Origin of the sequence: Pseudoxanthomonas sp. SL93, assembly GCF_026625825.1 — a bacterium.
Lineage (GTDB): Bacteria > Pseudomonadota > Gammaproteobacteria > Xanthomonadales > Xanthomonadaceae > Pseudoxanthomonas_A.
In genome coordinates, this window is sequence record NZ_CP113065.1 from 451,893 (window position 1) to 509,057 (window position 57,165).

Annotated in this window: 52 protein-coding genes and 1 pseudogene (2 of these 53 running past the window's edge); 36 read left to right on the plus strand and 17 right to left on the minus strand. The window is 65.4% G+C overall.

Annotated elements, in window-relative coordinates; all coding sequences use genetic code 11:
• Together infB and rbfA are read left to right on the plus strand one after the other, a co-directional pair.
• Positions 1–1,322: the 3' end of a translation initiation factor IF-2 gene (gene infB, locus OVA13_RS02080; protein ID WP_267792173.1), read on the plus strand. It extends 1,324 nt beyond the left edge of the window; the window shows 1,322 of its 2,646 coding nt (coding positions 1,325–2,646); its start codon lies off the left edge, out of view; its stop codon occupies positions 1,320–1,322.
• Positions 1,323–1,434: 112 nt separating this feature from the next.
• Positions 1,435–1,791 (plus strand): 30S ribosome-binding factor RbfA, encoded by a 357-nt coding sequence (gene rbfA, locus OVA13_RS02085; protein ID WP_267792174.1) that lies wholly within the window; start codon positions 1,435–1,437, stop codon positions 1,789–1,791.
• A 2-nt stretch (positions 1,792–1,793) separates the two neighbouring features.
• Here rbfA and OVA13_RS02090 read toward each other — a convergent pair whose 3' ends face one another.
• Complete coding sequence (locus OVA13_RS02090) at positions 1,794–2,261, minus strand: hypothetical protein (RefSeq protein WP_267792175.1); 468 nt, start codon at positions 2,259–2,261, stop codon at positions 1,794–1,796.
• Between the two features lie 184 nt (positions 2,262–2,445).
• On the opposite strand from OVA13_RS02090, the gene truB reads away from it, so the two are divergent.
• From truB to OVA13_RS02135, 9 genes are all read left to right on the plus strand, one after another.
• Complete coding sequence (gene truB / locus OVA13_RS02095) at positions 2,446–3,408, plus strand: tRNA pseudouridine(55) synthase TruB (RefSeq protein WP_267792176.1); 963 nt, start codon at positions 2,446–2,448, stop codon at positions 3,406–3,408.
• Positions 3,409–3,556: 148 nt separating this feature from the next.
• Positions 3,557–3,817, plus strand: coding sequence for a 30S ribosomal protein S15 (gene rpsO, locus OVA13_RS02100; RefSeq protein ID WP_267792177.1), 261 nt, complete (start codon positions 3,557–3,559; stop codon positions 3,815–3,817).
• Positions 3,818–3,988: 171 nt separating this feature from the next.
• On the plus strand, positions 3,989–6,097 hold the full coding sequence (pnp, locus tag OVA13_RS02105) for a polyribonucleotide nucleotidyltransferase (protein WP_267792178.1): 2,109 nt from the start codon (positions 3,989–3,991) through the stop codon (positions 6,095–6,097).
• Between the two features lie 372 nt (positions 6,098–6,469).
• Positions 6,470–7,732: a CynX/NimT family MFS transporter gene (locus tag OVA13_RS02110; RefSeq protein ID WP_267792179.1), complete on the plus strand. Its 1,263-nt coding sequence runs from the start codon at positions 6,470–6,472 to the stop codon at positions 7,730–7,732.
• A 279-nt stretch (positions 7,733–8,011) separates the two neighbouring features.
• Positions 8,012–13,279 carry an RHS repeat protein gene (locus tag OVA13_RS02115; RefSeq protein WP_267792180.1) on the plus strand — a complete coding sequence of 1,756 codons (5,268 nt, stop codon included), beginning with the start codon at positions 8,012–8,014 and terminating at the stop codon, positions 13,277–13,279.
• Positions 13,276–14,220: an RHS repeat domain-containing protein gene (locus tag OVA13_RS02120; RefSeq protein WP_267792181.1), complete on the plus strand. Its 945-nt coding sequence runs from the start codon at positions 13,276–13,278 to the stop codon at positions 14,218–14,220. The genes OVA13_RS02115 and OVA13_RS02120 overlap by 4 nt, the downstream gene beginning before the upstream one ends.
• Positions 14,220–14,990 carry a hypothetical protein gene (locus OVA13_RS02125; RefSeq protein ID WP_267792182.1) on the plus strand — a complete coding sequence of 257 codons (771 nt, stop codon included), beginning with the start codon at positions 14,220–14,222 and terminating at the stop codon, positions 14,988–14,990. Before OVA13_RS02120 ends, OVA13_RS02125 begins: the two co-directional genes overlap by 1 nt.
• 157 nt (positions 14,991–15,147) lie before the next feature.
• The gene (locus tag OVA13_RS17995) at positions 15,148–15,444 is read left to right on the plus strand and encodes a transposase (RefSeq protein ID WP_324288246.1); all 297 of its coding nucleotides are present in this window, start codon (positions 15,148–15,150) and stop codon (positions 15,442–15,444) included.
• A 689-nt stretch (positions 15,445–16,133) separates the two neighbouring features.
• Positions 16,134–17,276, plus strand: a complete 1,143-nt coding sequence (locus OVA13_RS02135) for an NAD-dependent epimerase/dehydratase family protein (RefSeq protein WP_267792183.1) — start codon at positions 16,134–16,136, stop codon at positions 17,274–17,276.
• A gap of 27 nt (positions 17,277–17,303) precedes the next feature.
• Here OVA13_RS02135 and OVA13_RS02140 read toward each other — a convergent pair whose 3' ends face one another.
• The 4 genes from OVA13_RS02140 to OVA13_RS02155 all read right to left on the minus strand — a co-directional run bounded on the left by OVA13_RS02140 (position 17,304) and on the right by OVA13_RS02155 (position 23,326).
• On the minus strand, positions 17,304–18,365 hold the full coding sequence (locus OVA13_RS02140; RefSeq protein ID WP_267792184.1) for a hypothetical protein: 1,062 nt from the start codon (positions 18,363–18,365) through the stop codon (positions 17,304–17,306).
• Between the two features lie 80 nt (positions 18,366–18,445).
• Positions 18,446–19,930, minus strand: a complete 1,485-nt coding sequence (locus OVA13_RS02145) for a DUF1501 domain-containing protein (RefSeq protein WP_267792185.1) — start codon at positions 19,928–19,930, stop codon at positions 18,446–18,448.
• A gap of 10 nt (positions 19,931–19,940) precedes the next feature.
• Complete coding sequence (locus OVA13_RS02150; protein ID WP_267792186.1) at positions 19,941–21,824, minus strand: DUF1800 domain-containing protein; 1,884 nt, start codon at positions 21,822–21,824, stop codon at positions 19,941–19,943.
• A 98-nt stretch (positions 21,825–21,922) separates the two neighbouring features.
• Positions 21,923–23,326 (minus strand): GntP family permease, encoded by a 1,404-nt coding sequence (locus OVA13_RS02155; protein WP_267792187.1) that lies wholly within the window; start codon positions 23,324–23,326, stop codon positions 21,923–21,925.
• A 172-nt stretch (positions 23,327–23,498) separates the two neighbouring features.
• Between OVA13_RS02155 and OVA13_RS02160 the strand changes: the two genes are divergently transcribed.
• The 3 genes from OVA13_RS02160 (at position 23,499) to OVA13_RS02170 (ending at position 29,889) form a co-directional block, all read left to right on the plus strand.
• A complete protein-coding gene (locus OVA13_RS02160; RefSeq protein ID WP_267792188.1) occupies positions 23,499–25,718 on the plus strand; it encodes a TonB-dependent receptor in 2,220 nt (739 codons plus the stop codon).
• Positions 25,719–25,956: 238 nt separating this feature from the next.
• On the plus strand, positions 25,957–29,304 hold the full coding sequence (locus tag OVA13_RS02165; RefSeq protein ID WP_267792189.1) for a hybrid sensor histidine kinase/response regulator: 3,348 nt from the start codon (positions 25,957–25,959) through the stop codon (positions 29,302–29,304).
• A 96-nt stretch (positions 29,305–29,400) separates the two neighbouring features.
• Positions 29,401–29,889, plus strand: coding sequence for an NUDIX hydrolase (locus OVA13_RS02170; protein WP_267792190.1), 489 nt, complete (start codon positions 29,401–29,403; stop codon positions 29,887–29,889).
• A gap of 543 nt (positions 29,890–30,432) precedes the next feature.
• On the opposite strand, the gene OVA13_RS02175 is transcribed toward OVA13_RS02170, so the two are convergent.
• Together OVA13_RS02175 and OVA13_RS02180 are read right to left on the minus strand one after the other, a co-directional pair.
• A complete protein-coding gene (locus tag OVA13_RS02175; protein WP_267792191.1) occupies positions 30,433–31,098 on the minus strand; it encodes a response regulator transcription factor in 666 nt (221 codons plus the stop codon).
• A gap of 16 nt (positions 31,099–31,114) precedes the next feature.
• Positions 31,115–31,879: a 3-hydroxybutyrate dehydrogenase gene (locus tag OVA13_RS02180; protein WP_267792192.1), complete on the minus strand. Its 765-nt coding sequence runs from the start codon at positions 31,877–31,879 to the stop codon at positions 31,115–31,117.
• Between the two features lie 132 nt (positions 31,880–32,011).
• Here OVA13_RS02180 and OVA13_RS02185 point away from each other — a divergent pair, with 132 nt between their 5' ends.
• From OVA13_RS02185 to OVA13_RS02215, 7 genes are all read left to right on the plus strand, one after another.
• Positions 32,012–33,847, plus strand: a complete 1,836-nt coding sequence (locus tag OVA13_RS02185; protein WP_267792193.1) for a 3-hydroxybutyrate oligomer hydrolase family protein — start codon at positions 32,012–32,014, stop codon at positions 33,845–33,847.
• A gap of 83 nt (positions 33,848–33,930) precedes the next feature.
• A complete protein-coding gene (pssA, locus tag OVA13_RS02190) occupies positions 33,931–34,545 on the plus strand; it encodes a CDP-diacylglycerol--serine O-phosphatidyltransferase (protein ID WP_267792194.1) in 615 nt (204 codons plus the stop codon).
• Positions 34,546–34,630: 85 nt separating this feature from the next.
• The gene (gene phaE, locus OVA13_RS02195) at positions 34,631–36,127 is read left to right on the plus strand and encodes a class III poly(R)-hydroxyalkanoic acid synthase subunit PhaE (protein ID WP_267792195.1); all 1,497 of its coding nucleotides are present in this window, start codon (positions 34,631–34,633) and stop codon (positions 36,125–36,127) included.
• Positions 36,124–37,194, plus strand: coding sequence for a class III poly(R)-hydroxyalkanoic acid synthase subunit PhaC (locus OVA13_RS02200; RefSeq protein ID WP_267792196.1), 1,071 nt, complete (start codon positions 36,124–36,126; stop codon positions 37,192–37,194). The genes phaE and OVA13_RS02200 overlap by 4 nt, the downstream gene beginning before the upstream one ends.
• 64 nt (positions 37,195–37,258) lie before the next feature.
• Positions 37,259–37,639 (plus strand): YfeK family protein, encoded by a 381-nt coding sequence (locus OVA13_RS02205; protein ID WP_267792197.1) that lies wholly within the window; start codon positions 37,259–37,261, stop codon positions 37,637–37,639.
• 43 nt (positions 37,640–37,682) lie between these two features.
• Positions 37,683–37,886, plus strand: a complete 204-nt coding sequence (locus OVA13_RS02210) for a PspC domain-containing protein (protein ID WP_267792198.1) — start codon at positions 37,683–37,685, stop codon at positions 37,884–37,886.
• A 12-nt stretch (positions 37,887–37,898) separates the two neighbouring features.
• On the plus strand, positions 37,899–38,363 hold the full coding sequence (locus OVA13_RS02215) for a hypothetical protein (protein WP_267792199.1): 465 nt from the start codon (positions 37,899–37,901) through the stop codon (positions 38,361–38,363).
• Between the two features lie 177 nt (positions 38,364–38,540).
• On the opposite strand, the pseudogene OVA13_RS02220 reads toward OVA13_RS02215, so the two are convergent.
• From OVA13_RS02220 to OVA13_RS02235, 4 genes and pseudogenes are all read right to left on the minus strand, one after another.
• Positions 38,541–38,777, minus strand: a pseudogene (locus OVA13_RS02220) (HupB); the annotation flags it as partial.
• 69 nt (positions 38,778–38,846) lie between these two features.
• Positions 38,847–40,061: an NAD(P)/FAD-dependent oxidoreductase gene (locus tag OVA13_RS02225; protein ID WP_267792200.1), complete on the minus strand. Its 1,215-nt coding sequence runs from the start codon at positions 40,059–40,061 to the stop codon at positions 38,847–38,849.
• Between the two features lie 78 nt (positions 40,062–40,139).
• Entirely contained in the window at positions 40,140–40,832 is a 693-nt protein-coding gene (locus OVA13_RS02230; protein WP_267792201.1) for a TetR/AcrR family transcriptional regulator, read from the minus strand.
• 121 nt (positions 40,833–40,953) lie between these two features.
• The gene (locus OVA13_RS02235) at positions 40,954–41,358 is read right to left on the minus strand and encodes a GFA family protein (protein WP_267792202.1); all 405 of its coding nucleotides are present in this window, start codon (positions 41,356–41,358) and stop codon (positions 40,954–40,956) included.
• A gap of 103 nt (positions 41,359–41,461) precedes the next feature.
• Here OVA13_RS02235 and OVA13_RS02240 point away from each other — a divergent pair, with 103 nt between their 5' ends.
• From OVA13_RS02240 to OVA13_RS02250, 3 genes are all read left to right on the plus strand, one after another.
• A complete protein-coding gene (locus OVA13_RS02240) occupies positions 41,462–42,712 on the plus strand; it encodes an HD-GYP domain-containing protein (protein WP_267792203.1) in 1,251 nt (416 codons plus the stop codon).
• Positions 42,713–42,784: 72 nt separating this feature from the next.
• Positions 42,785–43,156 (plus strand): YciI family protein, encoded by a 372-nt coding sequence (locus tag OVA13_RS02245; RefSeq protein WP_267792204.1) that lies wholly within the window; start codon positions 42,785–42,787, stop codon positions 43,154–43,156.
• Between the two features lie 19 nt (positions 43,157–43,175).
• Complete coding sequence (locus OVA13_RS02250) at positions 43,176–43,601, plus strand: GFA family protein (RefSeq protein WP_267792205.1); 426 nt, start codon at positions 43,176–43,178, stop codon at positions 43,599–43,601.
• A gap of 12 nt (positions 43,602–43,613) precedes the next feature.
• On the opposite strand, the gene OVA13_RS02255 is transcribed toward OVA13_RS02250, so the two are convergent.
• Entirely contained in the window at positions 43,614–43,838 is a 225-nt protein-coding gene (locus OVA13_RS02255; protein ID WP_267792206.1) for a hypothetical protein, read from the minus strand.
• A 214-nt stretch (positions 43,839–44,052) separates the two neighbouring features.
• Here OVA13_RS02255 and OVA13_RS02260 point away from each other — a divergent pair, with 214 nt between their 5' ends.
• From OVA13_RS02260 to OVA13_RS02270, 3 genes are all read left to right on the plus strand, one after another.
• Positions 44,053–44,490: a nuclear transport factor 2 family protein gene (locus OVA13_RS02260; protein WP_267792207.1), complete on the plus strand. Its 438-nt coding sequence runs from the start codon at positions 44,053–44,055 to the stop codon at positions 44,488–44,490.
• Between the two features lie 207 nt (positions 44,491–44,697).
• Complete coding sequence (locus OVA13_RS02265; RefSeq protein ID WP_267792208.1) at positions 44,698–45,153, plus strand: PA2169 family four-helix-bundle protein; 456 nt, start codon at positions 44,698–44,700, stop codon at positions 45,151–45,153.
• A 32-nt stretch (positions 45,154–45,185) separates the two neighbouring features.
• A complete protein-coding gene (locus OVA13_RS02270; protein ID WP_267792209.1) occupies positions 45,186–45,581 on the plus strand; it encodes a host attachment family protein in 396 nt (131 codons plus the stop codon).
• Between the two features lie 37 nt (positions 45,582–45,618).
• On the opposite strand, the gene OVA13_RS02275 is transcribed toward OVA13_RS02270, so the two are convergent.
• Positions 45,619–46,413 carry a transporter gene (locus OVA13_RS02275; RefSeq protein WP_267792210.1) on the minus strand — a complete coding sequence of 265 codons (795 nt, stop codon included), beginning with the start codon at positions 46,411–46,413 and terminating at the stop codon, positions 45,619–45,621.
• Between the two features lie 369 nt (positions 46,414–46,782).
• Between OVA13_RS02275 and OVA13_RS02280 the strand changes: the two genes are divergently transcribed.
• Positions 46,783–48,258, plus strand: coding sequence for a DUF1254 domain-containing protein (locus OVA13_RS02280; RefSeq protein WP_267792211.1), 1,476 nt, complete (start codon positions 46,783–46,785; stop codon positions 48,256–48,258).
• Between the two features lie 67 nt (positions 48,259–48,325).
• Positions 48,326–49,462, plus strand: a complete 1,137-nt coding sequence (locus tag OVA13_RS02285; protein WP_267792212.1) for a DUF1254 domain-containing protein — start codon at positions 48,326–48,328, stop codon at positions 49,460–49,462.
• A 47-nt stretch (positions 49,463–49,509) separates the two neighbouring features.
• On the opposite strand, the gene OVA13_RS02290 is transcribed toward OVA13_RS02285, so the two are convergent.
• Positions 49,510–50,073 carry a hypothetical protein gene (locus OVA13_RS02290; RefSeq protein ID WP_267792213.1) on the minus strand — a complete coding sequence of 188 codons (564 nt, stop codon included), beginning with the start codon at positions 50,071–50,073 and terminating at the stop codon, positions 49,510–49,512.
• 170 nt (positions 50,074–50,243) lie between these two features.
• On the opposite strand from OVA13_RS02290, the gene OVA13_RS02295 reads away from it, so the two are divergent.
• The 5 genes from OVA13_RS02295 to OVA13_RS02315 all read left to right on the plus strand — a co-directional run bounded on the left by OVA13_RS02295 (position 50,244) and on the right by OVA13_RS02315 (position 52,418).
• The gene (locus OVA13_RS02295) at positions 50,244–50,576 is read left to right on the plus strand and encodes a hypothetical protein (protein ID WP_267792214.1); all 333 of its coding nucleotides are present in this window, start codon (positions 50,244–50,246) and stop codon (positions 50,574–50,576) included.
• Between the two features lie 161 nt (positions 50,577–50,737).
• Positions 50,738–51,166: a helix-turn-helix transcriptional regulator gene (locus OVA13_RS02300; RefSeq protein ID WP_267793605.1), complete on the plus strand. Its 429-nt coding sequence runs from the start codon at positions 50,738–50,740 to the stop codon at positions 51,164–51,166.
• Entirely contained in the window at positions 51,163–51,579 is a 417-nt protein-coding gene (locus OVA13_RS02305) for a VOC family protein (RefSeq protein WP_267792215.1), read from the plus strand. The genes OVA13_RS02300 and OVA13_RS02305 overlap by 4 nt, the downstream gene beginning before the upstream one ends.
• 38 nt (positions 51,580–51,617) lie before the next feature.
• The gene (locus tag OVA13_RS02310; protein ID WP_267792216.1) at positions 51,618–51,836 is read left to right on the plus strand and encodes a hypothetical protein; all 219 of its coding nucleotides are present in this window, start codon (positions 51,618–51,620) and stop codon (positions 51,834–51,836) included.
• Between the two features lie 243 nt (positions 51,837–52,079).
• Positions 52,080–52,418, plus strand: a complete 339-nt coding sequence (locus OVA13_RS02315; RefSeq protein WP_267792217.1) for a YciI family protein — start codon at positions 52,080–52,082, stop codon at positions 52,416–52,418.
• Positions 52,419–52,571: 153 nt separating this feature from the next.
• Here OVA13_RS02315 and arr read toward each other — a convergent pair whose 3' ends face one another.
• Positions 52,572–52,973, minus strand: coding sequence for an NAD(+)--rifampin ADP-ribosyltransferase (arr, locus tag OVA13_RS02320; protein WP_267792218.1), 402 nt, complete (start codon positions 52,971–52,973; stop codon positions 52,572–52,574).
• 262 nt (positions 52,974–53,235) lie between these two features.
• Positions 53,236–54,261 (minus strand): glycoside hydrolase family 43 protein, encoded by a 1,026-nt coding sequence (locus tag OVA13_RS02325; protein WP_267792219.1) that lies wholly within the window; start codon positions 54,259–54,261, stop codon positions 53,236–53,238.
• A gap of 217 nt (positions 54,262–54,478) precedes the next feature.
• On the opposite strand from OVA13_RS02325, the gene OVA13_RS02330 reads away from it, so the two are divergent.
• The gene (locus tag OVA13_RS02330) at positions 54,479–55,150 is read left to right on the plus strand and encodes a GumC domain-containing protein (RefSeq protein WP_267792220.1); all 672 of its coding nucleotides are present in this window, start codon (positions 54,479–54,481) and stop codon (positions 55,148–55,150) included.
• A gap of 43 nt (positions 55,151–55,193) precedes the next feature.
• Here OVA13_RS02330 and OVA13_RS02335 read toward each other — a convergent pair whose 3' ends face one another.
• Entirely contained in the window at positions 55,194–55,943 is a 750-nt protein-coding gene (locus OVA13_RS02335; RefSeq protein WP_267792221.1) for an ABC transporter permease, read from the minus strand.
• Positions 55,944–56,443: 500 nt separating this feature from the next.
• Between OVA13_RS02335 and OVA13_RS02340 the strand changes: the two genes are divergently transcribed.
• On the plus strand, positions 56,444–57,165 hold the 5' portion of the coding sequence (locus OVA13_RS02340) for a hypothetical protein (protein WP_267792222.1). The gene runs 724 nt beyond the window's last position; the window shows 722 of its 1,446 coding nt (coding positions 1–722); it begins with the start codon at positions 56,444–56,446; the stop codon falls past the right edge of the window.

Sequence of the window (57,165 nt, forward strand, 5' to 3'; positions counted from 1 at the left end):
TCACCGCGATGCGTGCCCGTGGCGCCAAGCTGACCGATATCGTGGTGCTGGTGGTCGCGGCCGATGACGGCGTCATGCCGCAGACCCGTGAAGCCATCCAGCACGCCAAGTCGGCCAAGGTGCCGCTGATCGTGGCGGTCAACAAGATCGACAAGTCCGACGCCGACCCGCTGCGCGTGAAGAACGAACTGCTGGCCGAGGAAGTGGTCGCCGAAGACTTCGGCGGCGACACCCAGATGGTGGAAATCTCCGCCAAGACGGGCCAAGGCGTGGACGACCTGCTGGACGCCATCTCCATCCAGGCCGAAGTGCTGGAACTGAAGGCCGTCGTCGACGGCCGCGCCACCGGCGTGGTCATCGAGTCCTCGCTGGACAAGGGCCGTGGCCCGGTTGCCACGGTGCTGGTGCAGCAAGGCACCCTGAAGAAGGGCGACTACCTGGTCTGCGGCGTGCAGTACGGCCGCGTGCGTGCGCTGTTCGACGAGACCGGCGGCCAGCCGCCGTCGGCTGGCCCGTCCATCCCCGTGCAGGTGCTGGGTCTGTCCGGCGTACCCGAGGCCGGCGACGACTTCGTCGTGGTCGAGGACGAGCGCCTGGCCAAGGACGTCGCGCAGCAGCGTGATGCCAAGCGCCGTGAATCGCGCCTGGTGCAGTCCGCCGGCAGCCGCATGGAAGACATCATGGCGCAGCTGGGCAAGGGCGATGGCCAGCTCAGCCTGAACCTGATCATCAAGGGCGACGTGCAAGGTTCGGTCGAAGCACTGCGCCACTCGCTGACCGCGCTGTCCAATGAATCCATCCGCATCAACATCATCAGCTCCGGCGTGGGCGGCATCACCGAGTCCGACGCCAATTCGGCCGTCACCTCCAAGGCCACCGTGATCGGCTTCAACGTGCGTGCCGACGCCTCCGCGCGTCGCATCATCGAAGCCAATGGCGTGGACCTGCGTTACTTCTCGATCATCTATGACGTGATCGACCAGGTGAAGCAGGTGGCCTCCGGCCTGCTGGGCGTGGAGATCCGCGAAGAGATCATCGGCATCGCGCAGGTCCGCGACGTGTTCCGCAGCTCCAAGTTCGGTGCGGTGGCCGGCTGCATGGTCATCGAGGGCGTGGTCAAGCGGAACAAGCCCATCCGCGTGCTGCGCGACAGCACGGTGGTCTTCGAAGGCGAACTGGAATCGCTGCGCCGCTTCAAGGAGAACGTCGACGAAGTGCGCAACGGTACCGAATGCGGCATCGGCGTGAAGGCCTACAACGACGTCAAGCCGGGCGACCAGATCGAGTGCTTCGAGCGCATCGAAGTGCAGCGCACCCTGTAAGGGTGCGCGTGATCCGGGAACGGGGATTCGTGATCCGCAACGACGGATCATGAGTCCTTTCCCAGTCCCGGCTCCGTTTTCCACGAATCACGAATAGCGAATCACCCATCACGTGCCTACCAAGTCGTTCCATCGCACCGACCGCGTTTCCGCCCAGCTCCGTCGCGAGCTGGGCACGCTGGTGCACGAGGCCGTGCGCGAGCACGGCCTGCCGTCGGTCAGCGTTTCCGACGTGGAAGTCACCCGCGACATGGCGCATGCCAAGGTCTTCGTCACCGCGCTGATGCCCGAGCGTTCCGTCGAGGCGATGAAGGGCCTAAAGGAACTGGCCTGGGGCCTGCGCATGGAACTGGCCCGCCGGGTCAAGATGCGCCACGTCCCCGAGCTGCATTTCCACTACGACGATTCCGTGGACCGCGGCGAGCGCATCGACAACCTGCTGCGCGACCTGCCCAAGTCCGAAGACTGAGTCTATTCGCAGGTCTGGCGCTCTGCCTGGCAGGCCTGCGTGGCGCGCCGCAACTGTTGTTCGTCGAAGGCCGGAGGAGGCCGCGCTGTCGCAGCCTGGACCTGCGCTTTCCAGCCCGGTGTCCGCGTGACGGCTTCGCCGACCTTCCCGATGGCGTAGTTGATGCCCAGCTGCACATAACCGCCCCGCTTGCCGACTTCTTCCAGGCTGGGCGCCTCGTCCCAGTGGCGGTTGAAGCGGGTGGAGTCCACCTGGATGGGGTTGCGGTTGCGGTACAGGTCCACCGTTTCCGGTGGCGGACGTGGGGCCACCACTTTCACCGCCTCCATCGTCGTGACGTCCTGCGCAGCCGGTCCGGCAGCGGAGGAAACGGGGGGTATTGTCGCCGCGTCCTGCGTTTGCGCGGCGACACCTTGAGGCAAGGCCAGCAGGGCGAAGAAAATTGCGTTATGCCGCAGGAGTGGGATCATGCACTGTTCGTCAGGCAGGGTGGAGTACGTTCGGCAACGCGGCATGCGGGCGTGCGTGCGGTCCGTTGTGCACGTGCGGGCGCTTGCACCACAACGCGGCTCAGGTGCCGTGCGGACGATGCCGTAACCAGCCTGAATCAAATGTTGCATCAAAAGTGAGATCGCCTGGCCTCCAGACCTACGGATGAAGCAGAACAAGCCCAACAGGATTCCCTTCCGTCGCCTCGATGGCCTGCTGCTGCTCGACAAGCCGCAGGGCATGAGTTCGAACGCGGCACTGCAGGCGGCACGCCGGCTGTTCCGCGCGGAGAAGGGCGGGCACACCGGCAGCCTCGATCCGCTCGCCACCGGCCTGCTGCCGTTGTGCTTCGGTGAAGCCACCAAGATCGCAGGCCTGCTGCTGGGGTCGCGCAAGGCGTACGACACGGTCGCCACGCTGGGCGCCACCACCGATACCGATGACGCTGACGGCCAGGTCTTGCTGGAACGGGCGGTACCCGCCTTCGACGCCGACACGTTGCAGGCGGCGCTCGCGCCGCTCCGGGGACATATCCGCCAGCGCGCACCCGTCTATTCGGCGCTGAAGCAGGGCGGTGAGCCGCTGTATGCGAAGGCCCGCCGCGGTGAAACCATCGAAGCGCCGGAGCGGGATGTCCAGGTGCACGCCATCCAGGTGCTGGACATGCAGCCACGCCAGCTCACGTTGCGGATCGAATGCGGGTCCGGCACCTATGTGCGCAGCCTTGTCCGCGACCTGGGTGAGACGCTGGGCTGCGGTGCGCACGTGGCCCAGCTGCGCCGACTGTGGGTGGAGCCCTTCCGGCAGCCGCGCATGTTCACGCTGGAGGCCCTTCAGGCCCTTGCTGAACAGGGTGGCGAAACTGAACTGGATGCCTGCCTGTTGCCGATCGAGGCCGGCCTGGCCGGCTTCCCCCGCATCGACGTGGACGCCGCCGCCGCCCATCGCCTGGGGCAGGGCCAGCGACTGCACGGTCACCCGCCCAGCGCCGGCCCCGTGGCGATCCACGGGCCCGAGGGGCGCGTACTGGGGCTGGCAACCGTCGATGCCGACGGCAAGCTTTCGCCACAGCGGTTGTTCACCTGGGCCAGCGTGAACGGGGCCACGAGCCCGCTCCCCGCGCAATAAAGCCTTGTTTCACAAGGTCCCCCGCGGCTACACTACGCCGCCGGTTTTGCCCGGCCATTCCTCTATCCTTTCACGGCGAGTCAAGCGGTGCCCCGGCTTACCCCGGTATCTCCGGCGTTCCTGCTGACCACGCATCAAGAGAACCTACATGTCCATCGATACCCAGAAAGTCATTGAAGATAACAAGCGCGGCACCAACGACACCGGCTCGCCGGAAGTCCAGGTCGCCCTGCTGACCGCCCGCATCGAACACCTGAGCGGCCACTTCAAGACCCACAAGAAGGATCACCACAGCCGCCGTGGTCTGCTGCAGCTGGTCAACCGCCGCCGCAGCCTGCTTGACTACCTCAAGAAGAAAGACAACGAGCGCTACAAGACCCTGATCGAGAAACTCGGCCTGCGTCGTTAAACCCATACCGACCGCGGCGCAGTGATGCGCCGCGGTTTGCATTTCCGGGAAGCGAAAAGTCCCGGCGGACATTTTCCACCACTGCAACACCTGGCCGGACCAACCCGGCCATCCGTCTGCGGCATGGGTCGCATGCGGTTCAACCGATAGCGCATCACCAAGGAATCAAACGTGGCAAAAATTACCAAGACCTTCCAGTACGGCAAGCACCAGGTCACCCTGGAAACCGGCGAAGTCGCCCGCCAGGCTGGCGGTGCCGTCATCGTCAAGTTCGATGACACCGTGCTGCTGGTCACCGCCGTGGCGGCGAAGTCGGCCCGCGAAGGGCAGGACTTCTTCCCGCTGACGGTCGACTACCAGGAGAAGTTCTACGCCGGCGGCCGCATCCCCGGTGGCTTCTTCAAGCGCGAAGGTCGCGCGACCGAGAAGGAGACGCTGATCTCCCGCCTGATCGATCGCCCGCTGCGCCCGCTGTTCCCGGAAGAATTCCGCAATGAAGTGCAGGTCATCGCCACGGTGATGTCGCTGAACCCGGAAATCGACGGCGACATCCCGGCGCTGATCGGCGCCTCCGCCGCCGTCGCCCTGACCGGCGCGCCGTTCAACGGTCCGATCGGTGCCGCCAAGGTCGGCTACATCAACGGCGAATACGTGTTGAACCCGACCGTCAGCGAACTGAAGGACTCCAAGCTGGAGCTCGTCGTCGCCGGTACGTCCAACGCCGTGCTGATGGTGGAATCCGAAGCCGCCGAACTGTCCGAAGACGTGATGCTGGGCGCCGTGATGTTCGGCCACCGCGAAATGCAGAAGGTCATCCACATCATCAACGAGTTGGTGGTGGAAGCCGGTACCAAGAACTGGGAATGGTCGGCGCCGGCCAAGAACGAGGCAATGATCGCCGCCCTGAAGGAAGCCGTGGGCACCCAGCTCGAGGCCGCCTTCCAGGTGCGCGACAAGCTGCAGCGCCGCGACGCCATCGCCGCGATCAAGAAGGACGTGCTGCAGCAGCTGGCCGGCCGTGCCGAAGCCGACGGCTGGGCCCCCGGCGCGCTGTCGAAGGAATTCGGCGAGCTGGAATACCAGACCATGCGCGGTTCCGTGCTGGCCACCAGGGTCCGCATCGACGGCCGTGCGCTGGACACCGTCCGCCCGATCTCCTCCAAGGTCAGCGTGCTGCCGCGCGTGCACGGCTCCTCGCTGTTCACCCGTGGCGAGACGCAGGCGATCGTCGCCGTCACCCTGGGCACCGCCCGTGATGGCCAGGTGATCGACGCCGTCGCCGGCGAGTGGAAGGACCACTTCCTGTTCCACTACAACTTCCCCCCGTTCTCGGTGGGCGAAGCCGGCCGCATGATGGGCCCGAAGCGTCGCGAAATCGGCCACGGCCGTCTCGCCAAGCGCGGCGTGCTCGCCGTGATGCCGACGATGGAAGCCTTCCCGTACACCATCCGCGTTGTCTCGGAAATCACCGAATCGAACGGCTCCTCCTCGATGGCCTCGGTCTGCGGCAGCTCGCTGGCGCTGATGGATGCCGGTGTGCCGATCAAGGCGCCGGTGGCCGGCATCGCGATGGGCCTGGTGAAGGAAGGCAACGACTTCGTCGTGCTGAGCGACATCCTGGGTGACGAAGACCACCTGGGCGACATGGACTTCAAGGTCGCCGGTACCGCCAACGGCGTGTCCGCGCTGCAGATGGACATCAAGATCGAAGGCATCACCGAAGAGATCATGAAGCAGGCGCTGACGCAGGCGAAGGCCGGCCGGTTGCACATCCTGGGTGAAATGGCCCATGCGATGACGTCGCCGCGCCAGGAGCTGAGCGAGTTCGCGCCGCGCCTGATCACCATCAAGATCCACCCCGACAAGATCCGCGAAGTGATCGGCAAGGGCGGTTCGGTGATCCAGGCCATCACCAAGGAAACCGGCACGCAGATCGACATCCAGGACGACGGCACCATCACCATCGCCTCGGTGAACGGCGCCGCCGGCCAGGCCGCCAAGGCCCGCATCGAGCAGATCACGTCCGACGTCGAGCCGGGCCGCATCTACGAAGGCAAGGTCGCCAAGATCATGGACTTCGGTGCGTTCGTCACCATCCTGCCGGGCAAGGACGGCCTGGTGCACGTGTCGCAGATCTCCAACGACCGCGTCGAGAAGGTCAGCGACGCGCTGAAGGAAGGCGACGTGGTCAAGGTCAAGGTGCTGGAAGTCGACAAGCAGGGCCGCATCCGCCTGTCGATCAAGGCCGTGGAAGAAGGCGAGGGCGTGTCGGCCGAGTAAGCCGCACGACATCGCGATGCGATACGGAAAAGCGGGCTTCGGCCCGCTTTTTCTTTGCCGCGGGCATGGACCGTGAGAAGTGCGACTCCTCCCTCTCCCCGCGGGCGGGGAGAGGGTGCCGAAGGCGGGTGAGGGGCAGCCGGAGCCGTGATCGTTCATGGCGCGCAACGCATCGAGTGCGGTTCTTCCATCGTCTTGTTCGTTGTTCCCGCCGTCGCTTTGAGTGCATTGGCTTCGTCGCCCCTCATCCGGCCTTCGGCCACCTTCTCCCCGCAGGCGGGGAGAAGGATTCATGCCATGCACGATCGCGCAGGACACAGCGTCTTCATGCGCGCGCCGACGGTTGTCATGCGGTCGACGATAATGACGGGCATGGAATCCAAGAAGACACACGCCGCGACGCCCGCATCGCGCTGGTCAGGCCGTGGGCTGGTGCTGCTGGGCATCGTGCTGTCCGCGTTCAACCTGCGTACCGCGGTGACGTCGCTCACGCCGCTGCTCGACACCTTGGGCGATACGTTCGGTTTCGGTGCCACCATGACCGGCGTGTTCGGCATGCTGCCGACGGCGGCGTTCGCGCTGTTCGGCGTGGCGACGCCTGCGCTGGCGCATCGCATCGGACTGGAGCGGACGGCGTTGCTCGCCATGCTGCTCGCGATGCTGGGCCTGCTGCTGCGCAGCGCGGCAGGCGATACGACGGCGCTGATGGCGGCCTCGCTGACCGCACTGGCCGGCATGGGCATCGGCAACATCGTGCTGCCGCCGCTGGTGAAACGCTACTTCGCCGATCGCGTGGGCACAGTCAGCACGCTGTACATCACCGTACTGCAGGCGGGCACCATCCTGCCCGCACTGGTGGCGGTGCCGGTGATGGAAGCCGCGGGCTGGCGCATTTCGCTGGGCGTATGGGCGGTGTTCGCCGCGGTGTCGGCGGTGCCGTGGTGCCTGGTGCTGTGGCAGGAGCGCCGACGCGCCTCGCTGCTGGCACGCGTGCATGACGCAGCGGTCACCGTCGACGATGAGGCACCGGAACTCACCGCGCCACGTCCCGCCGGACGCGCGTGGCGCTCGCCCGTGGCGTGGGGCATGGCGCTGATGTTCGGCATGACCTCGCTGGTGACGTATTCCATGTTCACCTGGTTGCCGAAACTGCTGGTCGAGGCCGGCGGTACGCCGGCGCTGGGGGGTGCGATGGTGGCGCTGTTCTCCACGCTGGGGCTGGTGGCATCGCTCACCATGCCGCAGATCGCGGTGCGCATGCGCAATCCCTTCATCGTGGTGGTGGTCTGCGCGGGTTTCTACATCACGGCATTCGCTGGCCTGCTGCTCGCGCCGATGGCCGCACCCGCGCTGTGGGTGGCGTTGCTCGGCCTAGGGCCGAGCACGTTCCCGCTGTCGCTGACGATGATCAACCTGCGCACGCGCACGCCGGAAGGCTCGGCAGCGTTGTCGGGTTTCATGCAGGGCGTGGGCTATACATTGTCCTGCGCGGGGCCGCTGGCGTTCGGCCTGCTGCACGACTACACGCACGGTTGGGCCCTGCCGATGGCGTTCCTTGCTGCCTGCATCGTGGTGCTGCTGATCGGTGGTTACCTCGCGTGTCGGCCGCGGTATCTGGAAGATACCTGGCATTAGCCGAGGGGCTTGATACGCGGGGAGTCTCGTTGAGTCTGCCAAGCCGCCGTGTCCCGGATTGCAGCGAAACCGTGGGTGCAGGCACCGCTTCCGTCGGCGAAGTGCGCCAGCGGTCACGCTTGCCAGTAGGTGTCCAGGACGTACATACGTTTACGTTGGCGCAGCCCTTCCCAAACAACTCCGCTTCGATTTAATTTCCGCTTCACGGGGTCGGTCAGCTGCGTCTGGCCGATAGGAGTTTCTTGGGGTCGGCGCGTACGCGCTGTAAAAGGAAGAAGCATGAGTCGTTGGTTGATTGCCGCGTGCATGGCTGCGCTGGTGCCGTCTGCGTATGCACAGGATTCGAACAAGCTCTGGGAAGAGTACGACCAGCTCATCAAAACGCGGCAGGTGGTGGGGTCCTTGGGCCCCGACCTGTTCGGCGACCAGATCAGCTTCTCCAATGGCGCCTTGTCGTTTTCAGCGACGGACGTATCCATTCCCGGTAACAACGGACTGGACGTTGGCATCACGCGGAGTTTTCCCGTCGTCAATCGGCGCTGGCGCCTCAATGAAATGCCGTTTGGCGACTGGGATATCGAACTGCCTCGCGTCGAAGGACTTTATGCGTCGCAGACCGGTTGGGTCGTGGCGAGTCCCACTTCGCCACTGCAGCGCTGCAGCGTCACTACAGCGAGCGAGGCACTGCCGCCTAACATCGACACGGGTCAGATTACTTTCTATGCGCTGGATTACTGGCAGCAGCCGCAGTTGGTTCTTCCTGGAAGGGGAAGCGCAGAACTTCTCCTTACTAAGCCTGATGTACCGAAGCCTGCTACTGGGGGTCCGTATTACTGGACGACGTCTGACAGAACTCATCTCTCCTGCCTGACCAGCGTGCAGAATGGCACCGGCGAGGGGTTCGTCGCTATCACGCCAGATGGAACGAAGTATCGATTTGACTGGATGGGGTCTGCGCAGCGCGCCCACTTGGAGAAGAAGCAACAAGGCAGCGTGTATTGGGGAACGAGCTACAGCGCAAAATTGCCTCGCCGCATGTATGGGCTGTATGCCACCCGCGTCGAGGACAGGTTCGGCAACTGGGTGGAATACCAGTACAGCAACGCTGCGGGTTCGCCGATCAGGTTGGCCTCCATCCAGTCAAGCGATGGGCGCTTGATCTCCGCGACCTATAACGGCTCCGGCCAGATCTCCCAGATTGCCGCAAACGGACGGACCTGGAACTACGGATATACCGGCGGTCGCCTGAGCTCCGTGACATTGCCAGACAACTCCAGCTGGTCCATCAATTTCGCGAACTTCGCTGTCCTGGCGGTCCGCTACTACGAGGGTGAGCCGGGCGAGGCTTATCGCGACTGTTTGAATCCTGGCGACGTCGCGTCGCAGCCTCAGACTGGAACCATTACACATCCTTCTGGGGCCGTAGGCGAATTCACCGTTTCTCCCGAACGTTTCGGTCGCACCAATGTGCCCATGCATTGCGATGGCGGAGGAACTCCATCGTTCGTGGCTGATGACGTGTCCTGGCTTCCAGTCGCGTATGACCACTACGCTTTGACGAAGAAGCGCATCACCGGGCCTGGGCTTGCTCCGGCCGAATGGAATTACGCCTATGCCGCTGCATACGGGTTCGCCCCCTCCAGCGGCTCCACGACCACGAGTGTCACCGAGCCCGACGGAGCCTTCACTCGCTACACCTTCGGCAACACCTATCGCCATAACGAAGGACTGCTACTCAACGTGGAGAAGGGTGAAAGCCCCAGCGCCATTCTGCGCACGGTGGCCACCGCGTATGAACTGGCAACGACCGGGCTTCCGTATGTGGCCCAGCTCGGTACGACGCTGAATCCTCGGTCCGACAGTTACACGTCCGAGTTTGTCCGACCCGAGAAAAGCAGCACCACTACCCAGCAGGGAGCCACGTTCTCCAAGACCGTGACGGCGTACGACAGCATGGCCCGCGCCATCACGGTCACGCGCTCGGGGCCGGGGCATTCCCGTACCGACACCACCGAGTACGAGGACGAACCGAATCTGTGGGTGCTGGGCAGCGTCAAACGCAGCACGACGGCGGGCATCGAAACCTCGCGTACGGAATTCGGCTGGAAGCACCTGCCGTGGAAGTCCTACAGCTTCGGCAGGCTCAAGCACACCATCGGCTATGAAACCGCTGCGGCTGATCAGCTGGGCACGCTGAAGACGGTCACGGACGGCAACAACCACGTCACCACGCTGGGCGCGTGGAAGCGGGGTGTGCCGCAATCGGTTGTCGCGGCGGACAGCACTTCGCAATCCGCTCTGGTCGACGACAACGGTTGGATCACGTCCGTGACCGATGAGAACCAGTTCAAGACCTGCTATGGCTACGACGCCATGGGCCGTATTGCCAGCGTGACCTACCCTTCGGAGACCACACTGAATGCGTGCGATACGAGTCAGGTCCATTGGAACCAGACCACGCAGGTGTTCGAGCCCGTCGCCGGCGCCGAATATGGAATTCCCGCAGGACACTGGCGCCAGTCCGTCAGCACCGGGAATGCCAAGAAGTTCAGCTATTTCGACGCCTTGTGGCGTCCGCTGGTCACCCAGGAGTTTGACGCGGCCAACGTGGTTGGAACGCAGCGCTTCCAGCGCTTCACCTATGACCACAATGGCAAGGCGACCTTTGCGTCCTATCCTGGCACGACCGATGCGCTGACCACCGGCACCTGGACCGAGTACGACGCGCTGGGGCGGGTGACATCGACCTCCCAGGACAGCGAGCTGGGCGCTCTCGTCTCGCTCACAACCTACGGGTCCGGCTTCACCACCACGCACACCAACCCCCGTACCCACGCTACCACCACCAGCTACATGGTCTACGACGAGCCGTCTTACGACTGGCCGAAGGCCATCGTGCATCCGGAGAACGCGCGTACCGAGATCGTGCGCGACGTCTTCGGAAAGCCGGAGACGCTCACGCGGCGTAGCGCGGACAACAGCGTCATCGTCACCCGCTCCTATGGCTACGACGCCCATCAGCGCCTGTGCCGTTCGGTCGAGCCGGAGACGGGTGCAACCCTGGTGGGCTACGACGCCGCGGATAATCTGGTGTGGTCGGCGTCCGGGTTGCCGGCGGGTACGGCGTGCGAGGCGAGCGGAACGTCGCCTTCCGTCGCGGCGCGAAAGGTCAGTCGCGTATATGGTCCCACCAATCTGCTGACCCATCTGGTCTTTCCGGATGGGCGCGGCAACCAATCGTGGGGTTACACGCCCGATGGCCTGCCGCAATCCATCACCACCCATAACGTCAACGGTGGTGAGCAGGTCGTCAATGGGTATGGGTACAACCGCCGGCGGCTGCTGACTGCGGAAACATTGACGCAGCCGGGTCTCTACGGCTGGTCGATGGCATACGCCTATAACAGGAATGGCGCGCAGTCTTCCATTACCTACCCCAGTGGACTGGTGGTCGACTATGCACCGAACGCGCTGGGGCAACCCACCCAGGCGGGCAGTTACGCCTCCGGCGTAACCCACTATCCGAATGGTTCCATCAAACAATTCACCTATGGCAATGGCATTGTTCATTCCATGGCGCAGAATGCGCGACAGTTGCCTGATCGGGTCACTAGCAGTGGCTTGGCGATGGACTTCAGTTATCGCTATGACGGCAATGGCAACGTGAACCAAATCTACGATCACGTTCCCGACATGATCCCAGGTAGCTCGCCTAAGTATCGACTCATGGAATATGACGGACTTGACCGACTGACAGCCGCAGGATCGGCAATGTTCGGCGGAGATCACTGGCACCGTTACACCTACGACGCCATCGACAACATCACCTCTTGGAAGCTGGCAGCCGTCAAGGACTACGCGCAGTACGTCTACGACGCCAGCAATCGGCTGATGAGTGTCAAGAACAGCGGTGGCGCCACCATCGTCGGTATCGCCTACGACGTGCAGGGCAACCTGACCAACAAGAACGGCAAGCTGTACGACTTCGATTTCGGCAACCGATTGCGCGCTGCCACCAATGTCGAAAGCTACCGTTACGATGGCCATGGGCGCCGTGTGCAGGCCACCAATCCCGCGCAGGCGGCAATCCGTTCGATGTATGGCCAAGACGGCGTTCTACGCCGGCAGGAGGATGAGCGGACGGGCAAGAACCATGAGTATGTCACCCTGTCCGGCAGTGTCATCGCGCGTATCGCCACCATCGTGGCGCCGTCAGTACCCGCGCTGTCCACGCCGGGCTACAGCAGCAATGGCAGCTATACGGTGAGCTGGTCGGCCACGCCCACGGCGACCAGCTACGAGCTGCAGATCAGTGCGAATGGCGGCAGCTGGCAGGGCGCTTACGCCGGTGCCCAGACCTCGCATGCGGTGGGCGGGCAGGGCAGCGGTTCGTACGCCTACCGCGTGCGGGCATGCCAGGCGAGTACCTGCAGCGGGTGGAGCAATACCGGCACGACCACGGTCGAGCTGCCGCCCGGCAGCGCCCCCAGCCTGTCGGCGCCCGGATTGGCGGCCGGTGGCAACTATCTGGTCAGCTGGACATCGGTTGTGGCCGCGTCCACGTACCGTCTGGAAGAGAGCTTCAATTCCGGTGCGTGGGTGCAGGTACAGGACATCGCCGCGCAGAGTCGGAGCTACAGCAGCCGGCCGGCGGGCAACTACCAGCATCGTGTGACGGCCTGCAATCCGGCCGGCTGTGGTCCGTACTCCAACGTCGGCGCTACGCAGGTGATCTATGCGCCCGCGGCGCCCACCTTGTCGGTGCCGCCGGCCAGCTACAACGGCAGTTACACGGTCAGCTGGAGCGCCGTGGCGAGTGCGGTGACCTATCAGCTGGAAGAGCAGGTCAACGGCGGTGGCTGGACGCTGGTGTACAACTCGGTGGGCACGGCACATGGTCTGTCCGGCAAGCCGGCCGCCGTTTACGGCTACCGCGTGAAGGCCTGCAACGACGCAGGCTGCGGTCCGCTCAGTGCGGTGGGCAGCATCCAGGTGACGTTGCCGCCGACCACGGCCCCGGGCATCAGTTCGCCGGCCAGCGTGGCGGTGGACAACTTCACGGTCAACTGGAATGGCGTGGCCGCAGCAACGGCTTACGAATTGCTGGAGCGCGTCAACGGTGGTGGCTGGAACGCCCTGTACAACGGCCCGGCGGGCAGCTATCCGCTGACGGGCAAGGCCAATGCTACGTACGGTTACCTGGTGCGGGGCTGCAATGTGGCGGGGTGTGGTCCCTGGAGTGCAGAGACGTCCACGGTCGTCAACGTACCGCCGCTGATTCCTGCGCCGCCCGGAAACTTCACCGGGGAGCGGGACGTCCTGGATGACATAAGACCCATCCAGTACACGTACTTCGTCAGTTGGTCAGGGTCCTATGGTGCGACGTATTACCAGTTGCAGATCACGTATGGCCAAGGTGGAACGTCGTTGCTCAACATGGGCGGCGCGACGAGTCATCAGCAGACGGGCGGGGGCAATCGCTCCTATCTGGTCCGGGCCTGCAACAGCAATGGGTGCTCCGCGTGGGCAGGACCGGTGTCGCTATGAAGACGTCTTCGTTGATTCGCAAGCTGGTGGTCGTGGCGCTGGTGGCCGTGGCGCAGTTCGCCGCCGCACAGGGCGCGTTGGCGCAGACGGTGGTGGAGTATCTGCATACGGATGCGCTGGGCAGTCCGGTGGCAGTGACCAACCAGGCGGGGCAGGTCATCGAGCGGAATGACTACGAGCCGTATGGCGCGGTCATTGGCAACCCGGGGTTCAGTGGCGTCGGGTTTACCGGGCATGTGCAGGATGGGGGAACTGGGCTGACTTATATGCAGCAGCGGTATTACGACCCGGAGATAGGAAGGTTTCTTTCTATCGACCCAGTCTCAGCAGATTCGATAGGGGGAGCCAACTTCAATCGCTATTGGTACGCCAATAATAATCCCTATAGGTTTACCGATCCGGATGGGCGATACACATGTGACACTGCAGGGACTCGTATCCGTTGTCCAATTCATGGAAATGCACAGAACTCGCAAAAAACTCCTGGACATGCGTCGACATCGCAGCGCATAGCGAATAAAGAAGCAGCTAGGCCCGGAGCGAAATCAGTTCATCTCAATCAGCGGTTAACAACGGTCACTGGCAATCAGAATGCACCTAAGATTCAGCCTGACGTGACTGTGGTGAATAAAAATGGAACTATTGATATGCATGAGGTGCGTTCAGTAGGGCAGACACGTGGTGAGCTAGTTTCAAAGCTTTCGGATGCCCGGGCGGGGCTAGGTGTGCCGGGGAAAAACATCGTGGTAGACCCTGACGTTGTACCGCGAGGGTCTGGAGGGTCAACAGTACGTGGCCTCGGCGCACTAGGGATTTTGCATATGATATTTCATGAGTGGGTCAACCAGCGTGAGGCGGCAGAGCAAGCAAAAGGGCGGGCATCCATGCCGATGAATAGCGCAGACTGGATTCGTTGCTTGGAGGCCAAAGAGTGCGCCTGATGACTACAAAGCAGTATTGTCTCGCCATATATGATTGGGATACCGGCGTAGGGTGTCTCGATATATTTAACTCTGTAAAAGAGTATTTTTTAGAAAACGATTTCTTCCTGCATGATTTTTCCGTCTTGGTGTCAGGTTGGCCAAGATCTAAGAAGTTACGTATTGATCAGATAGATCATGAGATCAAGAATAGGAGTGACGTAAAATCGATCGAGGGAAGTTTTTTAGGGGATTGTAAAGACGGCTACTTCTTTATAACTGGAAGTGCGTCACCCGCTTCGTTCGCATTTGTTCGAGTGCCGATTTATTTAGAGAGCGAAACCTTGTTTAATTCTTTGATTGATCTGCTTTCTTCAAAACTCAAAATAAGTTATGGGTGTGTTTTTTGCTGGGATAAAGATCACGACTCCATGCTATATGCTTTAGGAATAACCCATCAAATTTCGGATGGGGATCCGGATGAATTACAATCAGAAGGGGACGCGAGGTGGTTCAATGAAAGGATAATGAATCCACCAGTCGGACGGAGGTTTAAGAATCAAGGCATGTTTAGGGATGTTTACGATGCAAATATTATTAATGAGAGCCATTTGAATTGTACGGTGGGCGGGCTTATTTTCACCGAGGCTGTACGTCGTAACTCATGGGGTAGAATAATAAAATATAAAAATTCAACTTGGGTTTGGATAACTAAGGGGGCTGATGTGAAGGAGATTGTTTCTCGACTTTCGGCCGAAGGGCTCCTGATTCAATATGAGAGAGTGGCGTAGCGGTGATTTTTTGCAAGAATAGAAGTGCAAAACAGGGATCAGAGTACATTTTCTGACGCCAGACAAGGCAGTCCCTGACCATGCGTCACGCCCGCTCCTGACATACCCCGTTCGTGGAACGATGGAGACTATTGGTCCGTTGAGGGGAGGGTTGGAGATGCCAAGGACCAGGCGCTTGGATCTAGCGGGAGTAGCCCAGCACGTGACGCAACGTGGGAACGACAGGCAGCCGTGCTTCTTTCGTGACGTTGATTATGTGCGCTACCTGCAGGACTTGCGGGAGGCTGCGTTCAAGTACGAATGCCGTGTGCACGCCTACGTGCTGATGACAAACCACGTGCACTTGCTGGTAACGCCAACTGCAGCCGGGGCGTTATCCCGCATGATTCAAGCAACGGGCCGGCGCTACGTGCGCTACCTGAATGACTCCATCGGTCGTACGGGCACTTTGTGAGAAGGACGCTACAAGGCGAGCCTCGTCGATGACGAACGCTACGTGATGAGCTGCTATCGCTACATCGAACTGAAGCCAGTGCGCGCGGGCATGGTGAAAAGTCCAGCGGACTACCGTTGGTCAAGTTATGGAGCCAATGGCTCGGGTCAGTATGACGCGCTGGTAAGCCCGCACACGCTGTATAAGTAGATTGCAGTGAGTGTTTCCGAGCGACTCTCGCTGTACCGCGAGATGGTGTCATCACGGATCTCGGATGACGATATCGCAGCAATACGCCCGAAACAGGGGTCAGAGTACATTTTCTGATGCCAGACAAGGCGGTCCCTGTCCTGCATTGCGCCTGCCTCTAACATATCCCCGTAAGCTCGCCATCTGACACCGCCCACGGCGGGCCGAGCAACGCGCGGACCAGCCTTGCGTTGCGCGCAACATCCAAACCCGGGCGCAACGCTTAAAGCGTCAGCCGCAAAGTCCCCGTCCTTACATGCAAGGCTTTACTACCCTGCGTGCAAGGCCGAAGCGCCTTGCGGCTGAGGCTTTGGTGCTTGCGGACCAAGCACTGGAGGTGGGCCGAGTGGCTTCCTCCCTCTCACGGCCCGACAGGAAGTCACACCAACTTCCGGCAGGGGTAGTCCGGGGGCTGCAGTGTTATCAAGGCGTTTTCCTGACCGTTGCTGGGGAGCATCCGCATGACCACCACCCGCCGTGACCTGTTCAAGCTGGGCGCGCTGGCCGCTGCCGCTGCCGCGCTGCCGTCCTTCGCGTCCTCCTCGGCGACCACGCCCATTGCCAAGGCCGCCAAGCCGTTGAACATCCTGATCCTCGGGGGCACCGGCTTCACCGGGCCCTTCCAGGTCGACTACGCACTGAAGCGGGGCCACAAGGTCACCCTGTTCAACCGCGGCAAGAAGCCCTCGCCGGACTGGCCGGGCGAAGTCGAACAACTGCACGGCGACCGCAATACCGGCGACCTCGCTTCCTTGAAGGGGCGCAAGTGGGATGTCTGCATCGACAACCCCACCAGCCTGCCGTTCTGGGTGCGCGACGCCGGCAAGGTGCTGAAGGGCAACGTGGGGCATTACCTTTTCATCTCCACCATCTCGGTGTACGCCGAGGGCGGCAAGGCCGGCATCAACGAGGACTCCCCGCTGGCGGTCTACAAGGGCAAGGACGCGATGGCCGAAACGCAGGAGACCCTGCGCGCCGACATCGAGAACCTCTACGGCTCGTTGAAGGCCCTGAGCGAAGCCGAAGCCCGCAAGCAGTTCGGCAGGAACGTCACCATCGTGCGCCCCGGCTACATCGTCGGCCCGCGCGACGAAACCGACCGCTTCACCTACTGGCCGCACCGCGTGGCGCAGGGCGGCGAGATCCTGGTGCCCGGCGAAGGCAACGACCCCATCCAGATCATCGATGGCCGCGACCTGGGCGAATGGATGATCCGCCTGGCCGAAGCGAAGACCTACGGCACCTTCAACGCCTGCGGCCCCGATTACACGCTGGGCATGGACGCCATGCTGCATGGCTGCCAGGCCGTGACCGGCGGCGGCATGACGCTGACCCACGTGTCACCCGAATTCCTGGAAGAGAAGCAGGTCGGCCTGCCGATCTGGGTGTCGCCGAAGCACCCGCAGTACGGCGGCTACGGCGCGGTAAGCAACGCGCGCGCCATCCAGGCGGGCCTGACCTTCCGCCCGCTGGCCACCACCGTCAGCGACCTGCTGGCGTGGTTCCGCGGCCTGCCGGGCGAACGGCAGGCCAAGTTGAATGCCGGCATCACCCGCGAAAAGGAAACCGAACTGCTGAAGGCCTGGCACGCGCGCAAGGCGTGACGTCGCAAAGCGGCCTGCACTGCTGATTCATGGCGTGCACTGCTCACGCAGCAGGGCGTTCGGGCCACCGGCCGGTAGTGCATTGCCCCTGCGTGCACGTGAGGGCAGCAGCGGTGCAGGTGCGGCCTGCCGGTACGCGGCAGCCTGTTCGCGGGCTCGCGCCAGTGCGGTGGCATCCAGATCGCCCTCCAGGTCGCGCACGAACCTGTCGAACAGCTGTCCTTGCCGCGGTACGCCCGGGGGTGGCTGATCCAGCAGCGCCTTTGCCTGCAGGTAGAGCGCCAGTGACTTGCCGGCATCGGGGGTCACGGCCTGGTTGAGCAGGTTGCGTTCGGAGCGGCGGTGGGGGGAGTAGGCGTTCGCCAACGCGAGGGTCGTCGTGATGTCACCGGCGGCGACGCCACGCAGGGCGATGGCTTCCACCTCGTCGCGGTACACCCGCAGCGCGTCCAGTTCCTCCAGCGTATCTTCGCGTCGGAACGGCCGCCCCATCACGTAGAAGTTGATCGCCGGCGCACTGCCTCCGCGTGCCGCCGCGCGCCAGTAGTGCAGGCGCTCACGGGAATCGAACGCGGGGATACCCTCGCAATGCGCGCTTTCCTTGAGTGCCTGTTCGCCGCGGACAGTCGCTGCTTCGCGCGCCGCGCGCTGCCTGGCCTCGAACTCGGGAGTCGCGGCAGGGCCAGAGCCGCCGCCGGTGTAATGCAGCGTATTCGCCGCTTCATCAAGTCGCCTGCGGACGTCGTCGCAGAATTCCATCTCCGCGGCGAGCCGGCAGGCAGCCGTGGGATCGCCTGCGTCCGCGCGACGCTTGAGCTCGGGCAGGATGTTCCGCAGCGGGGTGGACAGGTCAGGCAACGGTGCGTTCGAAGGGCGCGCCGCTGCTGCCGATGCCGGATTGCGTACGGCGGCATCCGGCGCGGGGGTGGAGGCATTCGATGGAACGGGCATCGGAGCGGCGGATGGGGACGGTGGTGGTTCGCTGTCCCGTGCGCTGCTGCGTCCGCTCCACCAGCCCGCGCCCAAGGCAAGGGGCAGCATGACCAGCGCGATCATCATCCACGCGCGTGATCGACGTTCGGCATCCATGGCGCGATCTCCCGGCATCGCTGAAGAAGGCGATTAGCTGATCACATCAGCCTCCAGCGGGGCAAGCTGGAGGCCGTGATTCAACGCTCCCTGCGCGTCAGCGTGCGGTCCACCGGTCCGCGGCGCTGCCAGTCGGGCACGACGCGCTCGGATGTCGCCTCCGCATCGCTGGCGCTGTCCGATGACGTGGGCACCTGCAGGGACGGAATGGACGACGCCACCAGCGGTTGCGACTGCGCGGTGATGTCGGTGCCCTGCACGATGCCCAGCGGGCTGTAGCCGGTGTAGCCGGGGAAGACCTGGCTGAGGTTGGCGTTGCCCATGCGGCGCACCAGCACTTCGGACACCACGCGACGGTAGTCGGTGGTCACCGGCACATCGCCGAAGTAGGGCGACAGCGTGGCCGGATCCAGGCCGAGCCATTGGCCGAAGAACCGGCGCCCGTTCACCGCGCCGCCCAGCACCAGCATCGGATTGCCGTAACCGTGGTCGGTGCCGCCGTTGGCGTTGGCGCGCACGCGGCGGCCGAACTCGGACTGCACGATCACCGTGGTGCGTGCCATCTGCCCGGTGCTGTTGAGTTCGGTGAAGAACGCGGTCAGCGCCGAGGAGAGCTCGGCGATCTTGTTCTGGTAGTAGTGGTACCCGCTGCCGGCGGTGCCCTGGCCGTCGTGCGTGTCCCAGCCGCCCAGGTCCAGCGTGGCGTAGCGCAGGCCCAGGTCGAAGCGGATGGTCTGCGCGATGGTCCACAGCTGGTCGGCGAACGAACCGCTCGGCCAGCTGGCCGGACGCGATGCGTAACCCTGCTGGTTGATAAGGCGCATGGCGCCATCGGCACGGCGGCCGCTGCTTTCCACGCCGGTCTGGCCCTGCCACAGGCTGGCCAGCGTTTCGTTGATGCCGCGCAGGCCGGCAGGCGAATCGCTGCGGGTGCGCTGCCAGCTCCATGCCGTGGTGTTGAGCGAGAAGTCCGACGGGCTGCTCATCGTCATGCCGTCCAGCGAGCCCATCAGGCCTGCCGGCTGCGTGCCGCTGATGCCCAGCGCCGGCAACGAAGCCGCCGGCGTGCCGGTGGGCCGCGAATTCCACGCGCGCGTCATCCAGCCCGTCGCCGAGCCGTATTTGCCCGGCGTGCCCAGGTCGATATAGAGCTGGGCATCGAAGTGGCTGCGGGTGACCGTGGTGGCCATGCCGCAGCTGTGCACGATGGCCAGCCTGCTGTCGTTCCACAGGTCGCGCAGGCCGGTGGCGGACGGGTGCAGGCCGAAACCGGTCTGCGCACCGCTGGACAACGTCAACGGCAGCGCGCCGTAGGTGCCGGTGGCGGGAATCTGCAGGCTGGGGCGGGCTTCTTCGTAATGCGTGCGGTCGGTGCCGCTGATCGGCACCACCAGGTTCAGGCCGTCGATGCCGCCGCGCAGGAACAGGTGCACCACGGTGTCGTAGGCGTTGGCGGCGGCATCCGCCTGGCCGGAAAACAACATGCTGCTACCGGCAGCGCCCACCACGGCAGCGGCGCTGCAGCCTTTGACGAATTCCCGGCGGGTCAGTCTGAAATGGCTCATGCCAGGCTCCTCAGCGGCTCAGGAATTCGGGGGTCATCAGGATCAGCGCCACCAGGCTTCGCAGGCGCTCGTGGTTGTAGTGCCGTTTCAGATCGCTGCCCTGCCAGGTGTTGGTGTCGGTGATGACGTAGCTGTTGGGGTCGCCGTTCTGCGCCATGAACGCCACCAGCGCCTGCTTGCGCGCCGCTTCGGGCTGGTAGCCCAGCAGGCGGGTGCACCACCACGTCACCAGCGTGTTCGCCGTCCAGTTGGCCACCGGGATGTTGGCGCGCGTGGTATCGACGATGGGATGCAGCGGCACTTCGCCGTCCTTGGTTTCGGTCAGCCAGCCCAGCACGCGCCAGGTCATCGCGAACGAGTTGGAGCCCGACCACGCCAGGCCCGTGTCCGGGTACCCGTTGGGCGCCGGCCAGTTGTAGGGCGTATGCCCGGTGAAGCCGTACAGCCACATGAAGTCGCCGCTGCGGCCGTGGTCCAGGCGCACGGTCCAGTCGCCCCCCAGCGCGCGCATGGCGGCGACCACGGCATCGAACGGCCGGCGGTTCTTCTGGCCGAAGCTGTTGATGAAATCGTCCGAATTGAGGATGTGCCGCAGGGTCAGTTCGATCTGGTTGGGCGCCTGCCAGTTGGCGCGGAAGATCGCCGCGGCGCTGTCGATCAGCGCCTGCTTCGGCGTGTCGCTGATGAAGCGGCGGATCAGCTTCTTGCAGATGAACTTGGCCACGCGCGGGTGGCTGGCCAGCCGGTCCAGCACGTCGCGGCCATCCTTCATCGCCGGCTGCTCGGGGTAGAACAGCTTGCCCAGCAGGAACTTGGGACCGGCGTCGTGCCAGGCCTGGCGATAGACGAACGTGCCGTCGTTCTCGGTGGGGTACTGCCAGTGCCCGTTCTTCGCCGACCAGCCGGTGAATGCCGCCGACGTTTCGTACACGTCGATGTCGGTGTAGCCGATGGGGTAGCTGGGATCCTCGGGGCACGGCGGCACCAGGAACGGATCCATGAAGCCCAGGTAGTTCTCCGCGCCGAAGGTGTGCAGTTCCAGCAGCTCGCGCGCGAAGTTCTCGTTCGGGCCCGAGCGTGAGTTGTTGAGGTTGTCCAGGTAGTAGAGCATCGAGGTGCTCTTGGCCACTTCCTCCAGCATCACCCGGAAGTTGCCCTTGGCGTTGGCGCGGATCACGTCGCGGTCGTAGTGGACGAACACCGGGCCGGCATTGAAGTCCGTGCCCATCACGTTGAAGTGATCGTGCCAGAAGTTGACCAGCACCTCGCGCAGCTGGCGGCGCGAATACACCGCGCGCACGAAGGCCGCGCGCTGCACTTCGTTGGCCGGGCGCATGCGCACGGCGTTTTCGGGGTCGGCCACCACGTGCTCAGCCCACAGCTGGGTCAGCGGCTTGTTGAGGGTGGTGTACCCGGCGGCGTTCAGGCGATTGGTGACGGGCGTATCGTCGATGGCATTCCAGTCCAGCTGCCAGTCCACGTAGTTGGCCAGGCGCTGCCGGTCGGTGCTGCCCAGCGCATTGAATTCGGCGATGGTGGTGGCGGTGGCGCCGTAGCTCAGGTTGTTGAGCGCCTGCACCGCGAAAGGCGGGCGCGCCATGGTCAACAGGCGCGGCTCGGACTGGCCCATCATCGTACGGCCGCCGGCGACTTCGGTGACGGCTTCGGGGGCGGGCGTGGTGTCCTTGGGCGTGGCGCGTTCGCCGCCTTTCCAGCCGTACAGCTGGTTCAGGCGCTGGCGCACCTGCTTGGACAGGTCCGGTGCCGCAACGGCGGGTGTGTCGGCCGCGCTGGCCAGGCCGCCTTCGGCGTTGCGGCGGAAGAAGGTGTTGGACGTGCGTTTGACCGGGCCGCGGAACTTCGTCCGCCGCCACAGGACCGTGTGTCGCGCCATGCTGATGCCCCGGTTTTCCCCGACAGCCGCAGAGTATTGGCGAAGCGCGTGACGTTAAATGCGACGGCGTGCACAAGCCCGCCAACGGGCCACGGTTTTCACACCAGACCTGTGGCGTAGAACACGCCGATGACCACGAACACCGCGGCGGTCTTGATCAGGGTGATGGCGAAGATGTCCTTGTAGGACTGCCTGTGGGTCAGGCCGGTGACAGCCAGCAGGGTGATGACGGCACCATTGTGGGGCAGGGTGTCCATGCCGCCCGACGCCATCGAGGCCACCCGGTGCAGCACCTCCATCGGGATGCCGGCCGCGTTGGCATTGGCGATGAAGCTGTCCGCCATCGCCGCCAGTGCGATGCTCATGCCGCCGGAGGCCGAGCCGGTGATGCCGGCCAGCGCGGTGACCGAGATGGCTTCGTTGACCAGCGGATCGGGAATGGCCTGCAGCGCATTGGCGACCACCAGGAAGCCGGGCAGTGCGGCGATGACGGCACCGAAGCCGTATTCCGATGCGGTGTTCATCGAGGCCAACAAGGCGCCGCCGATGGCGCTCTTCGTGCCTTCGGCGAAGCTGGCGAACACCGGCTTCCACGCGAACACGATGACCGACACGATGCCCACCAGCAGCGCGCCCTGCACGGCCCAGATGGCGGCAACCTTCGAGACTTCCTGCACGACCGGCGCAGGATTGCCGATGACGGCCGGGACGAACGACTGGCTTTCGCCATAGAAGCCGGGGATCCAGCGGGTAAACAGGAAATTGGCCACGCCGACCAGCAGCAGCGGCAGGATGGCGATCAGCGGATGCGCCAGGCGATCGCCCTTGAACGGTTCCGGCTCGTTGCGCAGTTCCGCGCTGCCTGCGTAGCCCTCGCCGCTGCGCGCGGCCACGCGGCGGCGCCATTCCAGGTAGGTCATGCCCACGACCAGGATGAAAACGCCGCCGATCGTGCCCAGTGCCGGCGCGGCCCAGCCGGTGGTGCCGAAGAACGAGGTGGGGATGATGTTCTGGATCTGCGGCGTGCCCGGCAGCGCGTCCATGGTGAAGGTGAAGGCGCCCAGCGCGATGGTGCCCGGCACCAGCCGCTTGGGGATATCGCTCTGGCGAAACAGCTCGGCCGCGAACGGATACACCGCGAACACCACCACGAACAGCGACACGCCGCCGTAGGTCAGCAGTGCGCAGACCAGCACGATGGACAGCATCGCGCGCTGCGCCCCGACCACCTTGATGGTGGCGGCGACAATGGCCTTGGAGAAACCCGAGATCTCGATCAGCTTGCCGAACACCGCGCCCAACAGGAACACCGGGAAATACAGCTTCAAGAAGCCGACCATCTTGTCCATGAACAGGCCGGTGAACATCGGCGCCACCAGCGACGGATCGGTCAGCAGCACCGCGCCCAGCGCCGCGATCGGCGCGAACAGGATGACACTGTAGCCGCGGTAGGCCACGAACATCAGGAAACACAGCGCGGCCAGCACGATCAGGAACGACATCCGACACTCCTCGGCCAGCGCCGACTCCAGGTGCGGCGAGTATCCGCAGCCATGGGCCAGCCGTCCCACTGTACGAAGGTACGATGCCGCCCGCGCGGTCCCGGCCCTAGTGTTCGCTTCAATCGGCGGCATCCGTCCGCCGCCATGTCATACCCGGGAGGAGGGGAGACCCATGAAGCGCAAGCACCTGAGCCTGGCCATCGGTTGTGTCCTGTTGTCGTCCATGCCAATGGCATGGGCGCAGGACAGCACCGGCGCCAGCCAACCGCCAGCCACCAGCGCCACCACGCTCGATTCGGTCAAGGTCACCGCGCGCAAGCGCGAGGAGACCCTGCAGGACGTCCCGGTGGCCGTCACCGCCTTCACCGCGGAAACGCTGGACCAGATGGGTATCGACGACATCGGCGAGCTGGATGCGCAGGTGCCCAACCTGACCATCTATGCCGCACGCGGTTCCACCAGCACGGTCACCGCCTACATCCGCGGCGTCGGCCAGGCCGATCCGCTGTGGGGCGTGGACCCGGGCGTGGGCATCTACCTGGACGACGTGTACATCGCCCGTCCGCAGGGTGCGCTGCTCGACGTGTTCGACGTGGAGCGCATCGAAGTGCTGCGTGGCCCGCAGGGCACGCTGTACGGCAAGAACACCATCGGCGGCGCCATCAAGTACATCTCGCGCGGCCTGCCGCAGGAGACCACCGGCTTCGCCTCGGTCACCGTGGGCAACTACAACCAGCTGGACGTGAAGGCCGCGCTGGGCGGCGAGATCGGCGGCAAGGACAGCGGCCTGCGCGGTCGCGTGTCGGTGGCCAGCATGAACCGCGACGGCTTCGGCGAGAACACCTATACCGACCAGGACGTCAGCGACAAGGAGATCAACGCGGCACGCTTCCAGCTGGGTGCCTATGCCGGCGACGACCTCGACATCCAGTTCGCGTTCGACTACATGGACGACCAGTCCGGCGTGCGCGGCGCCAAGATGCTCGCGCCCAATCCGCTGGCGCCGGCTTATCCGCCCACCGAAGACCGCTACGACATCCGCAGCGGCATGAAGAACATCAACGACACCGAGATGAAGGGGGCTTCGGCCACGGTCAACTGGCGTGCGACCGACAACTGGGCGTTCAAGTACATCATCGCCAAGCGGGAGTCGGACACCGAAACCAACATCGACTTCGACACTACGCCGCTGCCGCTGGTGGACGTGCGCGCCTTCTACAGCGACAGCCAGGTCAGCCAGGAACTGCAGGCCAACTTCGACGGCGGCGGACGCGCGCGCGGCGTGATGGGCCTGTACTGGTTCAACGGCGACGCCGGTGGGCAGGTGTTGAACTACTTCTCCAATCCATTGCTGCCGCCCGCCCTGACCAATCCGCTGTTCGGCGATACCCAGGGCGTGGTCAACACCGAAAGCATCGCGCTGTACGCGGACTGGACCTTCGACCTGACCGATCGCCTGAAGCTGGACGTGGGCGCGCGCTACACCGACGAGGACAAGCACGCCATCGCGCTGAACCGCTTCTACACCAACAACCAGTACACCACCTCGTGGGGCACGGCGGCCAATTTCGACAAGACGGTCAACTTCAAGAACGTCTCGCCGAAGGTCTCGCTGGACTACCAGATCACGCCGGACATCATGGTCTACGGCCTGGCGTCGCGTGGCTTCAAGTCGGGCGGCTACAACATCCGCGCCAACACCACCGCGGTGCCGCGCTCGGGCGAGCCGTTCGACGACGAGAAGGTCGACAGCTTCGAAGTGGGCAGCAAGATGTCGCTGCTCGACCAGCGCATGTTCCTGAACCTGGCCTACTTCTACAACAAGTACGAGGACATCCAGCTGTCGGTGTTCACCTCGTACACCCTGCCCAACGGCAGCCAGAGCTTCTTCGGCGACTTCACCAACGCCGGCAAGGGCACCGTGCAGGGCGTCGAAGTGGAATACCAGTTCCTGCCCACGCAGAACTGGCTGATCAGCGGCAACCTGGCCTGGCTGGATGCGGAATACGACGAGTTCATCACCAGCGGCGTCAACGTGGCCGACACGCAGTACTTCACCAACGCGCCCGAGTTCTCCGGTGCCGTCAACGTGGAATACCGCACCGACTTGGCCAATGGTGGCCGCCTGTCCGCGCGCGTGGGCTATTCGTACCAGTCGGAAGTGTGGCCCACCACCGACCTGAGCCCGGTGATCAAGCAGGAAGGGTATGGCCTGGCGAATGCGGGCGTCATCTGGAAGGTCAACGATGCGTGGAGCCTGTCGCTGCAGGGCAGCAACCTGACCGACGAGGAATACCGCACCACCGGCTACAACATCCCGGCGTACGGCGTGCTGACCGGGTTCTACGGGACGCCGAGGCAGTACAGCCTGACCGCGCGCTACGACTTCTGAGTCTGCGCAAGGCCATGACGAGTGACCGGCAGCGGCGGGCGAAAGCCCGCCGCTGCTGCGTTATGCTCCCGCGCATGTCCTCCCGCCCCGTAGCGTGCGCCGTGCGCACGATCACTGAATCCACCGTGCGTGACGTGCGGTCCGGGGACCACCCGGCATCGGTGGTGGTGGCAGGGTTCCTGCGCGGGTTCCCGAGTGGCGAGGCCGTGTGCACGGCGCACGCTACGCTGGAGTGGCCGTGCTGAGCGTCGGCATGGTGGTGCTGGCCGCGTTGCTGTGGCTGGGCGTGCTGTTCGGTTCGGCGCTGTATGCCGAGCGCCACCCGCGCGTGCTGGCGACCCAGTGGCCCTACATCTATGCGCTGTCGCTGGCGGTGTACTGCACCTCGTGGACGTTCTTCGGCACGGTGACGCAGGCGGCGCGCTACGGCTGGCCATTGCCGCCCACGTTCGTCGGCACCATCCTGCTGTACGCGTGCGGTGCATTCCTGCTGGTGCGGCTGGTCCGCCTGGCGCGCGAATCCAATGCCACCTCGCTGGCCGACCTGATCGCCACGCGGCTGGGCAAGGACGGCTGGCTGGCGGCCGCGGTCACGCTGATCGCCGCGCTGGGGCTGATCCCCTACATCGCGCTGCAGCTGAAAGCCGTGGCGATGAGTTTCGCGTTGCTGACCCGTTCGCCGGGCAGCGACGACCTGCCGGCCTGGCAGGACAGCGCGCTTTACGTGGCGCTGGCGATGGCCGTGTTCGCCATGCTGTTCGGCACGCGCCGCGCCAGCGCGGTGGAACACAACCGTGGCCTGGTACTGGCGATGGCCTTCGAGTCGCTGTTCAAGCTGGCCGCGATGCTGGCGTTGGGGCTGTTCGTGTGGTTCGGCCTGCCGGACGTGGTGGCGGCACCGCCGCCGGTGGCGCCCGCGTCGACGACGTACGGCTTCATGCCCCTGGTGGTGTTGGGCGTGCTCGCGATGTTCACCCTGCCGCACCAGATCCACGTGGGCGTGGTGGAGTGCCGCGACGAGGCCCACGTACGCACCGCGCGCTGGATGTTCCCGCTTTACATGGTGCTGATGGCAGCACCGCTGCTGCCGCTGGCGCGTGCCGGCGGCGCGATGTTCGGCGATACGGTGCCGTCCGACCTGTACGTGCTGGCACTGCCGTTGTCGCAGGGCCAGCAAGGGCTGGCGCTGCTGGCATTCCTCGGAGGATTGAGTGCCGCCACCGGCATGGTGGTGGTCAGCACGCTGACGCTCAGCCTGATGATCGGCAACCACTGGCTGGCGCCCGGCCTGTTGCGCGGTGGCTGGTTGCGTGGGACCGGCGGCGACCTGCGTGGCGCGGTGCTGACGCAGCGGCGCATCGGCATCATGGCGGTGATGCTGCTGGCGTGGGCGTACAGCCGCCTGATCGCGGGTAACGACGCGCTGGCCGACGTGGGCGCGGTGTCGTTCTCCGCGCTGGCCACGCTGGCGCCGGCATTGGCGTTCGCCATCTGGCGCCCGCAGACATCGCCGCGTGCCGTCATCGCCGGCATCGTGGCGGGGTTCCTGGTCTGGGCATGGCTGTTGCTGTTGCCGGTGGCGATGGATGCACGCGGTGTTTCCCCGGCGTGGCTGCACACGGGGCCGTTCGGCCTGTCCGGTCTGTCGCCCGATGGCTTCTTCGGCCTGACCGGATGGAGCCGCCTGGGGCGTGCAGTCGGTGTCAGCTTGTTCGTCGGCACGGTGGTCACGCTGCTGGTGGCCAGCTGGCGGGGCAGTGCACCGCGCCGGCACGACAGCCGGGGTTTCGATGCGCAGACACTGCGGGATGCCGGCCGCCGCTTCCTGCCACGCGAACGCGTGGAGGAGCTGCTGCTGGGCGCGCCGCGCACCGGGCCGGTGCCGGCCGCCATCGAGGCACGGCTGGAGCGCGAACTGGCGGCGGTGCTGGGTTCGGCCTCCGCGCGCCTGCTGATGGATGCCGCGCGCCGCGAGAGCGGCGACCTGGAAACCGTGGCCGCCATCGTCGGCGAGGTCTCGCAGGACCTTCGCTTCAACCAGCAGGTGCTGGAGGCCGCGCTGCAGAACATGAGCCAGGGCATCAGCGTGGTGGATCGCGACCAGCGCCTGGTGGCCTGGAACCGGCGCTACGAACAGATGTTCGGGTTCCCGCCGGAGCTGCTGCAGGTCGGGCGCCCGATCGCCGACCTGACCCGCTGGGCGCTGCAGCGCATGCCGCAGCGCGGCCAGGACGAACGCGCGCTGGACCGTCGCCTGGCCTTCATGCGTGCCGGCACGCCGCACCTGACCGAGCGCGTGTTCCCCGATGGCAGCATCGTGGAAATCCGCGGCAACCCGATGCCGGGCGGTGGATTCGTGGCGACCTACACCGACGTCACCGCCTCGCGCCAGGCCGAGCGCGAACTGAAGCTGGCCAACGAAACGCTTGAGCAGCGCGTGGTGGAGCGCACCACGCTGCTGGAGACCGCCAAGCGCGAGGCCGAGCATGCGAACGATGCGAAGAGCCGGTTCCTGACCGCCATCGGGCACGACCTGCTGCAACCGCTGCACGCCGCGCAGCTGTTCACCGATGCGTTGTCGCAGCAGGTGCTGGAACCGCGCCAGCGCGAATCCGTGGTGCAGGTGCGCGGCGCGCTGGATTCCACCACCGACCTGCTGACTGGCCTGCTGGACATGTCGCGACTGGAAGCGGGCGGACTGGTGCCGGAACCGCGTGATTTCCCGCTGGCGGAAGTGCTGGAACCGCTGGCATCGGAGTTCCGCGTCCTGGCGCACGAGCGCGGGCTTGCTTTCCGTTTCGTGCCGACGCGCGCCTGGGTGCACACCGATCCGCAGCTGCTGCGGCGCATCCTGCAGAACTTCCTCGCCAATGCCGTGCGCTACACGCCACGTGGCGGCGTGTTGCTGGGCGTGCGCCGCGCGGGTCGCGACGGCCTACGCATCGAAGTGCTGGACACCGGGCCAGGCATCGCGGAAACGGAACAGCGCGCCATCTTCGAGGAATTCCGCCGCGGCGACGATGTGCCCGGGCAGGGCCTGGGCCTGGGCCTGTCCATCGCCGACCGCATCGCCGGCCTGCTGCAGGCGCCGCTCTCCTTGCGAAGCCGCCTCGGCCATGGCGCTGCCTTCGTGGTCACGCTGCCGCGCGTCGCGGCGCCGTTGTCCGCGGACGCCATGCCGATAGGCAAGCCGGGACTGGGAGGACGTCGTGTGCTGGCGGTCGACAACGATCCCGATGCGCTGGCCGCGCTGCAGCAGGTGCTGGAAGGATGGGGTTGCGAGGTCGCCATCGCATCCGGCGGTGCGGGGGCCGAAGCGGCGGTGCAGGCACGCGCCGCCGACCTGTGGCTGTTCGACTACCACCTGGACGACGACGATACCGGCGTGGCCTTGGCGCTGCGTTTGCAGGCACGCTTCGGCCTGCGGCCGTGCCTGATCCTCAGCGCCGACCAGACCGAAGCGGTGCGGCGCGCCGTGCGTGACGCCGACCTGCCACTGCTGGCGAAGCCGGTGAGGCCATTGGCATTGAAATCGGTGCTGGACCGGCTGCTGGCTGCACGGATATCCGATGTGGGAGCGACGTAAGTCGCGATCACGTGTTCGTCGGCGGCCCATCGCGACTTGCGTCGCTCCCACGACAGCAACCGCTAGAATGCGGGCCTGATTCTCCGGAACCCGCAGATGCCTTACACCCCCATCGTCGCCACCCTGGGCTATGTGCTGTCGCCCGACCGTTCGCGGGTGCTGCTGATCCATCGCAACGCACGTGCCGATGACCAGCATCTCGGCAAGTACAACGGGCTGGGCGGCAAGATCGAGCGCGACGAGGATGTGGTGGCGGGCATGCGCCGCGAGATCCACGAGGAAGCCGGCATCCACTGCGACGACATGCGCCTGCGGGGCACCATCAGCTGGCCCGGCTTCGGCAAGCACGGCGAAGACTGGCTGGGGTTCGTGTTCGTCATCACCGCCTACAGCGGCACGCCGTTCGAACGCAATGCCGAAGGCACGCTGGAATGGGTGCCGGTGGACAGGATCCTGGAGCTGCCGCTCTGGGATGGCGACCGCCACTTCCTGCCGTTGGTGTTCGACGCCGATCCGCGCGCCTTCCACGGCGTCATGCCGTACCGCGATGGCCGCATGGTGTCGTGGGATTATTCGCGGATCTGAAGGCCGCGCTGCTTGACCCTGTAGGAGCGACGTAGGTCGCGACCGGAATGCGAAGGGGTCACTGCACCTTGAATGAGCGTTGCTTCCTACGACGCATGTTTCTCCGCGTCCGGGTTATCCATGGAACACAGGAGGCTAGGGTCCACGGTCGCGACTTACGTCGCTCCTGCAGAGGGCGGCCACGTGTTCCACGATCCGGCTTGTCCACACGCCATGTGGAGAGTGCGTGGGAAACCATGTGGATAACCTCGACGGCGCCTTGCGCCGCAAGCCTGTCAACCCGTGTGGCGAATTTTTGACCAGTCCATGACGGGGCGGTACCGGACTTGTCCACACCGGCTGTGGATGGTCTGTCGACGAACATGTGGATAAGCGTCGGCACGGGTTGCGGCACAAGGCTGTCAAGCCGTGTGGTGAAAATATGACCGCGCCCGTGCAGGGCAGTGGAGATGCGATGTTCCACGTGCGATGCGCATGTCCTTCGCGATCTTTCTGCCAGCCCCTCATCCCGGCTTGCGCCGGGATGATGGTACTCAAGAGGCATCAGCCTTCGACGTGCCGCGCCGGATCAGACAGTTCCAGTTCGCGCAGTACCACGCCGGCCTGCGTGCGGTTGCGTACGCCCAGCCGGTCGAAGATGGCCGACAGGTGCGCCTTCACCGTGCGTTCCTGCACGTCCAGGCGGTCGGCGATCTGCTTGTTCAGCAGACCCTGCGCCACCAGCGTCAGCACGCGGAACTGCTGCGGCGACAGGCTGGCCAGGCGTGCCGCCAGTTCGGTGTCGTGTTCGGAGGACTGCGCGCGCGATACCGCACCGCGCAGCGATGCAGGCAGCCACTGTTCGCACGCCAGCACGCTGCGGATGGCATCGCGCAGTTCGTCCAGCCCGGAACTCTTCGGCAGGTAACCCGCGGCGCCGTGATCCAGTGCGCGCCGCACCACGCGCGGGTCGTCGTTGGCCGACACCACGATCACCGCGACCGCGGGGTACTGCGCGCGTACCGCCGCCAGCCCGGCCAGCCCGTGGTTGCCGGGCATGTGCAGGTCCAGTAGCACCAGGTCGATGTCGTCGTGCGCTTCCAGCGCGGCCAGCACGCTGTCCAGCGATTCGGCTTCCAGGACCGACAGCTGGGCCACGGCATCCGCGGCGGCGCCGCGCAGGGCGGCACGGAACAGCGGGTGGTCGTCGGCGATCAGCAGGGTTGGCATGTAGGTCCTGGGCGGTTCACTGCACCGTCCAGCCGCCGTCCACCACGATCGTCTGGCCGGTGATGTTGCGCGCGGCGGGCGAGGTGAGGAAGGCGGTGATGCCGGCCAGTTCGTCCAGGCCGATGAAGACCCCCTTCGGCATCGGCTTCAGCATCACCTGGCTGACCACGTCGGCCTCGGAGATGCCGCGCGTGCGGGCCTGGTCGGCGATCTGCTTGTCCACCAGCGGCGTCTTCACGTAGCTGGGGCAGACCGTGTTGATGGTGATGTCGGTGTCGGCGGTTTCCAGCGCGATGACCTTCGAGAAGCCGACCAGGCCGTGCTTGGCCGCGACATAGGCGCTCTTGTACGGACTGGCCACCAGCGCGTGGATGCTGCCGATGTTGACGATGCGGCCGAAGCGGCGCTCGCGCATGCCGGGCAGCACCGCACGCGTCAGGCGGGCCACGCCCACCAGCATCACCTGCACCAGGAAGTCCCACTTCTCGATGGGGAAGTCTTCCAGCGGCGACACATGCTGCAGGCCCGCGTTGTTGACCAGTACGTCGACGGGGCGCGAGACCGCGGCCAGCGCGGCATCGATGCTCTCCTGCGAAGTGACGTCCAGCGCGACCGCCTCTGCGGACCCGCCGTTGGCCCGGATCCCGGCGGCGACCGCCTCGGCGGCTTCCAGGTTGAGGTCGCTGACGATGACGTGGCGGCCGGCCTCGGCCATCTCCGCGGCGATGCCGGCGCCGATGCCGCTGGCGGCACCGGTGATGAGGAAGGTGTGCGTCTGCATGGGGAACTCCTGGCGTTCCACGCTAGGGTAGCAGGCCGCCGGCGACGGCTTCGTGGTACCAAAGTACGATGACGGAGCAGCCCGCAGCGGGTAGCTTCATGGCATTGACCGGAATGACGGATGGGCTGTGGCATGAAACCGATGACGCGACGTTCCTGTGCCCTGCTACTGGGCATGGCGCTGGCCGGCTGCAGCAGCACGCCTTCTCCCTCTCCCGCGGTTGCCCACATGATCGAACCCCAGCGCGTCACCGAGCACCGCGGCAATGACGACCTGCTCACCGCGGGCCTCGGCATCGACGGCCTGCGCGGGATGGCGCCACCCGCGTTCGCCGACGCGGCCAACCCGACCGCGGCCGAACTGCGCCGCCGCGCCATCTGGAGCAACTGGCGCGGCATCGCGGACCTGTCGCCCACCGGTGCCTACGGGCAGGCGTATGGCAGCGTCGCCAGCGTGCCGGGGCGCGAGTATTCCGCACTGGCCAGGGTGCCGGGTGCGCAGCAACCGCATCGCGTGCTGGTGCAGGTGCCCGACAACTTCGACACGGCACGGCGTTGCGTGGTGGTGACCGCGTCGTCCGGTTCGCGCGGCGTGTACGGCGCCATTGCGGTCGCCGGGCCCTGGGCACTGCCGAAAGGCTGCGCCGTCGCCTATACCGACAAGGGTGCGGGCACCGATTACTTCGACCTGGATGCACAGCAGGCTGCGCGCGAAGACGGGACGGTGGGCACACTGGAGGCCGGCGGCCTGGCCTTCATGCCGGATGCGCCCGTCGGCGCCAGCGGTGTCGCGGTCAAGCACGCCCACTCGAAGGATAATCCCGAGGCCGACTGGGGACGGCACGTGAAGCAGGCGGCAGAGTTCGCGCTGGCCGCGCTCGATCGTGCCTATCCGCAGGCCGCGCCATTCCGCTTCGACAACACGCGTGTCATCGCCGTCGGCATCTCCAACGGCGGTGGTGCCGTGCTGCGTGCCAGCGAGGAAGAGGGCGACTGGCTGGATGCCGTCGTCGCCGGTGAACCCAACATCCTGGCGGCCGACGCGCCCGGCGCCCGCCCGCTCTACGACTACACCACCGAGGCCGCACTGCTGATGCCGTGCGCGCTGCTGCACCTGCCCGCCGACACGCTTCCGCAGCCGCCGTTGCGCGCGCAGGTGGAGCCACTATGGACCGCACGCTGCGCCGCGTTGAAGACGGCAGGACTGGTGGCCGGCGATACCCCGAAGGCACAGGCGGCATCGGCGCATGCGCAACTGAAAGCCCAGGGCTGGACCGACCAGGCGCTGGTGGCCGGTGCCTTGAGCGTGGGCTTCGACCTGTGGCGCGCCGTCGCGGTGACCTACGCCTCGGCGTATGGCCGCTATGGCGTGGGTGAACACCCGTGCGGTCATGCGTTCGCCGCGCAGAATGCCGACTTCAGCTCGCGTGCCGCCACCGCGGCCGAGCGGGCCGCGTGGTGGTCCGATGGCAGCGGCATTCCGCCCGGAGCGGGCGTGGGCATCGTCGACACGAAGCTGGCGCCGCCCGATTTCACCCTGCCTGGCCTGCAATGCCTGCGCGCCTTGCAGTCGGGCAACGACGAGCACGCGCGCCGCGTGCAGGCGGGCATCGCGCAGACAGCCGCACGCTTCCCGCGTACCCGGCGCCCGGTGGTGGTGATCCACGGGCTGGATGACGGGCTGGTGCCGCCGGCCTTTTCCAGCGCGCCCTATGTCGAGCAGGCACGCATCGCCAACCCCGACGTGCGCTATTGGCAGGTGCGCAACGCCCAGCACTTCGATGGTTTCCTGGCGCTGCCCGCCTACGGCGCGCGCTACGTGCCGTTGCTGCCCTACGTCTATGCGGCGCTGGACCAGGTGGAAGCGACGCTGGACGGCAAGCGCGCGCTGCCTGCCAACGCGCTGATCGATGCGCGCCCCCGCGGCGCCGGCAGCGTGGAGGCTGCGCAACTGGCGATTCCCCGCTAAGGCGGGCGGCGGGGAAGGGCGCCCACGACGATTTCACCCGGTTCGGCTTACCCTGTACGCCTTCCCCGGCCGTGAACGTCGCCATGTCCCGACACTTTTCCATGCTCCGCGATTTCCAGCTGGCCGACTGGTTCACGCTGGGCAACGCGTTCTGCGGCACCGGTGCCATCTTCGCGTCGATGCGCTTCCTGCAGGAAGGCGGCCTGCGCGACCTGATGATCGGCATGGCGCTCATCCCGCTGGCCTTCATCTTCGATGCGCTGGATGGCCGGGTGGCGCGCTGGCGCAACCAGTCCTCGGTGCTCGGGCGCGAACTGGATTCGCTGGCCGACGTGATCTCGTTCGGCGTGGCACCGGCTGCACTCGCGTACGCCTGCGGCATGCAGGGCGGCTGGGACTGGTTGGTGCTGTCGTACTTCGTCGCCTGCGGCGTCAGCCGGCTGGCACGCTACAACGTCACCGCCGAGGCCTTGTCCGGCGAGGGCGACAAGGTGAAGTACTTCGAGGGCACGCCGATCCCCACCAGCCTGGTGCTGGTCATCGTGCTGGCGGTGGCGGCCAACGGGGGACACATCGGCCCGCAGTTGTGGCTGGGCGTGGTGAAGATCGGCCCTTGGCTGCTGCATCCGCTGGTGTTGCTGTTCGCGGTGTCCGGCACGCTGATGGTCAGCAAGACGCTGCGCATCCCCAAGCCCTGACCATTGGCAGACCAATGACGGCGCGCCCGTCATGTCATGCACGACTCCCGCAGCACGGCTAGAATCGGTCGGGAAGGGAGGGCACATGGCGAACTTTGCACCACAGTGGCCGGGCGACTTCGAGTCGGTGGCCAGGCAGTACTGGAACCTCTGGGGCGACGCCCTGCGGCAGGCGGGCGGCGTTGCGGCGCCCACCCCGACACCGGGCTGGCAGCAGGCGGTGGACTGGTGGTCGCAGCTGATGCCCGGTGGCACGGGCCAGGTGCATGACGTGCTCGGGCGCTTCCAGCGACAGGCCAGCGACTGGTTCGGGCAGATGCAGCAGGTGGCCGCACAGTTCGCCGGCCGCGACCAGGCACCGGCCGATATCGCCAGCGCCTGGCGCGAGGCGCTGGGCATGAACGCCCAGCAGCCCACGCACAATCCGTTCGCCGACATCTTCCGCGCCATGCAGGGCAGCGGCGCGCATGGCCTGGATGGCTGGATGGAACAGGCCCGCCCGTACATCGATGCCATGCAGCGCGAGAACGCGCGCTGGATGCACCTGCCCACGTTCGGCCTGTCGCGCGAGCAGCAGGAGCGCTGGCAGCAGTTGGCGCAGGCGCAGCAGGACTACCAGCACCAGGTGGGCGAGTACGACCGCCTGATGCTGAAGGTGGCACAGCAGGCGTTCGAGCGCTTCGAACAGAAGCTGGTGGCGCGCAGTGCGCCGGGGCAGCAGCTGGAAAGCGCCCGCGCGCTGTTCGACCTGTGGATCGACGCCGCCGAGGAAGCCTACGCCCAGGTCGCGCTGTCGCCCGAGTTCCGCACGGTCTACGGCGCGCTCGCCAACGCCCAGATGCGCCTGCGCCTGGCGGTGCAACGCGAAGTCGAGCAGGTCTGCGCCCTGTTCGGCATGCCCACCCGCACCGAAGTCGATGCCGCGCATCGCAAGATCGTCGAACTCGAACGCGCCCTGCGCAGGATCCGGCAGGCGACGCCGCAGCAGGCTGCCGCGCCTCGTGCGCCGGTGAAGCGGGCGGAGGCGGCACCCGAGGCCGCGCCGGCGCAGGCGCCCATCGCGGAGAAGAAGCCAAGGCGTGCCCTCCGTCGTGCCACGCCACCGGTCGCGAAGAGGGCCGTTCCCGCCACGAAAACACGCAAGGCAGCGCCCGCGAAGCGGAAGGCCGTGCCGGCACGCGTGGCGCGCGCCGCCGCGGCCAAGCCGGCCACCCGCCAGGACAAGCGCACGATGGACGCGCCGGCCAAGGCGCCCGGCAACAGGAAGGCCGACGTCGAAGCACCCGTGGCAGGCAAGGGCGTGAAGAAGGTGGCGGCGAAGAAAACCGCTGCACGCAAAACGACCGTGCCAAAAACGTCGGCGAAGAAAGCACCCGCCGCCAATACGGCGGTGAAGCGTGCCGCGCGGACCGGCATCGCGCCAGCCAGGACGGCCAAGGCCACCGGCAAGGTCGCCAAGCCCTCGGGGTCCGTCGTATCGATGAAGGACTGGGTGGCGCGCAACGCGGCCGCCGCGGAACCCGCCTCCACCCTGCCAAAGCAAGGTGGCAAGAAGCAATCCAAGCGGGGTAGCCGCAAGTGAACGGACCGCTCAACCTGACACCCGATGCGTTGGCGCTGGAGGCGATGACGCTGCAGCAGAAGCTCTCTGCAGGCCTGCACACGTTGCCCGAGGTGGAGGACGTGCACTATGGCGCCACCCACAAGCAGGAGGTGTGGCGCGACGGCAAGACCGTGCTGTACCGCTTCATCGGCGAGAAGGCGCCGACCGCGAAGGTGCCCCTGCTGATCGTCTACGCGCTGGTCAACCGGCCCTACATGGTGGACCTGCAGGAAGACCGCTCGCTGGTGAAAGGCCTGCTGGCGCAGGGCGAGGATGTCTACATCATCGACTGGGGCTACCCGGACCGCTCGGACCGCTTCCTGGAACTGGACGACTACATCAACCGGTTCATCGATGGGGCCGTTGATCACCTGCGCGAGGCCAGCGGCCGCGACGCGGTCAACGTGCTGGGCATCTGCCAGGGCGGCGCGTTCTCGCTGTGCTATGCCGCGCTGCACCCGGAGAAGGTGAAGAACCTGATCACCATGGTCACGCCGGTGGATTTCCATACGCCGGACAACATGCTGTCGCACTGGACGCGCGAACTGGACGTGGACCTGTTCGTCGATGCGCTGGGCAACGTACCGGCCGACACCATGAATGCGTGCTACCTGATGCTGAAGCCGTTCCGGCTGAACCTGCAGAAGTACGTCGGGCTGGTGGACATCCTGGACGACAAGCGCGCCATCGAGGACTTCCTGCGGATGGAGAAGTGGATCTTCGACTCGCCGGACCTGGCGGGCGAGGCGTTCCGCCAGTTCATCAAGCAGTTCTACCAGGGCAACGGGTTCATCAACGGCGGCATCAGCATCGGCGGCGAAAGCGTCGACCTGGGGTTCGTCGACATGCCGGTGCTGAACATCTATGCCGAGCAGGACCATCTGGTGCCGCCGGATGCCTCGCGCGCGCTGAAGGACGTCGCCGGCACCAAGGATTACACCGAGCTGAGCTTCAAGGGTGGGCACATCGGCATCTACGTCTCCAGCCGTGCGCAACGCGAGGTCCCGTCGGCGATCCATCACTGGCTGGCCAAGCGCGCTAACTGATCCCGGCATGGGCGTTCCGCCACGTCGCCCGGCCGTTCACGTCACCACCGCTAGACTCGGCTCCATGAAGCCCGGAATCCTTTCCCTTGTGCTCGCGGTGTCGCTGCTGCCGCAGCTCGCCGTGGCCGCGCCATCGCCGCAGGCACGGCAGGAAATCCAGCAGCTGATGGACGGTCTCTCCACTTCGCAGTGCGAGTTCCAGCGCAACGGTACCTGGCACGACCGGGTCGAGGCACGCAAGCACCTGCAACGCAAATACGATTATCTGCTGAAGAAGGGACTGGTGGACACGGCCGAGCAGTTCATCGAGCGAGCCGCCAGCAAGAGCAGCATGAGTGGCCGTCCCTACCAGGTGCGTTGTCCCGGACAGCCCGCCATGGACGCGGCCAACTGGTTCCGCACGCGCCTTGCCGCGCTGCGTGGTTCAGGTGCACCCGGGCGCTGACGCGCTAGACTGGGCACGGACAACTTCGGGGAGTTGAATCGCCATGAGTACCGCACCCGCACCGTTCGCGCGTTCGTTGAATGACCGGATGATCGCCGGCGTCATGGGCGGCATCGCCCGCCGTTACGGCTGGAGTTCCACGCTGTTGCGCATCATCTTCGTGATCGTCTCGATCGCGTCGGCCGCGTTCCCCGGCATCCTGGTCTATCTGATCCTCTGGCTGTTGATGCCCAACGAACAGAACTGAGCGCAGTATCCGATGCGGTCGCCCTGGCTGATCGCCGCGCAGGCGCTGGGCGTGGCGTGGGCGCTGCCCAATTCGCTGATCGGCCTGGTCGCAGGCGTGGCGGGGGTGGCGTTCGGCGCGAAAGCGCATTGGAGCCGCCGCGATTTCGCCCTCGTGTTCCACCACTGGCCCTGGGGTCCCGGCGGCGCCATCACGTTCGGCAATACCATCCTGCACACCGGCGATACGCTGGAAGCCGAGTGCATCACCTACGAGCACCGCGCCGGGCGTCGCCAGCACCCTCCCATCCGCCTGGGTGACCACGAACGCGCGCACGTCTACCAGTACATGGTGCTGGGCCCGTTGTTCCTGCCGGTTTACCTGCTGTGCGGGGGTGTCAGCGTACGCAATCCGTTCGAACGCGCGGCCGATCGCTATGCGTTGACCGGGAAAGGCTGGTGGCCCGGATCGGACACGGATGGGCGCGTCGCCAGATGAAGTCGCGTGCCGACGGACGGCGGCGTTTTCTTCACGCATCGCTAGCCTGGCAAGGCGTAGCGTCTTGAGCGTCGGATATACGTACCGGCTCGACTCCGGCAACCGATCCGACACAGGAAGGCCCAGCCATCCGGACTGAAACCCCGGAACGACTGGGCCTTCTCATTGGGGGGTTCAACGACGTGCCGTGGTCTTGCGCGCCGCCTTCTTCGCGCGTTTGGCCGGGGCTTTCTTTGCTGCGGTCTTGCGGCCCGTGCCGGACAGCTTGCCTCCGCCATCCTGTTTGTTGACGGTGGCCCAGGCGATGCGTTCAGCGGCTTCCTGCGAGCGCCCCTGTTCACGCTCGCTTTCCTCGATGTGCTCGGCCTGGCGCTTCTGCTTCCCGGTATAGGCGGACTTGTCTCCCCGTGGCATGGCGTGCTCCCGTGCGGGTGGGTCGACAGCGTCGCGCGCGTGCCATGACGATCGCGTCAACGCCGCCCCTCAGCGCTCCAGGCGCTGGAACGAGAACAGCGGCCACAGCTTGTGCTTCCTGCGTTCCATCAACGCACGCAGCAGGCCGGCGCCCAGCATGCTGTAGGTGATGCCATTGCCGCCGTAGGCCATCGCGAAGTGCACGCGCGGCCCCCATTGCGGATGCGGCCCGAAGAACGGCAGGCCGTCTTCCGTCTCGGCGAAGGTGCCGGCCCACGAGAACGCGGGCGTCAACACCATGTCCGGGAACAGGCGCTGCAGTTTCTTCATCAGGGTGGCGGCCTTCTTCTCCACGCGGGCATCTCGACGGGCGGGGATGTCGACGGTGTCGTCCTCGCCGCCTACCAGCAGCCGTCGGTCCGAGGTGCTGCGCATGTACAGGTAGGGGCGCGCGCTTTCCCACAGCAGGGTATCCTCCAGGAAACCCAGTGCATCGGCGTCCATCGGATCGCTGATGAATGCGTAGCTGCTGCGGTTGCGGGCGACCCTCTTCTTCAACCACTGCTGGCTTGCATAGCCCGCCGCCATCACCAGGTGGCCGGCGCGCACGGTCTGGCCCTGACTCGTGCGCAGGGTGACGCCGCGCGACGTGGCCCGGATGTCTTCCACCCGCGTGCGGTCGAAGATGCCGGCGCCGTCGCGCTGCAGCCGCTGCAGCAGGCGATGCGCCAACCGGTAGGGGTCCACGCGCGCGGCCTGCTGGCTCAGCAGCGCCGCCGGCGCGTCCAATCCGTATTGATCCAGCAGGGTGTCGCGTTCCAGCAGCTCCACCTGCAGGCCGTGCCGGGCACGCAGTTCGCCTTCTTCCTTCAGTGCGCGCACGTGCCGCGCCCGGCTGGCGTAGTACAGGCTCTGGTTGCGTGCGAATTCCACGTCGCGCCACGGCGCCGCGACCTCGCGCAGCTGGTCGATGGCGTCCGCGCAGGCGAGGTAGGCGAGGGCGGCGTCGGCCTCGCCGTACTGTCTGGCCAGATCGACCATGTGCGTGTCGATCTCGTACTGCAGCAGGGCCGTGCTGGCGGAACTGCTGCCCCAGCCCACGTCGCGCTGCTCCAGTACCACGACATCGAAGCCATGCGTCGCCAGCTCGTTGGCGATCAGCGCACCGGTGATGCCGCCGCCGATGATGGCGACGTCACAGCGGCGGTCTTCCTCCAGTTGCGGGAAGGCCTGCATCAGGCCGTTCTTCACCGCCCAGTAGGGATAACCGCTTTTCAGATCCATGCAGATGCCTTGTCCATCGAATGGACGGCATGCTCGCATGGGGCGGCGAAGGCGCGGGTGAAGCCCGCGCCGGTGGGATCAACGGGGCAGGGCGCCGTGCAGGAACAGGTCCACCGCCGCCAGCGCCTGGGCTTCCAGCTGGTCGGCATCGGGCATCTGCGTGCTGCCGGCCGCCAGGCGTACGATCTGGTCGCCGAACAGGCTCATGTAGAACTGCGCCGCCGCCGCTTTCGGTGACGGCAGCTGCAGCCGGCCGGCATCCACCTGCTGCTGGAAGTACTCCGCCAGCGTGCTGCGGATGGAAGCGACGGCATGGTCGAAGAACCAGTCGCGCAGGGCGGGGAACGACTGTCCCTCGCCGATCACGATGCGGTAGATCACCTGCGAATCCGTCCGCGCCATCACCTGTGCCATCCGGATGGCCACGCGACGCAGCGCCTGGTCAGGCGGCATCTCGCTGAGGTTGAGATCGCGCAGCAGGTGGATGTGCATGTCCATCCGCCGTTCCAGGATGGCGCACGCCAGCCCTTCCTTGTCGCCGAAGATGCGGTACAGCGTGGCCAGCGAACCGCCGGCCCGGGCCACGATCTCGCTCAGGCGCGCATGCTGGTAGCCCTTCTCGGCGAAAACCTCGGTGGCCGCGTCCAGGAATTTTTCCGCACGCATCTCGCCGCGCTTGCACAGGTCCACGTGCGGCCGCGGGCGCAGCGGGCTGACGTCGCTGGGGGCGTGGCTGAAAACGTTTTCCACAAGATCAGACGGAAGACTCACGGCATTCACCTGTTGCGTCGTGATGTCACGACTGTTCCCCAGCCTAGCAAAAGCCGGCACGGCTGTGGCAAGTGCGCGATGGAACGCCCCTTTCAGGGCGTGAAACCCGCGCTGCGTCGCCTTACAGGTAGCCGGTCAGCGCCGGCGGCTGCTGCCAGTTGTCGTGCGCGCCGTCCACGTAGGTGATGGGGGCGGCGTCCAGTTCATCGGGCGTGGCGTTTTCCAGGCATCCCAGGTTGACGCCGTAGATGCGCTCGCCGCCGGGAACGTTGTTGCCGATCCCGAACGGCCGCACGCCGCAGGTGCGGCAGAAGTGGTGCGAGTTGCGCAGGGAGTTGAAGCGGTACTCGACCAGTTCGCCTTCTCCTGCCAGCAGGCGGAAGCCCGCCGGCATCACGATGGCCGGCCAGAACCGGTTGCGCCGGCAGACCGAACAGTTGCAGCGGTAGGTCGGGCGGGTCAGGTCGATGTCGGCCTGGAAGCGCACGGCACCGCAGTGGCAGCTGCCGGTATAGGTCTTCAGCATGCGGCCTCCCGTGCCGATAACGACCGGGGGCCTGTCGGGGTTGCCCCGCTTGTCCCGGTCTGGTGCCGGAAGAATACTGGACCCCAGCCCGCCGGAGTCATGCATGCTGCAAACCATCGATGTTGGCGCCCTGCGGCCCGGCATGTACGTGCAGAAGCTGCTGGGTCCGTGGATGCAGCATCCGTTCTGGCGCACCGCGTTCCTGGCCGATGCCGAGAAGATCGCCACGCTGCAGGACAGCGGGGTGGAGCAGGTGGTGGTCGACCTGTCGCGCAGCCAGGACGTGGATGCCGACGAGGGCGAAGCCGATGTGGACGGGGGCGAAGCCGCGCCGGACGCCCTCGCCGAGGCGGACGATCCGGCAGGCGCGCCGGACCCGCTGTCCCGCCGCCGCGCCGTCATCGCCGCGGATGCCGGGGTCAGCCTGGCGTCCGAACTGGCGCGCGCGCGGCGGATCTGCGAGGAAGGACGTGAAGCGGTCGAGGCGATGTTCCGCGAAGTGCGCCTCGGGAATGGCGTGGATGCCTCCGGGGCCATGCCGCTGCTCGACGAGATCACCGGTTCGGTCAATCGCCATCCCACCGCCCTGGTCAGCGTCGCACGGCTGAAGGACGCCGACAGCTACACCTTCCTGCATTCGGTGGCCGTCAGTGCCCTGATGGCCATGCTGGCGCGGCAGCTGGAACTGCCGGAGGATCAGGTACGTGACGCCGCACTCGGCGGCCTGCTGCACGACATGGGCAAGGCCATGCTGCCGCTGGAGGTGCTCAACAAGCCCGGCAAGCTGACCGAAGCGGAATTCGCCATCGTGCGCGCCCACCCCGTGCACGGCGAGCGCCTGCTGCGCGAAGGCGGCGTCACCCAGCCGGCGGTGCTGCACATCGCCCGCCACCACCACGAAAAGGTGGACGGCATGGGCTATCCGCAGCAGCTGCGTGGCGACGAACTGCCCCTGCTCACGCGCATGAGCGCGATCTGCGACGTCTATGACGCCATCAGCTCCAACCGGCCCTACAAGGCCGGCTGGGACCCGGCCGAATCGCTGCGCCGCATGGCCAGCTGGAAAGGCCACTTCGACGACGACCTGCTGAAGGCGTTCGTGCGCAGCCTGGGCATCTATCCGATCGGCGCGCTCGTGCGCCTGTCCAGCGACAAGCTGGCGGTGGTGGTGGAACAGAACCCCGGCACGCTGCTGGCGCCGCGCGTGCGCGCGTTCTATTCCGCCCGCACCCGCAGCCACATCCTCATCGCCGACATCGACCTGGCCGCCAGCGGCGGCAAGGAACGCATCGTCGGCGTCGAGTCCCCCGCGCAATGGGGATTCCGCGACCTGGAGAAGCTCTGGCTGCCCTGAGCCGTCAGCGGGTGTCGATGTGCCGCATCGTCGTTCGTCGCAAGGTGAATCCCCTGCCTCAGGAGGCACACCATGCGGTTTCTTTCGATGATCCGGGTCAACGAGAACACGGGCCAGGTGCCCAGCGAGCAACTGATGGCCGACATGGGCCGGTTGATCGAGGAAATGACGGCCAACGGCACGCTGCTGGACACCGCCGGCCTGCTGCCCACCGCCCACGGCGCCCGCGTGCGCCTGCGGCAGGGCGCGCTGTCGGTGACCGACGGCCCCTTCACCGAAACCAAGGAAGTGATCGGCGGTTACGCCATCATCCAGGCCGGCTCGCTGGACGAGGCCATCGCCCTGGCCAAGCGCTTCCTGCGTGTGCACGGCGATGAGTGGGACCTGGAATGCGAAGTGCGGCAGATCGAAGACGCACTGACCTGCGCCACACCCACGCCCTGACCGAGCAGAGGACACCCTCATGAAGCAGACCTTCACCGGCAGCTGCCATTGCGGCGCCGTGCGTTTCGAATGCGACCTGGACCTGTCCGTCGGCACGCGCCGCTGCAACTGCAGCTACTGCCTGAAGACGCGCATGTGGAAGGCGTTCGCACTGGGCGATGCCTTCCGCCTGCTACAGGGCCAGGACATGCTGTCCGACTACCAGGCGGACCCGTCAGCGTGGCCGCCGGGCCACGTGCACCACTACTTCTGCCGGCATTGCGGCGTGCGCGGCTTCAGCAAGGGCTATCTGGAGCTGGAGCCCTTCAACGGCTGGTTCCACGCCATCAATGTCGCCACGCTCGATGGCATGACCGACGAACAGATGGCGGCCATCCCCGTGCAGTACGAGGATGGCCGGCGGGGCGACTGGGAACACCCGCCGAAGGCCCACGGCCACCTGTGAGCCCGGCCCGGGTCACGCCATGGCGGCGGCGTGGCGGGGCCGCCAGCCCAGCATGCGCGCAGGCAGCATCAGGAAGGCATGCAGGAATGCGAACAGCGCCGAGAAGGTGATGCCCAGCAGGCGGAACGGCAGGCACAGCAGCCATACGATCGGCCAGGCCACCAGCGCCAGCAGGGCGAGCGGCCAGCACAGCACGAACAGGATGCACCAGGCGGCCAGGGCGATGAGCGTCTTCATGAGGGGCGTCCAAGGGCAGGGAAGGGCGTGGCCGCAGCGTGCGATTGCCGGGTCGGCCAGGCAACCGTGATGCGACGAACCCGGGCAGGTGCAGGATCAAGCGCCGGTTCCGTTCCCCCAATCCGGACCCCTGCACTCCGGCACTGTCGTGCCCGCGCGGCCGGCGGAAAGAATGGGCCCGATCCGCTCCATCCTTCAGGAGGCACCGACGCCCATGCTGACCCCGCTTTCCCTCGTGTTCGCGGCCGCCGCCGCGGCAAGCCCCGCCACGCCCGCAGACGATGCGGCCACCCTGGCCGCCATCGAGGCCACCTGTTTCGACTATGTCGACGGCCAGCTCGAAGGCGATCCGCAACGCGTCGCCCGCGCGCTGCATCCGGACCTGGCCAAGCGCGCCGTCATCGGCGATACGCCCTACGAACGCCTCGGACTTCGTCGCATGTCGAAGGACGAACTGGTCGAACTTACCCGACAGGGGGCGCTGAAGACGCCGAAGGCGCAGTGGAACCGCAGCTGCCGCGTGCTCGACATCACCGCCGACACCGCTGCGGTCAGGCTGGAAACGCCTTGGTTCGTCGATCATTTCCACATGGGCCGGTTCGACGGCAAGTGGATCATCGTGAACGCGCTCTGGCACAGCAAGCCGCGTTGAAGGTCGCGTGCCTAACCGCGTGAAGGACAAGCGCCGCTGCGATATGGCGGCGCCATCGGTTGTACATGGCGCGTGAGGATTTCATTCGCTCACTCGCCACATCCATTAATCGTTCAGCGCGCCGGTCACGCCACCTTGATGCGTGATGCGGGAGGGTGTTCGTACGCAGCGTTCCGCTGCCCCGCCCACTTCCGGAGCCATTCAACGATGAACAACCAGACCAAGATCCAGCACAGCCTCAACGACCTCATCGAGATCGCCCGCGACGGCAAGGACTTCTATACCGAAGCCGCCAGCAAGGTGAAAGACGCCGAACTGTCCGCGCTGTTCACCCGTATTGTCGGCATCAAGGGCGACATCGTGACCCGCCTGAGCGCGGTCGTGGCCGCCGCCGGCGGTGATCCCGCCAAGCACGGCACCATGGTCGGCACCATGCAGCAGTTCTACGGCAAGGTGCGCGCCGCACTGGGCGACACCGAATACGGTTACGTGGCCGAGCTCGAGGAATCCGAGGACCGCCTGCTGAAGGCATTCAACGAAACCCTGACCGACAACGACACGCCCGCCGCCGCGCGTGCGGAGGTCGAGCGCCTGTTGCCGCAGGTGCGCGAGTGCCACAACGTGATGCGCGACCGCAAGCGCGCCCTCAAACTCGCCAGCTGATCCACCGTGGCGTCCAGCCACAGGAGTTGCAGATGAACAGGATTCCCACCGATACCCTCGTCGTCGTTGCCGACGGCGAGGGGGCGCGCATCTTCCGCAACCAAGGCAGCGAGGCGGCGATTTCGCTGCACCAGTACGATCTGCTGGAGCTGATGAACATGAATGACGACGGCCCGGCGGGCAGCATGCCCAGCGAGTCGTCCGGCAAGCAGGTCGATGAAGCCACCTTCGCCAAACAGCTGGCGCACGGCTTGAACCAGGGCGCGCTTACGCAGCAGTACCAGCATCTGGTACTGGTGGCAGACCCGGGCACATTGGGTCGCGTCCGTCCGCTGCTGCACAAGGAAGTCATGCAGCGCATGGTGGCCGAGGTCGGCAAGACCCTGACCAACTCGCCGCTGGAAGACATCGAGCGCGCGCTGCAGTAGCGGGTGAATCGCGCCGCCCCATGCGTGGGGCGGCGCGTCAGCGTTCGGGATACAGGAGCGTCAACGTGAAACGCACGCCCCAGTCGGGGCCATCACCGGGCGTTTCAAGGTAGTAGCGCACACCCCCGGCAAGGCTCAGCATCTGTCCGCCCCATTTCGTTACTTTCGAGTAACCGATGTTGACCGGAACATTCCAGGCGTCGCCCTTCCAGTCGTAACTGGATTCCAGGTTGAATGACAGCGTGCGGCCGCCGCTCAACTGTCTGGCCAGGAACGGTTGCAGGAACGTAGCGCTGACGTCCGCCCGCGCGTCTTCGCCGGCGACCGACCAGATATGGTTGGCCAGAACCCCGACCGTCCAGCCACCCGGGGTCTGTTTCAGGGCCAGGGCGCTCGGCCCCACACCCCACTTCTCGGCACCCAGCACGTCGTCGGTGGCCGTCGGCAGCAGGAACACCGGCCCGACGCCCCAGATCCAGCCGCCGGAAGTCGGCGCCTTCGGTGAAAAGAACAGCGTGGGCGTGGTGTCGCCGAGCCCGAACTGGCTGCCGGAGTTGCCGAACACGTCGTCCTGGTGGACGACCGGCACGATGACGCGGGTGATCAGGTTCCAGTCATCGGAAAGGGATGTCGGTATCACGGGTTGCACGTTGAGCAACTGCTTCGTGCCGTCCTCGCTCCCGATGTTGAAATCCGCGTTGTACTGCAATGGCACACTGATCAGCGAGGCCACCGGATTGGAGAGCTGCTTGGCCAGCTCGTCGGCACTGTCCTGTGCGTGCGCGGGGAGGCAGGCCGCGGCGACGGCAACGATCGTTGTCAGCTTCCACATGAGACCCCCGTTTGGCGCAGCGGGCTGGGCGAATCCATCATTGAGGACGCGCCGGTGGGAAAACAGTCCCAGCGTGCAGCCCGATGCGCGCGCCAGCCAGCGTAGTTCTACGCAGCGGTGGTGAGTAGAACTACGTGCCGGCAGGTGCAAGTGGAAGGCGCGGTTCGGTTCCCGGCCATCATCCGCCGGAGCACCCGGTCGCGTGATTCGTCCCTCGCTTCCGCCGGTGGCGCACAACGCTCAGTAGTTTTACTGCGCCTGCAGTCAGAAAAACTACGCTGGTGCATGTGGCGCGGGGCCGGCAACTTGCAGTCGCGCTTGTTCATTCCGACGCCGATGCCCACCGCCATGCGCCTGATCGGAGATCCCATGCGAACCCGCCGACCGCTTTCTTCCACCGCCCCGATGCTGTGCTCGCTGATCGTCGCGATGTCCTCGCTGCAAGGTGCCTCGGCCGGTGCGATGACCGGCGAGGAATCCAACGCGAAGGCGACGGCGGCGGCCGCTTCGTCGCTGTCGCCGCAGCAGGTGAAGACGCTGGCGAAGGACATCTACTACTACGCCTATCCGCTGGTGCTGATGGACGTCACCCGCGAACAGGCCGTCAACGTTCCCGACGCGACCACCGCGCCGATGCGCGCGCCCACCAACCAGTTCGCGCATTTCCGAAGCTATCCGAAGGCGGACGCAAAAGACGTCGTGCGCTTCAACTTCGATACGCTGTATTCCTTCGCCTGGGTCGACCTGGGCGAAGGACCGGTCGTGCTCAGCGTGCCCGACACCGGGGGGCGCTTCTACCTGGTACCCACGGTGGACATGTGGAGCGACGTCTTCTCTTCGGTGGGCAAGCGCACGACCGGCACCGGTGTGGGCCATTTCGCCTACGTGCCGCCCGGCTGGTCTGGCACGTTGCCCCCGGGCGTGGAGAAGATCCAGGCCCCGACGCCCACGATCTGGGTGATGGGGCGCACCCAGACCAACGGTCCCGCCGACTACGACAACGTCCACGAGGTGCAGGATGGCCTGAAACTGACGCCGCTCTCCCGCTGGGGCACCGCGTACGTGCCGCCGGCCACGTCGCCGGTGGCGGCAAACGTGGACGCCAGCACGCCGCCCCTCGTGCAGGTGGCCAACCTGTCGGGCACGGCGCTGTTCCAACGGTTCGCGGAGCTGCTCAAGCGGAACCCGCCGCATCCCAACGACTATCCGATCCTGTTCCGCATGCGCGCCTTTGGCCTGGTGCCGGGTGAGGGCTGGGATCCCGGCCAAGTGGATGCCGCCACACGCCAGGCCATCGACGCCGCCGCCAAGGAGGCCATGGCCGATATGGTTCGCACCATCAGGGGCCTGGGCCGGCATGTGAACGGCTGGAACCTGATGGAGAGCGGCATCGGCACTTACGGCACCGCGTATCTGCAACGCGCGTCCATCGCGCTGGGCGGGCTGGGGGCGAACCTGCCGGAGGACGCGGTGTACCCCACCGCGTTCCAGGACAGCGACGGCAAGCCGCTGGATGGCGCCAACGACTACGTCGTGCATTTCACGAAGGAACAATTGCCGCCCGCCGATGCCTTCTGGTCACTCACGATGTACGACGCCCAAGGTTTCCAGGTCGCCAATCCCATCGACCGTTTCGCCATCGGCGACCGCGACGCGCTGAAGTTCAATGCCGACGGTTCGCTCGATCTTTATCTCCAGCATCGCTCGCCCGGCAAGGACAAGGAGTCCAACTGGCTGCCATCGCCGGCTTCCGGCCAGATCGGTCCCACCCTGCGCATCTACGCGCCGCGCGCGAACGTGCTGGATGGTTCCTGGGCTCCGCCTGCGATCAGGCGCACGCGGTGACCGCGCCTCGCTGGATCCGCCTTGCACACCCCTTACTCCCCCCCCTGACAACGAGCTGAGGCATCCCATGCGCATCGCCCCCTGTCTGCCCGTCGTCCTGCTACTTGCATTGACTGCGTGCCGGAGTGAACAGGCCCCGGAGGCGGCGGATGCCACACCCGCTGCCGCATCTTCCACGCCGTCCCCGACCGCGCCACCCGCTGGCACCCCCGCGGCACCGGCCGCCACGCCACCGCCGGCGGACGCGGTGCCCGTCAACGCCGACAACTTCGCGCGTGCCGCGTCCGATCTAGCGTTCGCGGGGGTCCACAAGAACGGCGGCTTCGGCAAGTTCGACCACGTCAGGGAGGTGACGCCGCTGGACAAGCAGGTGGTTGTGCGGCAGAACCGCGACACGCTGTACTCCAGCGCGGTGTTCGATCTCGATGCGGGCCCGGTGACCATCACCCTGCCGGATGTCGGCACGCGCTTCATGTCGATGCAGGTGTTCGACCAGGACCAGTACACCCACCGCGTCGCGTACACGCCAGGCAAGTACACCTTCACCCGGGAGGACATTGGCACGCGCTATGTGCTGGTGGCACTTCGCATGCTGGTCAACCCCAACGATCCAGCCGACGTCACGCGCGTGCATGCACAGCAGGACCAGGTGCAGGTGAGCCAACCGGGTGGTCCGGGCACCTTCGAGGTGCCGCGATGGGACATGGCGGGCGTCAAGAGGATCAGCGATGCGCTCACCGTGCTGGGTGACTCGTTGCCGGACAAGAACCGCATGTTCGGCAGCAAGGCCGAGGTCGATCCGGTGCGTCGCCTGATCGGCGTTGCCACTGCCTGGGGCGGCAACCCCGAGAAGGATGCGATCTACCTCAACATCACCCCGGCCAAAAACGACGGCACCACGATCTACCGATTGACCGTGGGCGAGGTGCCGGTGGATGGCTTCTGGTCGGTGACGGTGTACAACGCCGAAGGCTTCTTCCAGGCCAACCCGCAGAACGCGTACTCCTTCAACAACATCACCGCGCAGAAGGAAGCCGACGGCGCCGTGAAGCTGCAGTTCGGCGGCTGCGATGGACAGGCAACCAACTGCCTGCCGATCACGCCGGGCTGGAACTACATGGTGCGGCTGTACCGGCCGCGCGCCGGAATCCTGGACGGCAGCTGGCGCTTCCCCGAAGCGACGCCAGTTGTCGCGTCACCCTGACACGGAATTCCGGCATCCCGGGGAGGTGGGATGCCGGGCATGCCGGCTCAGGCCGGCACCCGCGAGCGCTGGTCGCGCGCCGCTTTCCGGAACAGCTGTGCCGCCACCAGCCACAGCGCGACAAACACCAGCGTCAGCACGAACACGTGGCCCGCGCCGATCGCCAGCGTGATCAGCGACACCGCTGCCTGTGCGACGGCGGTCGCTTCCATCGCCAACGCCATGCCGCGCGCATGCAGGCGCGACGCGATGACCGCGAGCGCGCCGACCAGCAGCACGCCGAAGAACATCAGGTTGACCGGATTGTTTTCGCTGCCGATGATGCCGACGGCCAGATTGATCCACGTCAGCAGGAAGGCCGTGCCCACCGCCACGCCGGCCCCGAGCACGTAGGCGTGGCTGCGCGCCACCCTTACGGCCAGTTCGAATGCGGCGCATGCCAGGCCCAGCATCACGCCCATCACCGCGAAATCGGCGCCGCTCCATGCGACCTCGCGGGTGAACTGCATGGCCACCCAGGGCAGCGCCAGCAGGCAGCCCGCGCCGCCCCATACCACCCACCGCATGCGCCGCCACAGCGGCGTGCGCCCCATCGTCATGTTCGCCGCCATTGCCGTCTCTCCACGTGTGCAGGGCTGCCAGTCTGGGCGTGGCGCATGGTGGCGTGATGGCGCCCGTGTGAAGCGGACGCGAAGTCGCTGCCGCCCGTCGGCGGGCGAGTCTCAGCCCGTGCGACCGTGCGCCGGACAATCGGCGCGGGCACAGTCATGGGGAACGTTGCATGCGTCATTGGGATGGAAAGGCGGTGCGGGCCTATCTGCCTGCCGTGGTCGCGCTGGGCGTGGCCTATGCGTCGTCGCTGCTGCTGCCGGCGTGGCAGGCAAGTCCCGCGCGGGCCGGCCTCGCTTCGTCGCTCGGCTGGCTACCCTACGTGGCCCTGGCGGTCGCGGCGGCCCTGGGTACGTGGGTATCGGTACGGCTGTGGCGGTCGCAGTACGGGACGGCACTGGTCTGCGAATGCGGTGGCCTGCTCGGCAGCGAGCGGCGGGGCCGCCGGGGTGCATGGATCCGCAGCTGCCGCGACTGCGGCAGGCAGTGGAAACGGCCGGGATAGCGCGCGGCGGGTCGCGGTGCAGGGCGGGGGATGGAGTATCGTGCGCGCGGAAACCCCACGGAGTGAGGTGCCAGCATGGAACACCGCGCGTGAGCAGGCCGACCCCCGCGCATCGCCAGGAGCCCGAGCTGCTGCGGCGACTGCTGCGTGCGAAGGACCGCATGGACGCCGCCTCGCACGAGGCGTGGCCGGTGCAACGCCTTGCACGGGTGAGCCATGTCTCCGAAGCGCACTTCGCACGGTCGTTCAAGGACGCCTTCGGCATTCCACCGCACCGCTACCTGCTGACGCGCCGCATCGAGCGCGCCAAGGCACTGCTGCGCGACACCGATACGCCCATCCTCGAGATCGCCCTGCAGACCGGCTGGAACAGCCTGGGCACGTTCGGCCGCACCTTCCGCGACATCACCGGCGAGAGCCCGGGCGAACTGCGTGCGCGCGAACAGGCCGCCCGACACGCGCTGGAAAGCGTGCCGCACTGCTATGTCAGCGCCGCCTACCGGCCCGCCCTCACCACCGCAGTTTCGGAGAAGCGGCGGCAGGAGGGCGGTGATACAAAAGCGCCCTCATCCACGCAGGAGGTTCCATGAGCCAGGGTATCGGGGTGGTCGGCTTGTACGTCCGTGACCAGGACGAAGCGCTCGCGTTCTATGTCGACAAGGTCGGGTTCCGCGTGCACACCGATGCGCGCAACGGCGACTACCGCTGGCTGACCGTGCAGCATCCGGACCAGCCGTCCGTGCAGCTCGGCCTGTTCAAGGCACAGGCGCCGGTGCTGGACGACGCCACCGCACAGGCGGTCAACGAGATCGTCGCCAAGGGCGCCATGCCGCCGCTGGTGCTCAACGTGGACGATTGCCGCGCCGCATACGAGCGCATGCGCGCCAACGGCGTGGAGTTCACCCAGGCACCGGAAGCGCGCTACGGCAATGTCGACGCCAACTTCCGCGACCCCTCGGGGAACGGCTGGAAGATGATCGAGTCCCGGCGCGCGGCGCATTGAGCGCGCCCGCCTTCGTGTCGCCCTCACAGGAGATCGCAATGAACGGGAGCAAGTGGATCCGGCAATTCCACCGTTGGCTGTCCATCGCCTTCACGCTGGCGGTCATCGCCAACCTGCTGGTCATGGGGCGCGAAAAGATCGCCCTCTATGTGGGGCTGTTCACGCTGCTGCCCCTCGCGTTGCTGCTCATCACCGGCCTGTACCTGTTCGCGCTGCCGTACCTTGGCAAGGCGCGAAGCGGGGCACGCGGCGGGTAGGCAGCCACGCTGCCTTGCGCGGCATCGGCTGCCTCACACGATCGCCTGGACGCCTTGCTGCGCAGGGTCGTCCGCGCGACTGAGCATCACCTGCAGCGGGTCTGCCGGAAGGGGAGGGATTGCGTGTGGCAATGCCAGGCGTCGGTTGAGTACTCGTGCGGGTCAGGGTAGGTTGCCCTGACGGCGTCGTGCCACTTCAGCCCGCCGACCGGTTCCAACATTTCGCCAGGCAGAGGACGGCCCATGAAGTATCTGATTTCCTTTCCCAGCGCCGCGATGGTCGTATCCGGCGAGGAACTTGAAGCGGCGGGTCGCGATTCGCGCGCGGTGATCGAGCAGGCGAAAGTCGCGGGGGTGTACGTGTTCGCTGGCGGCCTCGATGAGGGCGTGCCGCCGGTGCTCGTGTCGGCGGAGGGTACGATCGTCGAGGGCGGATACCCGTGGGCGCCGCCGCTCAACGGAGGTTTCACCGTGCTCGAACTGCCGTCGCGCGAAGACGCCATCGCCTGGGCGGCGCGCATCGCGAAGGCGTGCCGCTGCGATCAGGAACTGCGGGTGTTCATGTTCGACCCGGCGTCGTGACGTGGTGCGCGCGCGGTCAACAGGATAGGTTGGGCTGAGCCTGCGAAGCCCAACATCGGCGTGTCGGACGATGCGCGATGTTGGGCTTCACTTCGTCCAGCACAGGCGATGGCGCGTGTTCCGCCAGCTGCGCAACATGCGGCGGCGTCGCCCTCAGTCCTCGATGGCTTCCACGCCCTGTCGATCCAGTTCCGCCAGGCGATCGCGCATCGTCGTGAGCTGTTCGGGCGTGTGCCCGATCCAGCCGTGCACTTCGGCCACCACGCGCAGTGGATCGCGCGTCCGATATGACCGGGTGGGATTGCCCGGGAAGCGCTGGTTGGTGAGGTTGGGATCGTCCTCGAACGGGCCGGTCGGTTCGACGATGTAGATGTGCCCGCGGCCTTCGCCGGCCGCAAGCTCTGCGCCCCATGTGGCGGCTTCCAGCATCGCGGTCAAGTAGACGTACCTGGCGATGCGGCGCTTGCCGAAGTTGGAGGTGCAGCCCGCGACGATCAGGTCGCCGGGAGCCAGCTGGGCCTTGGTGCCGTGGTAATAGATCTCGGTATCGCGCATGGGGGTGTGGCTCTGGTGGCCTGCCATATCGACAGGCCGCCGATACTGCCGCCGGCGCCGGGCCTTGCCGCAAGCCCCCCGGCGTTATATAAATTGAGGGTGGGAGGCGCAGCGCGTCTCCCTTTTTTGTGCGTTTGGCTGATGACTGACACCCGGCATGCATGGTGCTACCGCGTCGCGAGGCTTGCCGGTCGTCCGTAAGCAATTGCAGTCTGACCCTTGGTTCCCCGACTGCTGTTCCGGGTCTTGCCCGGGTAACGGGCTACCGGGGCGGCGGTACCGAGATTCCCTCGTCCGTCTGCACGACCGGTTTCATGCTGCCGTCTGCGTTGTACTGCAGATGCTCGACCGTGACCGCGCGCCGGCCGATCGCACCATGCTGGTCTCCGATCGCCAACGCGGCGTTATGCAGGAACAGGTACCAATTACCCTTGAACTGGGCAATGCCCGGGTGGATGGTGAAGCTGTACTTGCCCGAGCCGGTCAGTTCGCCGCGGTAGGTCCAGGGGCCCTGGATCGACGGTGCGGTTGCATACGAGACCTTCTCGTCACGATGCGCGGCGCGGTCGAGTGACGCGTAGGTGAGGTAGTACGTCGAACCGCGCTTGTGCAGCCATGGGCCTTCCTCGAAATGCGGCGGCGTGATTTCGGTGATGGGGCCGTCGATCTCGATCATGTTGGGCTTCAGCCTGGCGATGTAGCACTGGCGATTGCCCCAGGCGATCCAGGTGCTGCCGTCGTCATCGGTGAACACGGTCGGGTCGATGTCTTCCCAGCTGTGGGTTCCCTTGGGGGTCATCGCGTTGGTGATGAGTGCCGATCCTTTGGCATCGACGAAGGGGCCGGTGGGGCTGTCCGACACGGCGACGGCGATGGCCTTGCCGGGATGCGTGTCGTCGTGTTCGACGGCGGCATAGAACCAGAACCTGCCGTCCTTCTCGATGGCTTGCGACGCCCACGCGTCGGCTTTCGCCCAGCGGAAGTCGGTCGCCTTCATGATGGGGCCGTGGTCAACCCAAGTGGCCATGTCCTTGGTCGAATAGACCCGCCAATCGCGCATGTTGAACATTTCGTCGCGCTGCGCTTCGTCATGGCCGACGTAGAGGTACAGCGTGTCGCCGACGACCAGCGGAGCGGGATCGGCGGTGAACCTGTCGCGGAACAGCGGATTTGCGCGGGGCGTGGGCGCCGCATCGTCCTGCGCACCGGCCGGTGCAGCGACCAACAACAGCGTCGCAAGCGCAAGGCAGCCTGCGAGGGTGAAGAGGCGACGGGATTTCACCTGCATGGTTGTTCTCCGGGAAGGCGCGAACGGGATGCCTGTTGGGCCGGGGCGAGTATAGGCGCGGATCCGGGCAGGAGCGGGATGGGCGCGAAATGGCACTCTGACTCTTGCTTTTTGAACCCATCCTACGGGCTGGATATGGAGCATGCCGATATCCGGCCGCGAAGTGTCCCAATACCGTCAGGGCGGATAGAATCAAATCACACTTTGGGGGGTGCGTATGGTCGCTGATCGGGAAGAGCCAGAGCTTGACCAACTTCAAGTAAGTTTGGCTAAGCTGCGCGAGGAATATGCGAGGAACCGGAAGCGCGCGGAAGCCGAAGCGAAAAGGGCTCGTGAACGAGAACTTAGAAAGCAGCTTTATCTCGGTATTTTCGCAGTGTCTTTTGGAGTGTTGGGCCTAGGTTCTGCTCTGCTACCAGTAGGTAACTTGTCCGGCCTTGTCGGAAAGCAGAAACAGGAGGAGACTGAGCTAGTGCAGTCGGTAAAGACGTTGCATGAAAGAGTGGCCTTCATGGAAGGCCAGCTAAGAAACGCCAACGAGCGTTTCAAGGCTTTGGTTCAAACCTCAGATCTAAATTCAAAGACAGAGGTTGCAGATCTTAAGTCATCTCTTGCTGAGCTAGACGCGCGAATGGCGCGCATCGAGAGTGCGATATCTAATGAACCAGAGCGCGCTCTGACGGTGCCACTGCTGCGGAAGGATCTTGATTTTGCTGTTGAGAAGATCGAGATGAGCTCCTTGCAGATCAATTCCATAGCGAACGGACTGGATAGTCTACAAAAGCTAATTCTTGGCGGCATGGGAGCTTTGCTAGTTGCAGGTCTCGGCTGGTTCTTGAATGCGTTGTATGAGCGCAAGAAGGCTAGGGACGCTACACCTACGGGCTAGTTCTCCGAAAATGGCACTCCGACCCCTATTTTCGCTCCGACCCCTATTTTCGAGGCGTGTACCAGCCATCCCATGTAAAGGTCTTCGAAACTTGTTGACCACACCTAGTAGCCCGCCACGTAGGGTCGTCCTGCTCGTAGGCGCAGAACACGCGCTTCAATTGACCGTCATGAATGTTCCAGAGCATGCGGAGGACGGGCTTCTGGCCAGATGCTGGTTGCTTCGGCCGCAGCTCAGTCATGTAGAGATCATGGCCATCTTGTTCCAGGCGCAGAGTCCCCACAGTGACATTGGGGTCATCGCCATGCTTGGCTCCAGCGCGTCTGGAGTAACGCTGTTTGAAGTCGTTTAGAACGTGATCGTTCATAGCGGCAATCACCTCTGGAGTGACGTTGGCATCACGCTTCTCAGGTGGAAGAATCTCGGCTGCTACCGTTACTTCAATCTTGGACGGAACGGTGTCTTCGATCGCTGCGCTGGTGTCTTTACCTGCGGCCTTGTTCTCGGAGTAGGCGACCCCAATAACGCTAACGCCTCCCAATACTGCGAAGACTATCCAGCCAAACAACGGCCGGAAAAGGGCAACTGCGACACTTGGAACCAATGAGATCAAGCTGAGTCCGAGTGCTGACGCATAGGTAAAAATGATCCCGATAACACCTGGTTCGATTCCAACGGAGCCGGTGAGAACACTTGTTGCGAAGTAGACCAGCCATGGGCCGATAAGAAGCAATGCCAGCACATGAAGCAGCCGGCCCGGCCACACCCTACGTGGTTGCGTCGTTGTTGCCATTGCGACCTCCCCGAGCCAGCGGTCTGCCGGCGGGCAAGACTATTGCAAGCATACCCCCAGTTGTCACCTGGGCGCATGGGCTATATTCGTTAGCGCGTAGGATGGGTTGAGCGAAGCGATGCCCATCGTCATGGAGCTGACATTCCGCAATTGATGGGTATCGCCTGCGGCTCAATCCATCCTACGGGATGCTTGGGGCACACAAACGAAAAAACCCCGGAGGTCCGGGGTTTGAGCTTGGTGCCGAAGGTGGGATCCTGCGCCGCCGAGTGGGATGTCTCGTAACGCTTTGTTTGTAAAGAACAAATATAGGCGCTTTTTGCGACGGTTAGGGGGTTGGAACGTAATGGTTAAGGGAGTCCCATGGGCGCTGATAGACTTTCCACACCTGCTAGACGGCGTGCGCGGTGGTCGCACGCGCTAGGACAGTTGGCTTGAGCGAAGGAGCGCCGATGGGGGACCCCAACAACCCGGTGAGACGAATCGCAAGCACGTTCGGCTTGAGAGAGTCCCTGACCCATATCTGGTTCTACGGAGTGCACATCGGGTATCGGTTTGGCCTGCCATTCGAGTACCCCCATTCTAGAGACGGCCTTCATCAGCAGATCGGCAAATACCTGCAGGAGTTTCATCTTGATCTCCATGCTAGGGAAATCATCTTGTATGGCGTTAAGAACTCTAGAGCGACTCGGAGTCTGCGGAACTGGCATGATTTAGCAAGTTTCCACAATGCCATCAATGATTTCTCCAACAAGATGTCGGGAGCTAAAGCCGATCTCTGGCTCACTCTGCATCGTCTAGGCCATCAGCAGGTACCGTACTTCGAGCGCGCAAACTCGGACTACATTGGGCGCCACTGGCTGCTCTTCCGCCAAGCTTCGATGGCAGGACTGCTTGAGAGCGCTTTCGGTCTGACGGCGTTCGAGTACATGCTCTTGGTGGCCGGGGTCTATACGGTCTATCTACAGCGTCCTGAAGCGAATCTTGAGGTGGAACTTGGGTCACTAGGCCTACCACCAGCTGCACTGAAGGCTCGCATTGCCAGTCTTGCCTCAACCGCACAAGCCGTTCGTGACCGGTTGACAGCTGGTCATAGACTCGACACCAGTTGGGCCTACACGTTTAACCACCTAGTTGAGACCCCACTTCTACGCCTTCGTTCGGATTCGCCGGATGCGTTGTTCTGTCCTAGACCGCCATTGGTCGTGAGGCGATTGCTCGC

Coding starts and splice junctions, on each gene's coding strand:
- OVA13_RS02250 (WP_267792205.1), top strand. CDS start 43,176: ATGAAGCAGACCTTCACCGGCAGCTGCCATTGCGGCGCCGTGCGTTTC.
- OVA13_RS02300 (WP_267793605.1), top strand. CDS start 50,738: ATGGACGCCGCCTCGCACGAGGCGTGGCCGGTGCAACGCCTTGCACGG.
- OVA13_RS02280 (WP_267792211.1), top strand. CDS start 46,783: ATGCGAACCCGCCGACCGCTTTCTTCCACCGCCCCGATGCTGTGCTCG.
- OVA13_RS02145 (WP_267792185.1), bottom strand. CDS start 19,930: ATGAGCCATTTCAGACTGACCCGCCGGGAATTCGTCAAAGGCTGCAGC.
- OVA13_RS02315 (WP_267792217.1), top strand. CDS start 52,080: ATGAAGTATCTGATTTCCTTTCCCAGCGCCGCGATGGTCGTATCCGGC.
- OVA13_RS02180 (WP_267792192.1), bottom strand. CDS start 31,879: ATGCAGACGCACACCTTCCTCATCACCGGTGCCGCCAGCGGCATCGGC.
- OVA13_RS02265 (WP_267792208.1), top strand. CDS start 44,698: ATGAACAACCAGACCAAGATCCAGCACAGCCTCAACGACCTCATCGAG.
- OVA13_RS02155 (WP_267792187.1), bottom strand. CDS start 23,326: ATGTCGTTCCTGATCGTGCTGGCCGCGCTGTGTTTCCTGATGTTCGTG.
- OVA13_RS02170 (WP_267792190.1), top strand. CDS start 29,401: ATGCCTTACACCCCCATCGTCGCCACCCTGGGCTATGTGCTGTCGCCC.
- OVA13_RS02260 (WP_267792207.1), top strand. CDS start 44,053: ATGCTGACCCCGCTTTCCCTCGTGTTCGCGGCCGCCGCCGCGGCAAGC.
- OVA13_RS02225 (WP_267792200.1), bottom strand. CDS start 40,061: ATGGATCTGAAAAGCGGTTATCCCTACTGGGCGGTGAAGAACGGCCTG.
- OVA13_RS02205 (WP_267792197.1), top strand. CDS start 37,259: ATGAAGCCCGGAATCCTTTCCCTTGTGCTCGCGGTGTCGCTGCTGCCG.
- OVA13_RS02285 (WP_267792212.1), top strand. CDS start 48,326: ATGCGCATCGCCCCCTGTCTGCCCGTCGTCCTGCTACTTGCATTGACT.
- OVA13_RS02090 (WP_267792175.1), bottom strand. CDS start 2,261: ATGATCCCACTCCTGCGGCATAACGCAATTTTCTTCGCCCTGCTGGCC.
- OVA13_RS02255 (WP_267792206.1), bottom strand. CDS start 43,838: ATGAAGACGCTCATCGCCCTGGCCGCCTGGTGCATCCTGTTCGTGCTG.
- arr (WP_267792218.1), bottom strand. CDS start 52,973: ATGCGCGATACCGAGATCTATTACCACGGCACCAAGGCCCAGCTGGCT.
- OVA13_RS02235 (WP_267792202.1), bottom strand. CDS start 41,358: ATGCTGAAGACCTATACCGGCAGCTGCCACTGCGGTGCCGTGCGCTTC.
- OVA13_RS17995 (WP_324288246.1), top strand. CDS start 15,148: ATGCCAAGGACCAGGCGCTTGGATCTAGCGGGAGTAGCCCAGCACGTG.
- OVA13_RS02275 (WP_267792210.1), bottom strand. CDS start 46,413: ATGTGGAAGCTGACAACGATCGTTGCCGTCGCCGCGGCCTGCCTCCCC.
- OVA13_RS02215 (WP_267792199.1), top strand. CDS start 37,899: ATGCGGTCGCCCTGGCTGATCGCCGCGCAGGCGCTGGGCGTGGCGTGG.
- OVA13_RS02135 (WP_267792183.1), top strand. CDS start 16,134: ATGACCACCACCCGCCGTGACCTGTTCAAGCTGGGCGCGCTGGCCGCT.
- OVA13_RS02325 (WP_267792219.1), bottom strand. CDS start 54,261: ATGCAGGTGAAATCCCGTCGCCTCTTCACCCTCGCAGGCTGCCTTGCG.
- OVA13_RS02245 (WP_267792204.1), top strand. CDS start 42,785: ATGCGGTTTCTTTCGATGATCCGGGTCAACGAGAACACGGGCCAGGTG.
- OVA13_RS02185 (WP_267792193.1), top strand. CDS start 32,012: ATGAAACCGATGACGCGACGTTCCTGTGCCCTGCTACTGGGCATGGCG.
- OVA13_RS02150 (WP_267792186.1), bottom strand. CDS start 21,824: ATGGCGCGACACACGGTCCTGTGGCGGCGGACGAAGTTCCGCGGCCCG.
- OVA13_RS02290 (WP_267792213.1), bottom strand. CDS start 50,073: ATGGCGGCGAACATGACGATGGGGCGCACGCCGCTGTGGCGGCGCATG.
- OVA13_RS02335 (WP_267792221.1), bottom strand. CDS start 55,943: ATGGCAACAACGACGCAACCACGTAGGGTGTGGCCGGGCCGGCTGCTT.
- pssA (WP_267792194.1), top strand. CDS start 33,931: ATGTCCCGACACTTTTCCATGCTCCGCGATTTCCAGCTGGCCGACTGG.
- OVA13_RS02160 (WP_267792188.1), top strand. CDS start 23,499: ATGAAGCGCAAGCACCTGAGCCTGGCCATCGGTTGTGTCCTGTTGTCG.
- OVA13_RS02175 (WP_267792191.1), bottom strand. CDS start 31,098: ATGCCAACCCTGCTGATCGCCGACGACCACCCGCTGTTCCGTGCCGCC.
- OVA13_RS02110 (WP_267792179.1), top strand. CDS start 6,470: ATGGAATCCAAGAAGACACACGCCGCGACGCCCGCATCGCGCTGGTCA.
- OVA13_RS02330 (WP_267792220.1), top strand. CDS start 54,479: ATGGTCGCTGATCGGGAAGAGCCAGAGCTTGACCAACTTCAAGTAAGT.
- rpsO (WP_267792177.1), top strand. CDS start 3,557: ATGTCCATCGATACCCAGAAAGTCATTGAAGATAACAAGCGCGGCACC.
- OVA13_RS02120 (WP_267792181.1), top strand. CDS start 13,276: ATGAAGACGTCTTCGTTGATTCGCAAGCTGGTGGTCGTGGCGCTGGTG.
- OVA13_RS02305 (WP_267792215.1), top strand. CDS start 51,163: ATGAGCCAGGGTATCGGGGTGGTCGGCTTGTACGTCCGTGACCAGGAC.
- OVA13_RS02140 (WP_267792184.1), bottom strand. CDS start 18,365: ATGGATGCCGAACGTCGATCACGCGCGTGGATGATGATCGCGCTGGTC.
- OVA13_RS02295 (WP_267792214.1), top strand. CDS start 50,244: ATGCGTCATTGGGATGGAAAGGCGGTGCGGGCCTATCTGCCTGCCGTG.
- truB (WP_267792176.1), top strand. CDS start 2,446: ATGAAGCAGAACAAGCCCAACAGGATTCCCTTCCGTCGCCTCGATGGC.
- OVA13_RS02240 (WP_267792203.1), top strand. CDS start 41,462: ATGCTGCAAACCATCGATGTTGGCGCCCTGCGGCCCGGCATGTACGTG.
- OVA13_RS02210 (WP_267792198.1), top strand. CDS start 37,683: ATGAGTACCGCACCCGCACCGTTCGCGCGTTCGTTGAATGACCGGATG.
- OVA13_RS02270 (WP_267792209.1), top strand. CDS start 45,186: ATGAACAGGATTCCCACCGATACCCTCGTCGTCGTTGCCGACGGCGAG.
- OVA13_RS02125 (WP_267792182.1), top strand. CDS start 14,220: ATGACTACAAAGCAGTATTGTCTCGCCATATATGATTGGGATACCGGC.
- phaE (WP_267792195.1), top strand. CDS start 34,631: ATGGCGAACTTTGCACCACAGTGGCCGGGCGACTTCGAGTCGGTGGCC.
- OVA13_RS02115 (WP_267792180.1), top strand. CDS start 8,012: ATGAGTCGTTGGTTGATTGCCGCGTGCATGGCTGCGCTGGTGCCGTCT.
- OVA13_RS02310 (WP_267792216.1), top strand. CDS start 51,618: ATGAACGGGAGCAAGTGGATCCGGCAATTCCACCGTTGGCTGTCCATC.